Source organism: Thalassospira sp. ABD4_177, assembly GCF_056160125.1.
Window position 1 is genome coordinate 747,854 of the sequence record NZ_JBSWWO010000001.1, and the last position, 57,671, is coordinate 805,524.

50 protein-coding genes, 1 tRNA gene and 1 other RNA gene (2 of these 52 running past the window's edge) are annotated in these 57,671 nt (G+C 54.5%); 26 read left to right on the forward strand and 26 right to left on the reverse strand.

The features are described 5' to 3' along the window. A protein-coding gene (locus tag ACXAF0_RS03470; protein ID WP_475343764.1) for an HD domain-containing protein crosses the window boundary here: on the reverse strand, nucleotides 1-1,277 show its 5' portion. 169 nt of this gene lie to the left of the window's left edge; only the first 1,277 of its 1,446 coding nucleotides appear in the window; its start codon is at nucleotides 1,275-1,277; its stop codon lies off the left edge, out of view. A gap of 142 nt (nucleotides 1,278-1,419) precedes the next feature. Between ACXAF0_RS03470 and ACXAF0_RS03475 the strand changes: the two genes are divergently transcribed. Next, a complete protein-coding gene (locus ACXAF0_RS03475) occupies nucleotides 1,420-3,918 on the forward strand; it encodes a sensor histidine kinase (protein WP_475343768.1) in 2,499 nt (832 codons plus the stop codon). A 66-nt stretch (nucleotides 3,919-3,984) separates the two neighbouring features. Here the strand turns inward: ACXAF0_RS03475 and ACXAF0_RS03480 are convergent, their stop codons facing one another. Further along, a complete protein-coding gene (locus ACXAF0_RS03480) occupies nucleotides 3,985-4,941 on the reverse strand; it encodes a 2-hydroxyacid dehydrogenase (RefSeq protein WP_475343772.1) in 957 nt (318 codons plus the stop codon). A 45-nt stretch (nucleotides 4,942-4,986) separates the two neighbouring features. After that, nucleotides 4,987-5,562: a hypothetical protein gene (locus ACXAF0_RS03485; protein WP_475343775.1), complete on the reverse strand. Its 576-nt coding sequence runs from the start codon at nucleotides 5,560-5,562 to the stop codon at nucleotides 4,987-4,989. Between the two features lie 176 nt (nucleotides 5,563-5,738). Between ACXAF0_RS03485 and ACXAF0_RS03490 the strand changes: the two genes are divergently transcribed. Then, a complete protein-coding gene (locus tag ACXAF0_RS03490; RefSeq protein ID WP_475343777.1) occupies nucleotides 5,739-6,350 on the forward strand; it encodes a hypothetical protein in 612 nt (203 codons plus the stop codon). Between the two features lie 82 nt (nucleotides 6,351-6,432). On the opposite strand, the gene ACXAF0_RS03495 is transcribed toward ACXAF0_RS03490, so the two are convergent. The 4 genes from ACXAF0_RS03495 to ACXAF0_RS03510 form a co-directional block, all read right to left on the reverse strand. After that, nucleotides 6,433-7,890 (reverse strand): DUF4139 domain-containing protein, encoded by a 1,458-nt coding sequence (locus ACXAF0_RS03495; RefSeq protein WP_475343781.1) that lies wholly within the window; start codon nucleotides 7,888-7,890, stop codon nucleotides 6,433-6,435. A 198-nt stretch (nucleotides 7,891-8,088) separates the two neighbouring features. Next, entirely contained in the window at nucleotides 8,089-8,574 is a 486-nt protein-coding gene (gene fliW, locus ACXAF0_RS03500; RefSeq protein WP_475343785.1) for a flagellar assembly protein FliW, read from the reverse strand. 117 nt (nucleotides 8,575-8,691) lie between these two features. Then, on the reverse strand, nucleotides 8,692-10,056 hold the full coding sequence (locus tag ACXAF0_RS03505; RefSeq protein WP_475343789.1) for an adenylate/guanylate cyclase domain-containing protein: 1,365 nt from the start codon (nucleotides 10,054-10,056) through the stop codon (nucleotides 8,692-8,694). Continuing rightward, a complete protein-coding gene (locus ACXAF0_RS03510; protein WP_475343791.1) occupies nucleotides 10,040-10,774 on the reverse strand; it encodes a Crp/Fnr family transcriptional regulator in 735 nt (244 codons plus the stop codon). Before ACXAF0_RS03510 ends, ACXAF0_RS03505 begins: the two co-directional genes overlap by 17 nt. A 327-nt stretch (nucleotides 10,775-11,101) precedes the next feature. Here ACXAF0_RS03510 and ACXAF0_RS03515 point away from each other — a divergent pair, with 327 nt between their 5' ends. Then, nucleotides 11,102-11,548 (forward strand): type II 3-dehydroquinate dehydratase, encoded by a 447-nt coding sequence (locus ACXAF0_RS03515; protein ID WP_475343794.1) that lies wholly within the window; start codon nucleotides 11,102-11,104, stop codon nucleotides 11,546-11,548. Between the two features lie 144 nt (nucleotides 11,549-11,692). Here ACXAF0_RS03515 and recR read toward each other — a convergent pair whose 3' ends face one another. From recR to ffs, 4 genes are all read right to left on the reverse strand, one after another. After that, nucleotides 11,693-12,286: a recombination mediator RecR gene (gene recR, locus ACXAF0_RS03520; protein WP_475346218.1), complete on the reverse strand. Its 594-nt coding sequence runs from the start codon at nucleotides 12,284-12,286 to the stop codon at nucleotides 11,693-11,695. Nucleotides 12,287-12,411: 125 nt separating this feature from the next. After that, complete coding sequence (locus ACXAF0_RS03525) at nucleotides 12,412-12,735, reverse strand: YbaB/EbfC family nucleoid-associated protein (RefSeq protein ID WP_033070076.1); 324 nt, start codon at nucleotides 12,733-12,735, stop codon at nucleotides 12,412-12,414. After that, nucleotides 12,732-14,627, reverse strand: coding sequence for a DNA polymerase III subunit gamma/tau (locus ACXAF0_RS03530; RefSeq protein ID WP_475343796.1), 1,896 nt, complete (start codon nucleotides 14,625-14,627; stop codon nucleotides 12,732-12,734). The genes ACXAF0_RS03525 and ACXAF0_RS03530 overlap by 4 nt, the downstream gene beginning before the upstream one ends. A gap of 157 nt (nucleotides 14,628-14,784) precedes the next feature. Then, nucleotides 14,785-14,879, reverse strand: an RNA gene (ffs, locus tag ACXAF0_RS03535) — signal recognition particle sRNA small type. Between the two features lie 189 nt (nucleotides 14,880-15,068). Between ffs and nudC the strand changes: the two genes are divergently transcribed. Further along, a complete protein-coding gene (gene nudC / locus ACXAF0_RS03540) occupies nucleotides 15,069-15,995 on the forward strand; it encodes an NAD(+) diphosphatase (protein ID WP_475343798.1) in 927 nt (308 codons plus the stop codon). A 61-nt stretch (nucleotides 15,996-16,056) separates the two neighbouring features. Next, a complete protein-coding gene (locus ACXAF0_RS03545) occupies nucleotides 16,057-16,872 on the forward strand; it encodes a hypothetical protein (protein ID WP_475343801.1) in 816 nt (271 codons plus the stop codon). A gap of 18 nt (nucleotides 16,873-16,890) precedes the next feature. On the opposite strand, the gene ACXAF0_RS03550 is transcribed toward ACXAF0_RS03545, so the two are convergent. Together ACXAF0_RS03550 and ACXAF0_RS03555 are read right to left on the reverse strand one after the other, a co-directional pair. Then, nucleotides 16,891-17,259 (reverse strand): DUF1636 family protein, encoded by a 369-nt coding sequence (locus ACXAF0_RS03550; RefSeq protein ID WP_475343803.1) that lies wholly within the window; start codon nucleotides 17,257-17,259, stop codon nucleotides 16,891-16,893. Nucleotides 17,260-17,316: 57 nt separating this feature from the next. Beyond that, the gene (locus tag ACXAF0_RS03555; protein WP_475343807.1) at nucleotides 17,317-18,195 is read right to left on the reverse strand and encodes a LysR family transcriptional regulator; all 879 of its coding nucleotides are present in this window, start codon (nucleotides 18,193-18,195) and stop codon (nucleotides 17,317-17,319) included. A gap of 156 nt (nucleotides 18,196-18,351) precedes the next feature. Between ACXAF0_RS03555 and ACXAF0_RS03560 the strand changes: the two genes are divergently transcribed. After that, on the forward strand, nucleotides 18,352-18,960 hold the full coding sequence (locus tag ACXAF0_RS03560) for a glutathione S-transferase family protein (RefSeq protein WP_475343811.1): 609 nt from the start codon (nucleotides 18,352-18,354) through the stop codon (nucleotides 18,958-18,960). Between the two features lie 132 nt (nucleotides 18,961-19,092). Here the strand turns inward: ACXAF0_RS03560 and ACXAF0_RS03565 are convergent, their stop codons facing one another. Further along, nucleotides 19,093-19,761, reverse strand: a complete 669-nt coding sequence (locus ACXAF0_RS03565; protein ID WP_475343813.1) for a glutathione S-transferase family protein — start codon at nucleotides 19,759-19,761, stop codon at nucleotides 19,093-19,095. Nucleotides 19,762-19,859: 98 nt separating this feature from the next. Here ACXAF0_RS03565 and ACXAF0_RS03570 point away from each other — a divergent pair, with 98 nt between their 5' ends. Next, on the forward strand, nucleotides 19,860-20,573 hold the full coding sequence (locus ACXAF0_RS03570; protein WP_475343817.1) for a TetR/AcrR family transcriptional regulator: 714 nt from the start codon (nucleotides 19,860-19,862) through the stop codon (nucleotides 20,571-20,573). Here the strand turns inward: ACXAF0_RS03570 and dapE are convergent, their stop codons facing one another. From dapE to ACXAF0_RS03585, 3 genes are all read right to left on the reverse strand, one after another. Next, nucleotides 20,574-21,713: a succinyl-diaminopimelate desuccinylase gene (gene dapE / locus ACXAF0_RS03575; protein WP_475343820.1), complete on the reverse strand. Its 1,140-nt coding sequence runs from the start codon at nucleotides 21,711-21,713 to the stop codon at nucleotides 20,574-20,576. 152 nt (nucleotides 21,714-21,865) lie between these two features. Then, nucleotides 21,866-22,711, reverse strand: a complete 846-nt coding sequence (gene dapD / locus ACXAF0_RS03580) for a 2,3,4,5-tetrahydropyridine-2,6-dicarboxylate N-succinyltransferase (RefSeq protein ID WP_475343822.1) — start codon at nucleotides 22,709-22,711, stop codon at nucleotides 21,866-21,868. A gap of 228 nt (nucleotides 22,712-22,939) precedes the next feature. Next, a complete protein-coding gene (locus ACXAF0_RS03585; protein ID WP_475343824.1) occupies nucleotides 22,940-23,635 on the reverse strand; it encodes a pyrimidine 5'-nucleotidase in 696 nt (231 codons plus the stop codon). Between ACXAF0_RS03585 and ACXAF0_RS03590 the strand changes: the two genes are divergently transcribed. Together ACXAF0_RS03590 and ACXAF0_RS03595 are read left to right on the forward strand one after the other, a co-directional pair. Beyond that, nucleotides 23,634-23,765 carry a hypothetical protein gene (locus ACXAF0_RS03590; protein WP_475343825.1) on the forward strand — a complete coding sequence of 44 codons (132 nt, stop codon included), beginning with the start codon at nucleotides 23,634-23,636 and terminating at the stop codon, nucleotides 23,763-23,765. The genes ACXAF0_RS03585 and ACXAF0_RS03590 overlap by 2 nt on opposite strands. 274 nt (nucleotides 23,766-24,039) lie before the next feature. Beyond that, entirely contained in the window at nucleotides 24,040-25,650 is a 1,611-nt protein-coding gene (locus ACXAF0_RS03595) for an EAL domain-containing protein (RefSeq protein WP_475343827.1), read from the forward strand. Nucleotides 25,651-25,722: 72 nt separating this feature from the next. Here ACXAF0_RS03595 and ACXAF0_RS03600 read toward each other — a convergent pair whose 3' ends face one another. The 3 genes from ACXAF0_RS03600 to ACXAF0_RS03610 all read right to left on the reverse strand — a co-directional run bounded on the left by ACXAF0_RS03600 (nucleotide 25,723) and on the right by ACXAF0_RS03610 (nucleotide 29,396). Then, nucleotides 25,723-26,604, reverse strand: a complete 882-nt coding sequence (locus ACXAF0_RS03600; protein ID WP_475343829.1) for a substrate-binding periplasmic protein — start codon at nucleotides 26,602-26,604, stop codon at nucleotides 25,723-25,725. Between the two features lie 175 nt (nucleotides 26,605-26,779). Next, a complete protein-coding gene (locus tag ACXAF0_RS03605) occupies nucleotides 26,780-28,405 on the reverse strand; it encodes a phosphoenolpyruvate carboxykinase (protein ID WP_475343830.1) in 1,626 nt (541 codons plus the stop codon). Between the two features lie 220 nt (nucleotides 28,406-28,625). Beyond that, nucleotides 28,626-29,396 carry a HugZ family pyridoxamine 5'-phosphate oxidase gene (locus tag ACXAF0_RS03610; protein WP_475343832.1) on the reverse strand — a complete coding sequence of 257 codons (771 nt, stop codon included), beginning with the start codon at nucleotides 29,394-29,396 and terminating at the stop codon, nucleotides 28,626-28,628. 400 nt (nucleotides 29,397-29,796) lie between these two features. Here ACXAF0_RS03610 and ACXAF0_RS03615 point away from each other — a divergent pair, with 400 nt between their 5' ends. Both ACXAF0_RS03615 and ACXAF0_RS03620 read left to right on the forward strand, forming a co-directional pair. Continuing rightward, a complete protein-coding gene (locus tag ACXAF0_RS03615) occupies nucleotides 29,797-32,049 on the forward strand; it encodes an EAL domain-containing protein (RefSeq protein WP_475343833.1) in 2,253 nt (750 codons plus the stop codon). Beyond that, nucleotides 32,036-33,997 (forward strand): sensor histidine kinase, encoded by a 1,962-nt coding sequence (locus ACXAF0_RS03620; protein ID WP_475343835.1) that lies wholly within the window; start codon nucleotides 32,036-32,038, stop codon nucleotides 33,995-33,997. The genes ACXAF0_RS03615 and ACXAF0_RS03620 overlap by 14 nt, the downstream gene beginning before the upstream one ends. A gap of 11 nt (nucleotides 33,998-34,008) precedes the next feature. Here the strand turns inward: ACXAF0_RS03620 and ACXAF0_RS03625 are convergent, their stop codons facing one another. Together ACXAF0_RS03625 and ACXAF0_RS03630 are read right to left on the reverse strand one after the other, a co-directional pair. Then, nucleotides 34,009-34,197 carry a DUF1289 domain-containing protein gene (locus ACXAF0_RS03625; protein ID WP_475343837.1) on the reverse strand — a complete coding sequence of 63 codons (189 nt, stop codon included), beginning with the start codon at nucleotides 34,195-34,197 and terminating at the stop codon, nucleotides 34,009-34,011. Between the two features lie 136 nt (nucleotides 34,198-34,333). Beyond that, a complete protein-coding gene (locus ACXAF0_RS03630) occupies nucleotides 34,334-34,531 on the reverse strand; it encodes a CsbD family protein (protein WP_475343838.1) in 198 nt (65 codons plus the stop codon). A 498-nt stretch (nucleotides 34,532-35,029) separates the two neighbouring features. Here ACXAF0_RS03630 and ACXAF0_RS03635 point away from each other — a divergent pair, with 498 nt between their 5' ends. After that, on the forward strand, nucleotides 35,030-35,647 hold the full coding sequence (locus tag ACXAF0_RS03635; protein WP_475343840.1) for an RNA methyltransferase: 618 nt from the start codon (nucleotides 35,030-35,032) through the stop codon (nucleotides 35,645-35,647). Between the two features lie 140 nt (nucleotides 35,648-35,787). Here the strand turns inward: ACXAF0_RS03635 and ACXAF0_RS03640 are convergent, their stop codons facing one another. From ACXAF0_RS03640 to ACXAF0_RS03650, 3 genes are all read right to left on the reverse strand, one after another. Further along, the gene (locus ACXAF0_RS03640; protein WP_475343841.1) at nucleotides 35,788-38,046 is read right to left on the reverse strand and encodes an anthranilate synthase component I; all 2,259 of its coding nucleotides are present in this window, start codon (nucleotides 38,044-38,046) and stop codon (nucleotides 35,788-35,790) included. Between the two features lie 228 nt (nucleotides 38,047-38,274). Further along, the gene (locus ACXAF0_RS03645) at nucleotides 38,275-39,267 is read right to left on the reverse strand and encodes an ion transporter (protein WP_475343843.1); all 993 of its coding nucleotides are present in this window, start codon (nucleotides 39,265-39,267) and stop codon (nucleotides 38,275-38,277) included. Nucleotides 39,268-39,372: 105 nt separating this feature from the next. Beyond that, nucleotides 39,373-40,017: a phosphoribosylanthranilate isomerase gene (locus ACXAF0_RS03650; RefSeq protein ID WP_475343844.1), complete on the reverse strand. Its 645-nt coding sequence runs from the start codon at nucleotides 40,015-40,017 to the stop codon at nucleotides 39,373-39,375. Nucleotides 40,018-40,183: 166 nt separating this feature from the next. On the opposite strand from ACXAF0_RS03650, the gene ubiE reads away from it, so the two are divergent. The 3 genes from ubiE to ACXAF0_RS03665 are packed head-to-tail and all read left to right on the forward strand — an operon-like array spanning nucleotide 40,184 to nucleotide 43,001. Then, on the forward strand, nucleotides 40,184-40,957 hold the full coding sequence (gene ubiE, locus ACXAF0_RS03655; RefSeq protein ID WP_475343846.1) for a bifunctional demethylmenaquinone methyltransferase/2-methoxy-6-polyprenyl-1,4-benzoquinol methylase UbiE: 774 nt from the start codon (nucleotides 40,184-40,186) through the stop codon (nucleotides 40,955-40,957). 13 nt (nucleotides 40,958-40,970) lie between these two features. After that, nucleotides 40,971-42,533: a 2-polyprenylphenol 6-hydroxylase gene (gene ubiB / locus ACXAF0_RS03660; protein WP_475343848.1), complete on the forward strand. Its 1,563-nt coding sequence runs from the start codon at nucleotides 40,971-40,973 to the stop codon at nucleotides 42,531-42,533. Between the two features lie 24 nt (nucleotides 42,534-42,557). Continuing rightward, nucleotides 42,558-43,001, forward strand: coding sequence for a GNAT family N-acetyltransferase (locus tag ACXAF0_RS03665; protein ID WP_475343849.1), 444 nt, complete (start codon nucleotides 42,558-42,560; stop codon nucleotides 42,999-43,001). On the opposite strand, the gene ACXAF0_RS03670 is transcribed toward ACXAF0_RS03665, so the two are convergent. Continuing rightward, on the reverse strand, nucleotides 42,998-44,593 hold the full coding sequence (locus tag ACXAF0_RS03670) for an ankyrin repeat domain-containing protein (RefSeq protein WP_475343851.1): 1,596 nt from the start codon (nucleotides 44,591-44,593) through the stop codon (nucleotides 42,998-43,000). The two genes, ACXAF0_RS03665 and ACXAF0_RS03670, sit on opposite strands and share 4 nt — an antisense overlap. A 422-nt stretch (nucleotides 44,594-45,015) precedes the next feature. Here ACXAF0_RS03670 and ACXAF0_RS03675 point away from each other — a divergent pair, with 422 nt between their 5' ends. The 11 genes from ACXAF0_RS03675 to ACXAF0_RS03725 all read left to right on the forward strand — a co-directional run. Then, nucleotides 45,016-46,578 (forward strand): tetratricopeptide repeat protein, encoded by a 1,563-nt coding sequence (locus tag ACXAF0_RS03675; protein WP_475343853.1) that lies wholly within the window; start codon nucleotides 45,016-45,018, stop codon nucleotides 46,576-46,578. 179 nt (nucleotides 46,579-46,757) lie between these two features. Continuing rightward, nucleotides 46,758-47,165 carry a hypothetical protein gene (locus tag ACXAF0_RS03680; protein WP_475343855.1) on the forward strand — a complete coding sequence of 136 codons (408 nt, stop codon included), beginning with the start codon at nucleotides 46,758-46,760 and terminating at the stop codon, nucleotides 47,163-47,165. Between the two features lies 1 nt (nucleotide 47,166). Further along, complete coding sequence (locus ACXAF0_RS03685) at nucleotides 47,167-48,645, forward strand: M48 family metalloprotease (RefSeq protein WP_475343856.1); 1,479 nt, start codon at nucleotides 47,167-47,169, stop codon at nucleotides 48,643-48,645. Next, a complete protein-coding gene (locus tag ACXAF0_RS03690; RefSeq protein WP_475343859.1) occupies nucleotides 48,645-50,540 on the forward strand; it encodes a CHASE2 domain-containing protein in 1,896 nt (631 codons plus the stop codon). Before ACXAF0_RS03685 ends, ACXAF0_RS03690 begins: the two co-directional genes overlap by 1 nt. A gap of 194 nt (nucleotides 50,541-50,734) precedes the next feature. After that, nucleotides 50,735-51,214, forward strand: a complete 480-nt coding sequence (gpt, locus tag ACXAF0_RS03695) for a xanthine phosphoribosyltransferase (RefSeq protein WP_475343862.1) — start codon at nucleotides 50,735-50,737, stop codon at nucleotides 51,212-51,214. A gap of 62 nt (nucleotides 51,215-51,276) precedes the next feature. Further along, complete coding sequence (locus ACXAF0_RS03700) at nucleotides 51,277-52,434, forward strand: PQQ-dependent sugar dehydrogenase (protein ID WP_475343864.1); 1,158 nt, start codon at nucleotides 51,277-51,279, stop codon at nucleotides 52,432-52,434. Between the two features lie 96 nt (nucleotides 52,435-52,530). Next, nucleotides 52,531-52,604, forward strand: a tRNA-Gly gene (locus ACXAF0_RS03705). Nucleotides 52,605-52,764: 160 nt separating this feature from the next. Next, complete coding sequence (locus ACXAF0_RS03710; RefSeq protein ID WP_475343866.1) at nucleotides 52,765-53,328, forward strand: RNA polymerase sigma factor; 564 nt, start codon at nucleotides 52,765-52,767, stop codon at nucleotides 53,326-53,328. A 118-nt stretch (nucleotides 53,329-53,446) separates the two neighbouring features. Continuing rightward, nucleotides 53,447-54,496, forward strand: a complete 1,050-nt coding sequence (locus ACXAF0_RS03715; RefSeq protein ID WP_475343868.1) for a FecR family protein — start codon at nucleotides 53,447-53,449, stop codon at nucleotides 54,494-54,496. Nucleotides 54,497-54,671: 175 nt separating this feature from the next. Beyond that, nucleotides 54,672-57,074 carry a TonB-dependent siderophore receptor gene (locus ACXAF0_RS03720; protein ID WP_475343871.1) on the forward strand — a complete coding sequence of 801 codons (2,403 nt, stop codon included), beginning with the start codon at nucleotides 54,672-54,674 and terminating at the stop codon, nucleotides 57,072-57,074. Next, a protein-coding gene (locus tag ACXAF0_RS03725; RefSeq protein ID WP_475343873.1) for a PepSY-associated TM helix domain-containing protein crosses the window boundary here: on the forward strand, nucleotides 57,074-57,671 show its 5' portion. It continues 773 nt past the right edge of the window; the window shows 598 of its 1,371 coding nt (coding positions 1-598); it begins with the start codon at nucleotides 57,074-57,076; the stop codon falls past the right edge of the window. Before ACXAF0_RS03720 ends, ACXAF0_RS03725 begins: the two co-directional genes overlap by 1 nt.

The following is a 57,671-nucleotide window of genomic DNA, read 5'->3' on the forward strand; positions in this document are numbered from 1 at the left end:
TGCAAATCAAGGGTGCTGGCCGATGCGCTGATCTGATGGTCGACCGCGTCGGCAACGCCATCAAGCTCGATGCGGTTTTTCAGGCTGTGCAGGAATTTCTTGAAGGCCGGGTGGCTGTTCAAGAATGCCTTTTCGGTCAGCAGGAAATCATCGGCGGCAAAGTCCGGTGCATTTTTGACGACAAATTCGCGGCACAGATGGTCGGTGGCAAAGCACATCGGACCAAAGATGAAATTGCGATAGATGTCTTCCTTGAGCTGCCAGAACTTGTCCAAGCGTTTAAGCGATTCCGCATCCAGTTTGACCGCTGCTTCGAGCAACAGGCGCGGATGGCAATGCACATGGTTGGGATGGACGTATGTCTTTGTGCGACTGATGCCCTCAAGCGTGTCGATATTGACCGGGCCGGCAAACAGGGCGGCGTGCGGGTGATCGGACTTTTTTGAGAGAAGGGCGATGACCGCGTCCGGATCGACACCATGTTTGACCAGGAGATGATTGACCGACAGATCAAGCTCCACCTCGCCGGTGATGATCTGGTTGGTCAGTTGATGATGGTTGCGGTCAAAGCGCCGGGCAAATTCCGGTTCCAGCGTATGGGAAAACGGACCATGGCCAATATCGTGCAGCAGGGCAGCAGCGCCCAGAAGATCACAATCAGCATCCGACAGGCCCATCAGGCGGCAATAGCGTTGCGACAGCAGGGCCACGCCGATCGTGTGGTCATAGCGTGAATGACGGATATTGGCCGGGCGTCCATTAGGGTGGAACAGATAGTCGATGGCGCCCAGAAAAGAGATTTCGCGCAGACGTTCAAACGCCGGTGAGGCGATCAGTTTTTTGTGCAGCGGTCGGTCAAAGGCCGAGGCGATCTGGGCACGTTTGAAATGGTAGTTATATTGCGGCACATCGCGAAACAGCAGTTCCCATTCGGCGATGTCATCGGCATTGAAATTGGTATCAAACAGATCGCCGATTTCCGGGGCGGGTTTTGCAGCACCCTTGAGCGTGGCAGAGTCCTTTTGTGGCGCGGCGGGCTTGGGCTCCGCGCGCGGGGCAAAAAGATCTAGCTGCGGTTTTGGGCTCATCTTGGAAATGACGGATACGCTTAATCTGTTACGAATGTCGGTTCCGCAGACATAAACGGAATCATCGATCATGTCATCGCGGTTTTTCCGCAAGGTTTCACCGTGAAACACGGCCCCAGACAAGGCTGTTGCCGAGATGATGCGAAACGGTGGTAAAAGCACATCGTTTTCACCATAATAATAGCTCATAAACACAAACGGTTAACAACACGTGACACGGCAAGCATCCGAGCAAGCTTCCAGACAGATTGGAGCAGACAAAAAGGTGGGCGCGATTTGGCGCAAACTGCCTGATTTGTTGCGTCCGGCCTTCTGGCAAGGGGTCGGAGCCATGGCTGCCACGTTGATTCTCTCCGTCACAGTACAGGCGCAGGAAAAATTCCGTCTTAATAACGCTGCCAATCCGGGGGCCAATGCCAACCAGCCGGACGGCATTGGCGCGACGATTTTTGGAAGCCTTGCGGGGCTGAGTGACCGTGATTGGCTGGTGGTTGGATTGGCGGCAGTTGGTGGTGCGGCGATTGCCGGGTGGGTTGGCTGGCGACTGTCGCTACGCATGCGCCGCCATCTGGAAGAAGTCGAAGATCACGAACATGAACTGGCCGGCGAGACCGAGCTTTTCACCCAGCTTCTGTTTGCCGGACCCGACCCGGTTTATTATTGGAGCCGCCATGGCTTTGCCGAGGGGGCCAGTCCGTCACTTAAACGGGCCTTTCAACTCGGGCAGGATGGACGTTTTCCCGATCTGCTGGATCTGTTGCGCGATGAGGATGCGGATGCGCTAAAAGAACGGGTGCGTAACCTTAAATCCGGGCATGACCGGTTTGAGCTGTGGGTCACGACCCTTGATGAGCGCAAATTCCATGTGACGGGCATGGCTGCACGCAAGGACCGGTCATCGGATGTGCTGGCCCATGGTTTGTGGTTCCGCGATGAAACCCGCCATTCGCGCGAACGCGAAAGCCAGTTTGGCGATTTCCAGCTGCTGAAACATGAAGTATCGGGACTGCGGCAGTTGCTTGATAGCCTGCCCTTCCCCGTCTGGCGTCGTGACGGTGAGCTGCGTCTTATTGATTGCAATATTGCCTATGCCGATGCGGTCGAACATGAAAGCATCGAAGATGCGCTGGCGACACAATCGGAAATCGGTGCGGGCGTGATCCCCGATCACGGGCGATCGCTTGCAGCGTCGGTTCAGCGCAACAATGAAAGCCTGACGCGTGATTTCCATGTCGTTATTCGCGGTGATCGCAAATTGCTGCGCATTACCGAAATGCCGGCAGGTCACGGGGGCGGTGATGATGGCGTCGAAGCTGGAGGCCTGATCGGGTTTGCGATTGATTGCACCCCGGTTGAGGAATTGCAGTCCGATCTGTCACGCCATATTCGCGCCCATGCCGAGGTGCTGGAAAACCTTGGCACCGCGATTGCGGTGTATGGCGGGGATAAGGGGCTTATCTTCTTTAACACCGCGTTTACCAAGCTTTGGGATCTCGATGACGAGTGGCTCTGGACCGAGCCGACCCATGATGATGTGCTCAGACGTCTGCGTGATGACCGCAAGCTGCCGGAGGTGGCCGACTTCACCCAGTTCCGCAATGCCGAGAACCAGCGCTTTACCGATCTTCTCAAACCCGAAGAAGATTTGATGCATCTGCCCAATGGCATGACGTTGCGTCGCTTTATCTCGCCGCATCCGTTTGGCGGACTGATGTTTGTCTATGAAGATGTCACCGACAAGCTGGTTCTGGAAAGTTCATACAACACCCTGATTGCGGTACAGCGTGAGACGCTTGAAAGCCTGCATGAAGCAGTTGGCGTGATCAGTGGCGATGGTCGGTTGCGGCTTTATAACCATGGCTTTGCCGATCTTTGGGGACTTGAAAGCACGTTCCTGGATGCGTCCCCTCATCTGGGGGATGTGGTCGAGAAATCCAAGGAGTATTGGCGCGAACGTGATGACTGGGACAAGTTCAAAAGCCGCATGGTCGCGCGCATTACCAACCATGAACCGATGAATGGCCGGTTGGAGCGATCTGATAATTCGATCGTTGATTTTGCCATCGTGCCGCTGCCCGACGGGGCGGTGATGATGTCCTATATCGATGTGACCGATACCATCCGGGTCGAGCGCGCCCTTCGGGAACGGAACGAGGCCCTCCGTACCGCCGATCAGATGAAGTCGGACTTCATTTCCACGGTATCGCGCGAACTGACCAAACCGCTCGATCACATCAATGGCGAATCAGATCGCCTGATCCCGCATCTGACCGGCAATGTCGCGCGGTCGGTCGAAACCATCCGCACCGAAGCGCAAAGCATGCTGGCGCTTGTCGATGATATGCGTGATCTGGCGACCCTTGGATCGGGGCAGGTGGCACTGGAACTTGATACCGTTGATCCGCGTCGTTTGCTGCGCTCGCTTGAGGCGCTGACGCGTGCGCGGTTGGCGGAGCTTAACGTGTCGCTGCGTCTTTATTGTTCGCGCCAGATCGGCTGGATGGTGGCTGATGAGCGCCGCCTGAAACAGGCCTTGTTCATTCTGGTGACCAATGTGCTGCGCACAGCCCCCGAGGGCAGCGAGGTTTCGGTGATTGCGCGCCGTCGTGGCGAGGATATCGAAATTTCCATCTCGCTGTCGGACGAAGCGCCGCAGCCGATGCTGTTTGAAGGCCTGCGCGACGGCGAATCCCCATCGGCCCGACGTGCGCTTGGCATGGCGATGGTGCGTGCCGTGGTCGAAATCCATGGTGGGCGCGTCAAGATCAGCCGCGATGGCCGCGAGATCGCCTGCATCCTGCCCGCCGGTGAGGAGAGCGATTTGGGCTAAGGCCAACTTCGATGCCACCCGGATACGAAAAAGGCGCCTTTTGTTTGGCCTGTTTGGGCCTGCGGATCAGACCGTAAATGGCACATCCTTGCCAGCGATAAAGGCATCGATGTTATCGAGCGCGCGGAAGCCCATGGCGTTGCGGGTTTCAACCGTGGCCGAGCCCAGATGCGGCAGCAGGAAGGTGTTTGCAAGGTCGCGATAGGCCGGTTCGATATTCGGTTCACCGGCAAATACATCAAGGCCCGCCGCCGTCAACTTGCCCGATTTCAGGGCGGCAATCAGATCGTGGTCATTGACCACATCGCCGCGCGCGGTGTTCACGATGATCGCGCCATCGGGCAGTTTGGAAATGAAGTCCGTATTGACCATGCCGCGCGTTTCCGGGGTCGAGGGGCAGTGCAGTGACAGGAAGTCACAATGGGGCAAAAGGCCCGCGATACTGTCGTGATAGGTCGCCCCCATTTCCTGATCAGCAGGCAATTGACGGCGGTTGTAATAGTGGATGTCCATATCAAAGCCGCGTGCGCGTTTGGCAACCGCCTGGCCGATGCGGCCCATGCCAACGATGCCAAGTTTCTTGCCCGTGACTTGGGTTCCCATCAGATGGGTCGGACGCCAGCTTGACCAGGTGGCGTTGCGGACTTCTGCTTCGCCTTCGCTCGCACGGCGGGCGGCACCCAGGATCAGAAGCCAGGCGATATCCGCCGTGGCATCGGTCAGAACGCCTGGCGTGTTGCCGATAATGACCCCCTTTTTCTTGGCCGCGGCCAGATCGATATGATCGGTCCCGACCGAGAAGGTGGCGACGATTTTTACGCTATCGGAGAGATGTTCGAAAAACTCGGCATCAATCGGATCGCCGACCGAAACAAGGGCCGCATCCGCGCCATGGCAAAGGGCGAGGATTTCAGCACGGGTCAGGGGATCGTCATCTTCCTGGGTTCGGATGTCGTAACTTTCGGCCGCACGTTTTGCGACGGCGTCAGGCAAGCGGCGGGTTACGGCAAGAACGGGTTTCATTGTGTTTCTCCCTGATGCGGTTTTGTTTTTAAGAGTTCTATGACCCTAGAATAACTGCCCGACGGCCAGACGGATACCGATAGATGTGATCACCAGCGACAGCAGGAAATCGGCCAGCACGATGGTGCTGGCGGTCGGGATCGACACCGACAGTGTCAGCTTGGCGATATAGACGCCATAAACCAGTGTCGCGATCACCGCGATAAAGACAAAGCCACCGGCACCAAGCGACGGGAACAACACACCAAGCAACAAGGCCGCCAGATAAAGCCCCATCTGAAGCACGCTTGCCCAGTTATAGACCGTGATGAACGCGATATAGCGTTCGGCACGGCCCAGCATCGGAATGACGTGGAACATGATCAGCGGGAAGGCGACCCATTTGATGACATAGGCGATGCTTTCAACCAGCATATAACGCGTGGCCGGAAAGCCATCGGGTGCATCAAAAATATCGTTCCAGCGCAACAGGGCAAAGGCCGGGAATACAATGGCGGCCGCAAGGAACGAGCGCCAGAATCCCTCAATCGAAAAGTTAAAAAATCCAAGACCTTGCTCGTTGCCACGGGCAAGACGCCATGTGCCATAAAGGGCGCGCAAGGTTTCGCTGGAGGTGCTCATTTGGGGCTTGTTTCCGCACTTTGGGACAAATCTGATCCGGATTGTCTAGCAGTCTGTCAGACAGAGGGAAACAGCTTATCGCTGATTGCCGGTCCTTCACAAGGTGGGCTTGCCAAACGTCTTTTTTCTGCACGGCCAGTCGGGCCTTTGGCGTGGAAAAGAGGTGGCGGATCAGGATGACGGACAATACGGACGAATATGCGTTGCGCTTGTCCTATCTTGAAAAGACCGACCCCAACTCGCTTGCGGTCGCCCGGCTTTATCTTGAAATGGCCAGCAATCATTCCCCCGAAGAACGCGAAGCGGCATTAAGATATTTTGATGCTGCCGATGCGATTTTTTCCCTGCATCTGCCAACCGCGCGCGACGCGGCGGTGGCAGGTCTTGCACTTAGCCTTAATAACCGCGCAGCGCTTGAGATCGAAGCCTGCGAGTGGGACTGGGCGGTGGATGCCGCCTGTCAGGCGGTGGCACTGCGCGAGGATCGGTTGCGCAATTGTGTCGGGCGCAAGGATGACAGCGAACGGCTTGATCTGGGCTATTCACTGGCGGCACTTGTTCTGGCGTTGCAAGGGGCAGGCAAGCTGGAACTGGCATGTGATGCGGCGCGCGACGGGGTTGAGGTGCTTGGCGCCTTTGCCGGCAAGCGCAATCAGGATGCGTTCGTTTTATTGACCAAGCTGATCTGTATCTATGCCGATTTGTGCAGCCGGACCGATCAGTTGCCCGATGCCGGGGTGCTTTTGCCATTGGCCAAGGCGTTTTACAGCACGCGTGGCAAGGATTAGCGGCCCTGCGCCCCAGTAAAACAAAACGGCCACACGGGCGTTACCCGTGTGGCCGTTGGCATTTTGGATTTGGTGACGGTGATCAGCGGGTGCTGGCCACCGACCAGGTCAGGGTGACATCGCCATTGGCGGGGACGTCGATTTCCCAGCTGATCTGGTTGGGTTGGTCACGCTCGTGCTTGTGGCTTTCGGCGGTGACTTTCCAATCGACGGGGATGTCTTCACGGATGGAGACGGTTTCGACCCGGTCACTGGTGTTGCGGATCGTCCATTTGAGATCCGCACTGACCGCGTCTGGCAGGTTTGCGCGCGCCTTGCGATCAACCGCGACCACGTCACGCGTTCCGTTCAGATTGCTGGCCCTGCCCAGGCTAAGGGTGGCATCCTGCCCGACCGGGGTGAGCGAAATCATGTCTTCTGAGAGATAGCCGGTGTCGCCGGCAGGCGTTTTGGCATAGATGCGGACAATGCCATCGGGCCACGGGCTTTTGGCGTCTTTGCCGCCTTCGTTGGTGATGTCGATTTCAAGTTCGGGGCGAACGAACTTCTGGCCGTTGCGTTGCTCCATATTATAGACGTTGCTTGCGGCGGTGAAGATCGCGCGGCGTTTGACCGGCAGGACCTGCGGGTCGAGCAGCGGCAAGATCACCGTATCGCCATTCTGCATCGAAAGTCCGTCGAATGGACCATAGACATGCAGGTTTTCAAAGCTTGCCCGGTCCGGCGCGCTGGCAGCCGATGCCGCGCCATCGGCAACAGCCGACATCATCATTTCAGTCCGTGCTGCCTTTGCCATCGGGGGCTGTTGAACGCGGTTGGGATCGCCTGCCACCAAACGCAAGGACGCATCGTCATAGTCGCTGCCCGATGCGTTCATGACCTTGGCGATGGCAGTCAGTTTCAGGCTGTTTTCCGCACGGTCATAATAGGCGGTATAGGATGTATTCCAGCCAATCCCGCCCAGAAGATAGGCCATTGAGACGTGATCAAGCGGCGCGCTGGTCGTGATATCGGCATCAAGGGTAGGGCGGGTGGTAAAGCCATCGGGCAGTTCGGAAATGATCACCTGATCAAGGGCAACGCGTTCGATCCCGGCATCGGTTTCGACCAGGGCCACGTGGGTCACGGCAACAAGGGTACCTTCGATCAGGTCATCATCGCGGCGGATGGTGACGGTTTTGCCGATCTGATCGCGCAGCAGGTCATCAAGCGCGTTGGAGCCGTTGCTGCGATTGCGCAGCGACGTCCAGACAAGATCGGCATCCTTGGCGGTGCCGAGCAGGAAGGAATCATTCATGATGGTGCGTGGCAGGCCATCAATGCGAAGGGTGCTTTGGCCTTCGGGGATGGCGACGTCACGTTGTTCGGCGATCAGGGACAGATTGCCCGGATAAACGGTGAGTTGCAGGTTGGTGCGGTCATTTGCCGACAGATCAACGGCTTGGCTTTGTGCGCGGGCAGGGTTGATATCCTGTCCGAAAAATACCGCTGAGCCCAACAAAGCGGCCAGTGCGAAACGATTGCGCAATGCTGCAGACATTCCCGATCCCTTTAAATGGTGGCATATTAAGGTCCTGTTTTTACCCTGCTACCTTTGCTTGAAAAAGTGGCAGGATCAAGGACATGTGGGGACGATTTCAAGAATGAGGTCAGCGCAAAGGGCGCCATGCACACAGTGCTGGTGGCGTTTGTTGCGAACGAAGTTGTCCTGAATCGAGGGCCGTAAACGCGCAGGCGATCAGCCCAGTTCGTGATGGAATGAATAGCCGCCAGCTTCTGGCAGGTGATGCTGATAGGCCGCCTGACGGGCCGTGTCGATAATGATCGGGGCACGCAGATTGACCGACATGCTGACCGGGCCATCATCGGGTTTGTGCAGGGTGACAATCAGCAAGACCGCGCCATCATTCTTCTTGATGCCATGAATGGCAAAGGCCTGTTCAAGATGTTCGGGGCGGATCGTGTCGCTTTCAAGGTTATAGGGCGCGACGATAAAGGCCAGTTCAGGTTCGGTCAGGCATTGCATGAGAAGAAAGGCACTTCCGCCTTCGCCCGGGAAGCTCGCAAGGGCAAAGACGTTATGATCTGGAAAGCCCTTGAGCCCGGCGGGAAAATAGATCGCCTTGTCCCAGGCAAATTCCCGTTCACCAAAAAGGGTGGTCAGTTTTACCGCGGACGGGACGGCATCTGTGGCCGTTGGGTTCGCGCCTTTCGTGGTCGCCATCGCGTCCTCCTGAAGATCCGGTTTCAAGCTTAAGCAAGAATTATCCAAGCATTTTGGATTGGTATGCCCAAGATTCAAGGGTTTGGCAGACCGGGAGGCATTCTATCAGGCGTTTATTTAGCAGGCGTTAAAGAGAACGCCCACAGGTTCGCTAAATCCTTTGACCTGAATGGTTTGCGTCTGGCCATAGCGGGCGAGCAGGATCGGGGCCGCAATCGGGGCTTCGCTGCGCAGGCGATCGGCGAACTGTTCGCTCATGACCGTATCGCTGCCAAGTTCGCGGGTGGCCTTTTCAAGTCGGGCGGCCAGATTGACCGTGGCGCCGATCACGGCCGGTGTCACTGCCTCGCGCTGGCCGATATCGCCGACAACTGCCGGACCGAAATTAAGGCCCACGCCGATTTCCAACGGCGCACCGCCATTGGCCGGGTCTTTTGCCTGCCATTCGGCAACTTGGGTGATGATGGCTTGTGCGGCACAAAGCGCGTTGGCGGCAGGGTGTTCAAGGTTATCGAAGGCGGCGAAACTCGCCATCACGGCATCGCCGATATACTTTTCAACAATGCCGCCATAGGCGCCGATCTGGGATGTGGCGATCTGATGGAACTGGTTGAGAAAGCGCATGACTTCCTGCGGGTCACGCTTTTCGGCAAAGCGCGAAAAGCCGATGACATCGGCAAACAGAATGACGCATTCGCGCCGTTCGCCGACACGCACCGGTTCATCACGATCAGCCAACTGATCAGCAAGGGCGGTCGGGAAATAGCGTGCAAGGTTGCCATGTGCGCGTTCGGATGCGGCCGACTGATTGATCAGAACCCGCAAACGCGAAACCATCACCGCACAGGCCAGCGTAAAGACGATGACGATGATCACCTGTTCGGCCAGGGCGGAAATATCGACAAATTCCGGCAGGTTATAGGTGTCGATAATTTCCTGCTGGGTCGGGTTCCATTCATCGCCGAAATGCTGCGATACGATGACGCCGGGGCGCGTCATCAGCCACCAGATCGCCCCGCACCACGACACAAACAGCCAGAATCCGAACCACAAGATCAGGCGCGGCGAGAAGGTCATGATGATGATCGCCATCATGATCGTGGAAAAGACCACGCCACGGTCACGCACGACAAAGCCATACAGCCAGGCCGGTTGTTCGAGCAACGGATTAAGCGGGTCGGGAACGACGGAGACATAGACGATCAGCACGGCGTCAATCACGGCCAGCACATAGATCATCCAGTAGGCTTTATCCCCGCGAAAGGCGACATAGAGCTGCACAAACACACCGGGAATGAACCAGGCGAGAACTTCAAGCAGGGTATAGAGCTTGCCGGTTGGCGAATCAGGTTTGCTAAACAGCAGCAGTATGAATGCCAGCAGACAAATGCGCAGAAAGGCGACAAGCATCAGCCCGCGCTTTTCCTCGCGGGCGACCAGGCGTTCAAACAATGAGTCTGATGGTTCAGTTTTTGACGGCATCAGCAAGAAGTTGTTTCAGCCCTTCGCTGTCCTTGATGACCAGACGACCGTCACGGCGTGTGATCATCCCCTGTTTTTCAAGTTCACGCAGTTTCTTGTTCACCGCTTCACGCGTTACGCCAAGCATCAAACCCAGTTCCTGCTGGGAAAGCGGCAGGGCAATGCGGATGCCTTCGGGATCCGGGCCCCCATGGCGTTCGGCCAGCCACAGGATACGTTTGATTAGGCGTGCAGTCAGATCCAGGAAGTTGGCATCTTCAAGAAGATCACTGACCCAGCGCAGGCGACGGCACAAAAGGGCCGTGATGTGACGGCGCAGCGGTGCTTCGCGATCAAAGATCTCAAAGAAATCATCGCGTGAAATAAACAGGGTCCGGGTCGGGCCGACTGCGCGTGCGGTTGCGGTACGCGGTTCGCCATCCAGCAAGGCGATCTCGCCAAACACAGCACCGGGTGCGAGAACGTTAAGCACGATTTCCTTGCCGGTTTCCGAGACAGAGGAAATGCGAACCTTGCCCGCCTCAACCGCATAAAGTCCGTCTGCCGGTGCCCCTTTTTCAAACAGCAACTGGCCATCTTCCAGTCGGCGCACGGTGGCCTGGTTGGACAGCTGTTCGAGCAGTTCGGGATCAAGATCCTCGAACAGGAAGCTGCCTGCCAGAATGCGCGAAGCGACTTTCGCAAGTTGCGGGGATTTGTGACCGGTTACACTGTTCACGGGATTCACTTTGAAAATGGTTTCGTTTCAGGGGGCGAATCGAAAAATTTGACTGCCAAAGTAGCACAAATACCCGGAATTGCAGCAAGCTGTTTTGTCGAGGATTGCATTGCGGGTTTCCTTGCCACTGGTCCGGGTCACTGCGGCCGATTTTGCAGCGCGAACGTGCATGGATGGCCGCAATTGTGATCGTCAAATGGATGACGTTATGAAACAAGCAATGCGATAGGGGCGGTTTCTTCTTTGAATTGAGGGGATGTCGCGCGTATCGTGGTGTATGGTTGCAAATATGGCAGCATGTCGAGACTGCCCTTTAGGAACAAAGAGATGAGCGTGCAGGAAATTCTTGTCATTAACGGACCGAACCTGAACCTTCTGGGGCAGCGGCAGCCGGAAATCTATGGCTATGACACATTGGCCTCGATTGAGGAAAAGTGTGCTGTGCTGGCAAAGGATCTTGGTGTTTCGGTGCGGTTTGGCCAGTCGAATCATGAAGGTGCGATCATTGATATGATCCACGACGCACGCGAAAAATCGGCTGCGCTTATCATAAATGCCGGCGCCTATAGCCATACCTCGATCGCGATCCATGATGCGCTCAAGACGTTTGAGGGCTATATCATTGAACTGCACATTTCCAACCCGCATGCGCGCGAGGAATTCCGCCATACCAGCTGGATCAGCTCGGTCGCGGATGCGGTGATGGCCGGTGCCGGTGCCTATGGCTATGAGCTGGCAACCCGCCTTGCAGCAGAGAAAATGAAGGCGGCCTGAGTAGGCTGACGTTTATTCAATCAAAATTTGATTGAGCCGCAATTTTGTGGATGTAAACGATTTGAATAATTACGACACGCGATTGTTCGGATCAAAAGAAAGGCGGCCGTTGGCCGCCCTTTTTATTGGCTTGGATGTCTGGGATCAGACCGAGCTTCGCGACCTCAGTGCCGCGGCCAATGTACCGTCATCCAGATAATCAAGTTCACCCCCGACCGGCACGCCATGGGCAAGGCGGGTGACCTTGACGCCGGTCTCCATCAGTCGTTCGGTGATGTAATGTGCTGTGGTCTGGCCATCAACTGTGGCATTGGTGGCAAGGATCACCTCGGTGACGCCATTTTCGCGCACGCGATTGACCAACTGATCGATTTTAAGGTCATCCGGGCCAATGCCATCAAGTGGTGACAGGGTGCCGCCCAGCACATGATAGCGCCCCTTGAACGACGCGCCGCGTTCCAGGGCCCAAAGGTCCTGAACTTCCTCGACCACGCAGATGGTGTCAGAGCTGCGGTTCTGGTCAGCACAGATGTGGCAGGGATCGGTGACATCGATATTGCCGCAACTGGAGCAGGTCGTCATGACCTCGGCCGTGGCATGCAGGGCATCGGCCAGCGGGATCATCAATGTTTCGGGTTTTTTGAGCATTTGCAAAACCGCACGCCGGGCCGAACGCGGCCCAAGGCCGGGCAGGCGTGAAAGCAGCTTGATCAGATTTTCAATTTCCCGTCCGGTCATCATGACCCCGTATCTTAAAAGATTGATCGTTGCATATTGCTTGTATCAAAAACAAAGGGCGGCGCAATGCCGCCCTTTGCCGCGTATATTTGAAGTACGAAGTTTGTCTGCTGTCCGATGACAGATCAGAACGGCAGTTTGAAGCCTTCGGGCAGATTCATGCCGCCGGTGACGTCTTTCATCTTGTCCTGAACGGCGGCCTCGACCTTGACTTTTGCGTCGTTATAGGCGGCAACGATCAGGTCTTCGAGGACTTCGGTATCTTCGGGGTCGACGATGCTTTTATCAAGCGAAAGGCCGCGCATTTCGCCTTTGCCATTCAGCATCACCTTGACCATGCCGGCACCGGACTGGCCTTCGATTTCAAGTTCAACCAGACCTTCCTGCATTTCCTGCATTTTGGACTGCATCTGCTGGGCCTGTTTGAGCATCCCTGCAAGGTTCTTCATAGCTCGTCGTCTCCTTCGAGATAAAATGCGTCATCATATACGGAACCGCTTTCGTCCTCTTCACCTTCGGATACTTCCTGTCCGGGTGGCAGATGGACGGCCACGATTTTTGCTTTGGGTAAACCATCAAGAATGGCCCGGACCAGCGGATCTTGCGAAGCATCAGACTTGCGCTGTTCCAGGGCTTCGAGTTCCTGTTCCTTAAGGGTCGGTGCGCCTTCTTCGCGCTCCGAGACGCTGACCAGCCAGCGATGACCGGTCAGGCCATTAAGCGCCTTGATCAGTTTTGGCGACAGGTCCGACCCCGCCCCGCGTGCCGGGCGAAATTCAATGCGACCCGGTTCGTACTTCACCAGATGCATATAGTTTTTGACCTGCATGGCCAGACCGGTGGTTTCGCGGTCCTTGCCCAGAAGTTCGGCAACTTCTTCAAACGTTTCGGGCATCTTGGCATAGACCGGCTGTGCGATCTGTTCGGGTTCGCCCAACGGGTCCGGGCGACGTTGAGCGACAGCAGACGCACCGCCGCCATTCACGACCTGCATGCGCGGGCCCGGGCCACCACTGCCGCCGCCATTTCCGCCACCACCTTGGGGGGCGCCGCCGCCATTACCGGCATTGTTCATGTCCTGACGGAGCTTCTTGATCAGATCGCCCGGCGGCGGCATTTCCGCAGCATAAGCCAGACGGATCAGGATCATTTCAGCGGCCTGAATGGGGGACGGCGCGATGCGCGTTTCTTCAAGGCCCTTGAGCAACATGTGCCAGGCGCGGGTTAATTGCGGCATGGCAAGCTTGGCGGCGATTTCCTTGCCGCGTTCGCGTTCGATCTGCGACACGCCGGGATCATTGGCGGCATCGGGTGAAAGCTTCACACGGGTCAGCCAGTGGGTGAGGTCGAGCATATCCTGCAGCATGACCGGCGGATCACCGCCAAGAGCATATTGCGCGCCCAAAAGTTCAAGGGCCTCGTTGATTTCGCCCTTCATGGTGAAATCAAACAGATCGAAAATCCGCGAGCGGTCCGAAAGACCGAGCATGTCACGCACCTGCTGGGTGGTGACCTTGCCAGCGCCATGCGAAATCGCCTGATCAAGCAGGCTCATGCCATCACGCACCGATCCATCGGCCGCACGGGCGATCAGCGTGACGGCTTCTTCTTCGATCTCGGCATTTTCCAACCCGGCGATGCGGGTATAGTGGGCTGCCAGTTCATCGGTCTGAACACGGCGCAGGTCAAAGCGCTGACAACGCGACAGGACCGTGATCGGAATTTTGCGGATTTCGGTGGTGGCAAAGATGAATTTCACATGCTCTGGCGGTTCTTCAAGCGTTTTCAAAAGCGCGTTGAACGCACTTTTCGAGAGCATGTGCACTTCATCAATGATGTAGATCTTGTAGCGGGCCGAGGTCGGGCGATAGCGCACCCCTTCGATCAGCTCGCGAATGTCATCAACACCGGTGCGTGACGCCGCATCCATTTCCAGCACATCAACATGGCGGTCTTCGGCAATCGCACGGCAATGCTCACAGACACCGCACGGCTCGATCGTCGGGCCGCCATTGCCATCGGCACCAATACAGTTCAGCGCACGGGCAATGATACGCGCCGTCGTGGTTTTACCGATCCCGCGGACCCCGGTCAGGATAAAGGCATGGGCCAGTCGACCACTTTCAAGCGCGTTTGACAGCGTCTTGACCATCGGCCCATGGCCGATCAACTCGTCAAAGGATTTCGGGCGGTATTTGCGCGCAAGAACCTGATATTCGTTTTTGGCTTCTGGTTCGGCCACAGCAGCGGGCGCGGTTGTTTCCGCACCATCAACTGACTCGGTCGACGTCGGTTCACCTTCTGGCGCTGTTTCGCTCGCGGTCTCGATCTGATCGCTCATTCATCCGGTCCGGACTGTTTTAATTCTCAGTTGGTTTTAGCAGCTTCGAAGCCCGATGGGAAAGGCCAAGTGGGAAATTTCCCATACAAAAACCCATCTGCCCGTGAATGTCAGGGGCATGGCAATTATCAGCGATTTCAAAGGGAGAAATGAAAGGGTGAGAGACTGAACAGCGACCCGGAAAAACTCGTTACGGCTGCTACCTTCCGGTCCTGACCGGGTTGGCGAGCGGTCCGTCCACTGCCAGCCTCTCGCCCCCTATATCGCGCAAAGATGGGTAGAACGCAAGCGTTGGCTGGGATTTTTTCTGTGTTCAAGCAATCGTGGCTTTTGGCAGGCCGTTGCGCGCGTTAATGTCTTCATCCGTCACCACAGGAAATATCGGCGATCCCATGGGTTTGGTCGATATTTGCCAAAAAGAATTTTGGGAAAACCACTGCCATGAACAGGCTGTTTTATGAATCTGTCGATCTTGATCGCGATGCCATGTTGCGCAAGCGCGATGACTGGCAACAGGTTCTGTTGGCCGAGGAGTCGTTGCGCATCCTGATCTGTCATGCGGGCGATCCGCTCTTTGCCTGGCCCGAAGACATGGATGCCCATGAACTGGTGGTGCTTGGTGCCCCGGCGGTTCCGCATCTCGATGTTGATCTGCATGGTGGGCAGTGGATTTACCTTGGCCGCGATGAAGCCGGGCCGGTGATTGCGGTGGATATCGCACCGGTGGTTTCCGATCGTGACGAAGCGGTGCGGAAACTGGGCGGCGGGTTTGGTGACATGCGCACCCGTATGGCCAATCTTTCCATTGATGAGGCGGGCCTTGCCGCGCAGGCGCGCGCCATTTTCCATTGGCATCAGGGCCATCAGTTTTGCGGGGCGTGCGGCCATCCCAACCAGGTGGCGGAGGCGGGATATCGTCTGCAATGCAGTAATCCCGATTGTGGCAAATCGCATTTCCCGCGCACCGATCCGGCCGTGATCATGCTGATCCATCATCAGGATCATGTGTTGCTGGCACGGTCGCCACAATTCCTGCCCGGGATGGTGTCGGTGCTGGCGGGCTTTGTCGAGCCGGGTGAAACCCTTGAACAGGCGGTCGCCCGTGAGGTGTTCGAGGAAGTCGGGATCAAGATCAAGCGACCGCAATATGTCGCATCCCAGCCCTGGCCATTTCCGGGATCATTGATGCTGGGCTTTGTGGCCGAGGCCGAAACCACCGAGCTTGTGCCTGACAATGACGAGATCGAATTTGCCATGTGGGTACATCGCGATGATGTGCCGAACCTGCCCGAAAAAGGCATTAATTTGCCACGACCGATATCAATTGCCCGCTTCCTTCTGGAAAACTGGTGCGCACGACGCATATAGTTCTACAGATTACTTTGTCATCGTCGCTATTGCGATGGCGCCGCTGTTGTGGATGAGGTTGATGTTTGGGAAAACTTTGGTAGCGATACGTTTTCTGTGCCACGCGGCTTTAACAGGCTTCGTCGCAGGTATGGCTGTAATTTTGTTCGGCGTACTGTCGGCAAAGGCTAACGAGCCTGTTCGGATCAAGGTCGGAGCCTATGAATATAGCGATGTGTTTTTCTATGAAAATGGCCAGCCAAGAGGAATTGCCCCGCAACTTATCGATCTTCTTAACGATTTTCAGAAAGACTACGAATTCAGACTCGTAGAAACGTCATCCCGTCGGCGTTATGAAGACCTTATGAGTGGCGAGTTTGATCTTATTCTCCTCGATAGTGAGAAATGGGAATGGCATTCATTTGATGTCCAGTTTTCAGATACGCTTTTGATCGAAAGCGATCTGTATGTCGCCCTTGCCGGTGGAGAGGACCCACAGGTTCTGTTCTCCGATGTGCTTCGCTATCCAATATTGTGTGTGCTTGGTTTTCATTACAGTTTTGCTGATTTTAATGCCGATCCGGCATTTCTTGAGGCAAACTATGATGTCTTGCTGCGCTATAATGAACAGGATGTTCTAAACGGACTGCTGGCCGGTGAAGCACCGATTGGCGTCATCTCTGCCGGATTCCTGACTACAAAGTTCAATGAACACCCCGAACTGATTGACAAGTTGGTGTTCAGTGTGATGCCAGATGCGCGATATGATCTTGTGTCTGTGCTGTCCGGTAAATCGGCAATATCGCCTGAAACATTCAATCAATTGATTGCTAAGCTAAAGGACAGTGGGGTTGCAGATCATCTATGGCAACACCACCATTCCGATTTGCCCGGATAGGGGGGACGCCAAGTGCATTTAGTCTAGTGGCGGAATGCGGGCCACGACATTACGGCGCAGGGCGTCTGGGCGTTCACGCCAGGCAACAATCCCCTTTTCGCTTTCGGCATATTTTGACGCCAGTTCGCACAGGTCATCAATCATGCTGTCGGGGTCGACATTGCCATAAACATATCCCCATTTGCCCGATCCGTTCAGCGCAACCGAGCAGCCGGACTTGCAATTGGTCAGGCATTCAACCGGTTTGAGATCAAATGGCAAATCACGCGTTGCACAGATTTCCTGTATGCGATCAAACAGTGTCTGACCATGTCGCGGATTGCTTGGTGCGTCGGCGTTTGAAGCGGTGCAGGTCGTGCAGATATTCAGGCGTGGCTTGGTCATCATGCGCGTGGGTCTATCCGGGATATGTTGATTTTGAGTTGGTGTAGGGCGCGCATCCAATCAGCTTGCTGCGGGTTTGGTCAAGTCATCTTCAAATTGATGGGCGACATATTTCTGAATGGCACTGGCAAGCTGGCGATTAACCAGCGGATGGGTATCATCGGCCAGCATCACGGCAACCCCGACTGCCGGAAGCGGCGGGAAGCCATCACGGGCATCGAGGATTTTGAATTCATCCGTCACGCTGGCGGCAGCAAGGGCGGCAACCCCAAGGCCGTCGCGCACCAGATGAAGCATCGAGGCCGCCTGGCGCGAGGTGGCATAAAGGTTGAACGCGCGATTGGACTTCGAAAAGGCATCAATCGCCCAAGCATGGAATTTGCAGTCCTCAGCCGGAAGTACGAGCGGCAGGGGATCAAGATGATGTTGATTATGGATCGGCGAGGTCATCCAGACCCCAGGTTCGTGACGCAGGAAATAACCTTCTTCGCCTTTTTCCGATCGGCTGATGATCGACAGATCAAGTTCGCCCTGATCAAGCATCCGGCGCAGAAGGATCGTCGGATTGACCGACACAAAAAAGCGCGCGGTCGGATGCACGGCACTGATGGCGCGCAGAACAATCGGCAAAATCTTTTGCGCGTAATCATCGGGGCAGCCGATGCGGATCGGGCGGGTGACTTCCTGCGAGCGTAACTGTCCCATCGCCTCGTCCGTCAGGCTGAGAATCCGACGGGCATAGCCGACAAAGGTGATGCCTTCGTGGGTCAGTTGGACATTGCGTCCGTCACGTTCAAACAGCTTGTTATCGACCAGTTCTTCAAGGCGTTTCATCTGCATGGAGAAGGCCGATGGCGTGCGACCAATGCGGTCGGCTGCACGGTTGAAGCTGCCGCATTCGGCAAAGGCGACGAAGCTTCTGAGCAGATCGGAATCCATGGCGCCTCCTTTGATCAGAAAATTTGATCAAGAATGTTGAACAATAAGGTCAAAACTATTCGATTGTCGGATTGCGATCCAGCGGCAAATATCAAACCCGGCCGGCCAATGCAGTTATCGAGTGTTCTCAACGCATGTGCCACAAGGATTATCACAATGATTTTGAATGACTATTTGATGTCGGGGAACGGCTATAAAGTCCGTTTGATGCTTTCGATACTGGGTCAAAAGTTCGAATATATCGAACGCGACATCATGAAAGGCGAAACCCGCACGCCGGAATACCTGGAAAAGGTCAATCCGAACGGCAAAATTCCCGCACTTGTCCTTGATGATGGCCGGAGTCTGGCCGAAAGCAACGCCATCCTGATCTATCTGGCTGAGGGGACCAATTTAATCCCCAAGGACGCCTATGAGCGGGCCGATATGATGAGCTGGCTGTTCTTTGAACAATATGATCATGAACCAAACGTCGCTGTTCTGATTTCCTGGTATGAGATCAAAGGTCTGCCGGACCATGCCGATATTCTGGAGCCGATGAAGCAGGCCGGGGCCAAGCGTGCGCTTGATCTGATGGAAAAACGTCTTTCAGGCCATAACTGGCTGGTGGGTGAGTCGCTGACCATTGCCGATATCTCGCTTTATGCCTACACGCATCGGGCCGAGCTTGGCAAAATCAGCCTCGAACCATATCCAGGCATTCGTGCGTGGCTTGATCGCATGACGGCCGTTCCGGGCTATGTGCCGATTACCTGGACGCCGTAAATCCAAAAAAAACAGCCACCACAAACAGGGATTTCGCCCAAGGTCGGGGGAAGTCGGGGAAGGGTTTCCCCGTCTGTGGTGGCTGAGGACCCTGACGTGACTAAGGGGAACGTCAGGGTGGCGGTACGCGGACTAGGCCGTTTTCAAAAGCTTTTCGGGTAAAAGCGGATCGGTCTGGGCGGCGGAACTGCGCGCCTTGAAAAGCTCAAAGGCGGTTTCGACATGGGGCGCATCGCCCAGCATTTCCGGCCCACCGGGCATCGCCACCAGATAATGGATCATTGGCATGATCATCATGTCGGGAATGGTGAAACGGTCGCCAAAAAGCCAGCCATCGGCGTAGGCCGCGTTCAAGACCTGCAAGTCATACCGGATGTGATCGGCCATCTTGTTCATCTGGATGGCAAAGCCCGGATCATGACGTTTGGCGTCCTCGGCAAAGACCATCGGAATGACGAAGTTGCGGATGATGTCCTGATCCAGCCGGGTCATGGCAAGGCTAATCCATTGGTTCATGCGCGCAATCTTTTGGGCACTTACCGGGCGCAGGAGTGGTCCCGGAAAGTTATCGTCGATATATCGGCAAATGGCCGCGGTTTCATAGAGAACAAACGACCTGTGGGTCAGGACCGGCACCTTGCCAAACGGGTTGCTTTGCAAAAGCTCCGACGTTGGCGGATGGCCGGGCGTCTGGACGTTACGACTGCTGAACTCAAATGCGATTTCCTTTTCAAGGCAGGCGATACGCACAGTTCGGGTCAGGCTGCTGCGCGGCATTCCGATGATTGTGATATCCGACATGACAAGCTCCAAGGGTGGCGACATGAACTTGCAGACAGGATTACGTCGCTCATAATATGTTCAAGAACATATTATCTAGGTGTGTCATGGTGGCCCTGTTGCCCAAACCGACATCCGATGACGTGATGGAGTTCGAAATGCCCTATGCGCCGACACACAAAGCCAAAACCCGCATTCGCATCGTCAATGCGGCGAGTGCGCTTTTTAAAAAATACGGCTTTGAAAACATCACGATTGATCAGGTGATGGCGGGGGCGGGGCTGACACGCGGCGGGTTTTACGCGCATTTCAAGAACAAGGAAGACCTGTTTGTTGCCTGTGTTGAAAATGGCATGTCGCTTTTGTCTTCGCCGGTACTGGCAAAACTGCGCAAGGCAGAGATGTCCGGAAGGGACTGGGTCACATCTTTTGCCGAACTTTATCTGTCACGCGCCCATATCGAGAACCCGGACCTTGGATGCGCCTTGCCGACCCTGTCGACGGAAGTGTCGCGATCGGGTGATCAGGCCCGCAAAGCGTTTTCAAAATTGATTGATCAGGCATCGGGAAAGCTTGCCTGGAAACTGGCAAAGGAAGACGGGGTTGCCGGCATGGACACACCCGTCCCCGTCGATGGCGAGACAGAACTGCCGGATGTTCCTGACGACTACCGCACAGAAGCGACATCGATGCTGGCGATGATGGTCGGGGCTGTGGTTTTAAGTCGTGCGGTTGATGCCAAGATTGCCGAGGATATTCTGGGCGCCACGCGCCATACGATCCTGCAATCACGTGATCGGTTACCGACACAGGCCGGTCAGAAAACAGGCTGATCAGTCGTAAAAACCGGACAGGATTTCCGCGTAGATTTTCACAAGGTTTTCGATGTCATCGACCATGGCATGTTCATCGACCTTGTGCATGCTTTGCCCGACCAGACCAAACTCTGCGACTTCGGTGTATTTCTGAATAAATCGCGCATCGGACGTGCCGCCTGTCGTGCTCATTTCCGGGCGTTTGCCAGTGACCTTTTCCGAGGCATCGGCAATCAGATTGGCGAGTTTGCCCGGATTGGACAGGAAGGCTTCGCCGGAAATCTTGACTTTGAGGTCATACGCGCCGGCATGCTCGGCACAGACATCCTCGATCCATTTTTTAAGATCCGCACCCTTGTGCTGATCATTAAAGCGGATGTTGAACGCCGCACTGACCTTGGCCGGAACAACGTTGGTTGCGGCATTTCCGGCATCAACCGTGGTGATTTCAAGGTTGCTGGGCTGGAAATGATCGGTGCCCTGATCAAGCTCGCGGGAATTTAGAACATCAAGCGTCTTGATCATGCGTGGGACCGGGTTGTCGGCCAGATGCGGATAGGCGACGTGGCCCTGTGCGCCATAAACCGTCAGCCAGCCGGTGATGGATCCGCGACGGCCAACCTTCATCATCTCGCCGAGATGTTTCGGGTTGGTCGGCTCACCTACTAGGCAGGCATCGAATTTCTCGCCTTCCTGATCGCACCATTCGACCAGTTTGACCGTGCCATTGATCGCATCGGCTTCTTCATCGCCGGTGATCAGGAACGAGATCGATTCATCAAAATCCGGATGGGCGGCAAGGAACACATCCACACCGCCAACAAAGCAGGCGATGCCGGTTTTCATATCCACAGCACCACGGCCAAACAGACGACCATCAATGACCTCGCCGCCGAACGGATCAACCGTCCAGGCACTACTGTCGCCGGCGGGCACAACATCGGTGTGACCGGCAAAACAGAAATTGCGGCCCTCGGTGCCAAGGCGGGCATAGAGATTGTCGATGGCATCACTGCCATCACCCACAAAGACCTTGCGCGTGCAGGAAAATTCCCGTGCCTCAAGCGCCTTTTGCAAAACATCAAGCGCGCCTTCATCGGCAGGTGTTACCGACGGGCAGCGGATCAGGGATTGTGCAAGTTCAAGGGCGGTGGACATTGGCATTCTCGTGGTCTTTGGGGGGCGCGAAAATAGGAATTTGCACCTATTTTTATGTTTCACGTGAAACAAAATAGGAACAAATATACATTAAAGGGCGAAACAGCCATCCGTTTCGCCCCTTATATCATGATCGCTTCGCGGACTGGAAATCAGTCGCGCAGAAGTTCGTTGATCGAGGTTTTCGAGCGGGTCTTTTCATCAACGCGTTTGATGATAACCGCGCAATACAGGCTCGGCCCCGGGGTGCCATCGGGAAGCGGTTTGCCCGGAATGCTGCCCGGAACGACAACCGAATAGGCCGGAACGCGGCCGACAAAGGTTTCGCCGGTGGTGCGGTCGATGATTTTGGTCGATGCGCCGATGAAGACACCCATCGATATGACGGCCCCTTCTTCGACGATGACACCTTCGACGATTTCCGAACGCGCACCGATAAAGGCATTGTCTTCGATGATGACCGGGCCGGCCTGAAGCGGCTCAAGCACGCCACCGATACCGGCACCACCTGAAAGGTGAACGTTTTTACCGATCTGGGCGCATGATCCAACCGTTGCCCAGGTATCAACCATGACACCGGTATCAACATAGGCGCCAAGGTTCACAAAGGACGGCATCAAAACGGTGCCCGGTGCGACATAGGCCGAACGGCGCACGATGCTGCCCGGAACAGCGCGGAAACCGGCAGATTTAAATTCGGCGTCGCTCCACCCTTCGAATTTGGACTGGACCTTGTCCCACCAGTTGGTGTTTTCGCCCGGACCGCCTGCGATGGTGGTCATGTCATTGAGACGGAAAGACAGCAGGACCGCCTTTTTGGCCCACTGATTGACAACCCATTTGCCGTCAATCTTTTCGGCAACACGCAGTTTGCCGGAATCCATGGCGCCAAGCGCCTGTTCAACAGCCTTGCGGATTTCGCCCTGCGTGGCGGAATTGATTTCGTCGCGGTTTTCCCATGCGACGTTGATCACGCCTTCAAGCTCGGTTGTGTTCATTTTTCGAAGGTCCTTGCGGTCAGCCAAAATTGCGTCGGCGGAGAATGGTCAAACCCGGCCATGAAGTCAACTCCGCCAGTTTACGTAGAAATGCCTGTTTCAGGCAGATTTCCGTTCCTGATCCCTTTCGCCCATCTATCCCATTTGGGCGCGCGATAGAAATAGCCGATCACAGGGCCAAGCTCAATCCTGGAACGATGACAAATTGGCCTTTTGCGCCGGGTTTGCTTACGCCCCGTTGGAAAGACCACGCAAGAAGCCGACAAGGTCGTCGGTTTCATGGTCAATGCGCGGATCATCGCGCCCATCCTGCGCCCATTCGATATCGGTATGCACCCAGACGGTGGTCATGCCCATATCCTTGGCCGGCAGAAGGTTTTTGGCCATGTCTTCGAAATAGACCGCACGGGTCGGGTCGATGCCATCGCGCGCCAAAAACAGGTCATAGGGTTCTTGCTTGGGCTTGGGGATGTAATCGGCATCTACAATGTCAAAGATGGTTTCGAAATGATCGGCAATACCCAGACGATCCATCACCCGTTCCGCATGACCGCGCGACGCGTTGGTGAAAATCAGTTTGCGTCCCGGAAGGCCATCAAGTGCACTGGCAAGATCGGGGGCCGGGTCCACCACCGACAGATCAATGTCATGGACCTTGGCCAGATAATCGGCCGGATCGATTTCATGTTCGGTCATCAATCCGCGGAGCGTGGTGCCATAACGATGGAAATAGTCCTTTTGCACCCGATAGGCTTCGCTGGCCTCAAGCTTTAGCGCATCGCGCACATATTGCCCGATCAGATCGGAAACCTGTGAAAACAGGTTGCACGCCGCCGGATACAGCGTGTTGTCGAGATCAAAGATTAGCACGCTGTCATCATCAACGCGGGGCAATGCGGATGTGCGTTTCGAGGCGGTGGTCATGAGCTGGGGCCTTCCGGAATATGCATGGGTGGTGGTGCGCGCGAGCGCGCTAACCTTTGTAAGCGATCCTTACGGTCTTGCAAACCATCAGGATCACCCGGCGGTCTTTGCGCGGTCATTTGATCTTTGAGGATGCAAAAGGGCGTTGGGATTTGGTCTTCAACGTCTGGTCTAGGCGCGATTATCCGTTCGCATAGGAAATTGCGGTTTGTAAAACCCTTGTTAAGCAGAAGCGGCGAAAATGACCGAAAGCCATTAAGGCAATCAGGGTGGTTTCCATGTTCGGGGGAAGGGGAAATCGCTTTTAGATCCGGGCAGCGTGAGAGGGTGCATTGGAGAAAGTTTTAAAGGCTCGAACAACCGAACTGCGGAACGAGCGAAACCGTTTTGCCGCATTGGCGTTTGTGTGGGGGGATCTTCTTCTTGAGCTGGATGGGGATCTGCGCATTGTTTTTGCATCCGGCGCGTCAGACGGAATTCTGGGCCATCGCCCGCAAGACCTTGCAGGGACATCTTTCACCCAGTTTCTGGCAAAGCAGTATCGTCCGCTTGTAACCGAGATGTTGCAGGTTGCGCGTCGGCGCGGGCGGATGGACAATATTCAGGTCCGCTTTGACCAGAAGGGCGACATGCTAAGCCCGCCGGTTTCCATGAGTGGCTATTTTCTGCCTGATCTTGGCGATCATTTTTTTGTCGCCCTTCGTGTGGCGGTCAATAGCCTGTCACCCGATATCGTGGCCACGCTTCAGCGCGATAACGCCACAGGTCTTCTGGATGAAGAAAGCCTTTCAAAGGTCGTGACCGAACGGCTTGTCGCCCAACGTGAAACCGGGGCAGAGCATAAATTCACCCTGATGACGCTGAATGCCTTTGATCCGCTTTGCGAACGGATGCAGAAAGTCGAACGGGCCGAGCTTATGGCAAGTGTCGGGGCGTTTTTGCGTGCCCATTCGGTGGCCGGTGATACGGCCGGACGCTTGGGCAAAGAGCAATTTGGCATGTTGCACCGCCCGGATGTTCCGATTGGCGAGCTTGAAAACCGCATTTCCGAATGCGTGCGCGATGCCGATCCGGCTGGGGGCGGCATCAAGGTCAGTTCCACCGTGACCGATTTTACCGCCGAACTTATTCCGCCGGGTGATCTGGCGCGCGGGGTTTTGTATTCCATCCGGCGGTTCTGTGATCGTCAGGAACACAGTTTTACCTTTTCGCGCCTGTTGGGGCAGGCGGACAATCTGGTCAATAGTACCTTTTCGGCGATGCAGGATTTCGGCACGCGGATCGATCAATTGAAATTTGATACGGTCTATCAGCCGATCGTGCGTCTGCCGACAGCCGAAATCCACCATTTCGAGGTCCTTGTCCGGTTCTATGATGATGACGGCAAACTGATCCCGACCCAGGAACTGGTCAATTTCGCCGAGCAGGTCAATCTGGTGCACCGGCTTGATCTGGCCATGCTGCGCCGGAACCTGAAATGGATCAGATCGCAGCTTGATCTGGGGATTACGGCCCGCGTAGCGGTCAATGTTTCCGGACATTCATTGGAAAACCCGGATTTCTGCCGGTCGGTGATTGCGTTGTTTGAGCGCAATCGCGATACCCTTGGTCAATTGATGCTTGAGATCACCGAAACCGCGGAAATCAACGATATTGATACGGCAGCCAAATGGATTGCCCAGTTCCGGGAATTCGGGATCGAGATCTGCCTTGATGATTTCGGTACTGGCGCGTCGAATTTCCGATATCTGAGTGCAATGGACATTGATTATGTCAAGATTGACGGGGAATCGATCCGGCAATCCACCAAAACGGCCAAGGGATTGGCCTTCCTGCGTTCGCTGGTTGATCTGTGCCACGATATCGATGTCGAGGTTGTTGCCGAAATGATTGAAACCGATAAGATGCGCGACCTCGTCACCAAGGCGGGGTTTGATTTCGCGCAAGGCTATCTGTTCGGAAAGCCTGAAACCGATATCACGCTTTATTGGCGCGATGCGATTTTCAGGCGCTAGGCCAGCATCGTCCAAGAGCGTCATCCATGATGAGTGTCCCGGCCGTCTGGACGTGATGATGATTGCGCGCGGTCAGTCCTGTAAGGGATCAATCTCTTCGTTGAAGACACCGTATCTTGCGAGAATGCGGTCATAAATGCCGTTTTCGCGAATTGCGACAAGACCGGCATTAAGTTCGCGCATCAGGGCTTTCGGGTTTTTGGCCTTGCGCGAGATGCAGGAAAAATACGGATTGTTGGAAATCACTTTGGACCGGATCAGCTCACGATCGCCAATTTTGCGATCTGCCTTGTGGAGCTGGAAATCCATTGGCGCCTTATAGGACAGCGCGACATCCAGTCGCCGTGTCAAAAGCATATCAAGTAGGGTGGCTTCGCTGTTCACAAGCAGGACATCCAGTCCGGCTTCGCGTGCCCTGGCCTCAAGGCTATAGCCATTGATGACCCCGATGGTCATGTTCTTGGCATCTGCAATTTTTTCAAGCCCGCCAAGGGCCCTGTCGCCGATGGCATAAAACGCGACCCGGACATGGCCGAGCAGATAAGAATAAAAAAGGTCTTCCTCGCGTTCAGGTAGGTAGCTACACGAACACAGCCCATCGACCTGCCCGGTTCGGGCCAGGAAATAGGCCCGCTGCCACGGATAGAACGGGGTGATCAGGGTGATATTGCGGGTGGCAAATGCCGCACGCAGCACCTCGATGTCATAGCCGGGCAAGGGCGCGTTCGAGGCAATCTTTGACGGCGGGAAGGGATTGCAGGCCAATGTGACGGTCGGCTGGTTGCCCGCCGGCGGGATCAGGGAATTCTGGGCAGATGCCGGATCGGTCGTGCCAACCAGAAATAGGACACAAACGATCAGTGCGATAAAGGTTGCCATTGCGCACAGCATTTGGCGCCGGTCAATCGCGCGGTTGTGCAAATGGCAATCCTGAGAACGTTCGGCCCAACTCATCGCGATCGTGTTTGAACTATTCCAAAAAAATCAACGAGATCAAAATGCTATCATGTTTTAGGTGTGATGTAAGAGTTGAATCGTGTCAGGGTGGTCGTCAATCAAGGCGCGATAAATGAAAAGGCCGGTGATGAACACCGGCCTTTTGCAAAAAAACGTTCGATATGCGCGCCGATTATTCGGCGGCTTTTACTTCCGCGCTGTTGCGGATGGCCGCTTCGCGGACGTCGTCGGTGACATGTTCTTCGAACTTCGCGAAGTTCTTTTCGAACAGGCCGGTCAGGTTGGCAGCGGCCTTGTCATAGGCGGCCTTGTCGTTCCAGCTTTCACGCGGGTTAAGAACGTTTGCCGGGATGTCGCCGCACGCGGTCGGATAGGCCAGACCGAAGAACGGGTCGGTTGCGAAGTCGGCATTTTCCAGATCGCCATTGAGCGCTGCATTAAGCAGGCCACGGGTATAGGCAATCTTCATGCGCGAACCAACGCCATAGCCGCCACCGGACCAGCCGGTATTGACCAGCCAGCAATTGGCTTCGTGTTTTTCCATCATCTCGCCAAGCAGCTTGGCATAGACCGACGGATGACGCGGCATGAACGGCGCACCAAAGCAGGCAGAGAATGCCGCGGTCGGTTCCTTGACACCTTTTTCGGTGCCGGCAACCTTCGCGGTGTAACCCGACAGGAAGTGGTACATCGCCTGTGCCGAGGACAGTTTTGCGATCGGCGGCAGAACGCCAAACGCATCACAGGTCAGCATGATGATGTTTTTCGGATGGTTGCCACGGCCGTCTTCCGATGCGTTCGGGATGAATTCGATCGGATAGGAAGAACGGGTGTTTTCGGTGTGACGGGCATCGTCGAGGTCAAGCTCGCGCGACTGCTTGTTCATTACAACGTTTTCAAGAACGGTGCCGAAACGCTCGGTCGTGGCGTGAATTTCCGGTTCTGCTTCCTTGGAAAGCTTGATGACTTTCGCATAGCAGCCGCCTTCGAAGTTAAAGACGCCGTCTTCACCCCAACCATGTTCGTCATCACCGATCAGCGTGCGCGACGCATCGGCCGACAGGGTGGTTTTACCGGTGCCCGACAGGCCAAAGAAGATGGCGGTATCGCCGTCCTTGCCCATGTTGGCCGAGCAATGCATCGGCATGACGCCCTTGGCCGGCAGGATGTGGTTGAGAACCGAGAAGATCGATTTCTTCATTTCGCCGGCATACCAGGTGCCACCGACGATGACCATTTTGCGCTCAAAACTGACCATGACGAAGACTTCGGAGCGGGTACCGTCGACTTCCGGATCAGCCTGAAGGCCAGGTGCATGCAGAATGGTGAATTCCGGCGCGAAGTCGCGCAGTTCTTCTTTCTGCGGCTGGATGAACATGTTACGCGCAAACAGGTTATGCCATGCGTTTTCGTTGATCACACGCACCGGCAGGCGGAAACGCGGATCGGAACCGGCAAAGCAATCCTGAACGAACAGTTCGGTGCCCTGGAAATATGCGCGCACTTTCTGATACAGGCGCTCAAATACTTCGGGGCTGACCGGGCGGTTTACATCGCCCCAATCGATATCTGCCTTGGTGCTTTCTTCTTCGACGACAAAGCGGTCAAGCGGGGAACGGCCGGTATGTTCGCCAGTCAGGGCGACAAAGGCACCGCCTTTGGCGATTTTGCCTTCGTTGCGACGGATCGCATGTTCATAAAGGCCTGCAGCGTCAAGGTTCCAGTGAACGGCGCCAAGGTTTTTGAGGCCATGAGTTTCAAGGCCTACACGGCTGACAACGGGTCCTGATTGCAGCACGAATCTCTCCTGGTGGGAATTAAAAGAGCTGGGGGTTAATGTCCTATTGCACACAACAAATTGTGGGTAATCCGTCGTGTTGAGACATATTGTTACAAAGGTGTCTTAAAAGCAACCGCTCCTTTTGCCTAATACCTAGGAAAACGTACGGTTTTTTGCATTTGCGAAAATAACATTTTCAGGGTCGCGGCTTTAATGTTCGGAATGCAAATAGTCCGATTTATGCGCGCGAAATTTTGCACATTTCGACCAAAATATCGCGTGCGTCACCCGGAGTCCCGATCGGTTTCGGGAAGTCGATTCTGAGCGGAGTGCTTTCCGGTGAATTGGCAGCCAAAATCATGCCGTCGCAATCAATAGACTGCATCTGCCAACCGGCTTCGGGGTCGGCCGTGGTGTAATGCCCGACAATATCGCACAGGGCATCAAGATGATCGGCATTCATGTGCGCGATGATTCCGTCATGGCCATCAATCAGGGCACTGACATCGGCAGGAATGAATTTGTCACCGCCCAGTCGGCGTTGTTTGCCAAATCCACCGACCCAATAGATCGCCTCGACATCCATCCGGTAAAAGGCGAAATCAGCAAAATCGGCATATTGGGCGGCGTCCGGATGGGCGTGCAAATAGCGCTGACGGATCCGTTTCAGACCGTTCGGATCGGTAACATCGCGCGCGCTGCCAAAAACGGTCAGTCGGGCCGTGTCGGTCTGGATGCCGGTATCCGGGGTGGCAGGGGCAACCAGATCGGCCGCGGTCACCAGCAGGGAAACACGGTTATCTGCCTTGATGTGACGGGTGTGATCAGCAAGCTCGGAAATCAGCAAGATCGGGCTGCCATCAATGTCACAGGCCGGGACCACCATGGAGGCCTTTGGCCAGCCGTCATCAAGCTGTTTGTGGTCATGTGCAATGGTCGCAAGCACCCCGCGCGCTGCACGCCGCAGCATTTGGCGCAGGGCGGATGAGGATGGAGCTGTGTCAGGCATCTTTCGGGTCATCCATTTCGTTTCTCAACAGATATCGCCAAGCGTCCTTGCGCGCAACCGAACGCCATTCAACTATTTTTATACGTGTAAAATCAATTCACTTCATAACCCAAAGGTTGAAAATCGGCGTGTCGTTCGTACGTGTAAATGCAGGCAGATATCCAAAGATCGCCTTGCGTTAGGAGAAAGCCACAAAATTTGCGTGATGACGGTCTGGAACGTCGGCTCAACCGATCCTATATCGAAAATTAGCAACCTCTATATAGACGTATAGTTTTATAGTGGAAAGTTCGTTTCGTGCCTGTGCAAGGGTGTTCTCTGTCCACGCCCCAATAACAATAAGCTTTTGGCCGAACGACTTTTCGGGCGTGCCACGGTGCATGAACAAGGGGAAAAACATTTGGTAGAGTCGGCAACGATTGAAACCTGGCCGTCCAAGACAGGTTCATATATCGAAAATGAGCCCAAGACAGATGCCCATACAGATGCGAAATGGCGCATCCTGGTTGTTGATGATGACACGGATGTGCATGAGGCAACCGATTATGCGCTTTCGCGGGTCAAAATCCTTGGACGCCCCCTTGAACTGACTCACGCCTTTTCGGCCGCCGAAGCGTTGAAAATCCTGCATCAGGAAGCCGATATTGCGGTGATCCTTCTCGACGTTGTCATGGAACACCCCGATAGCGGATTGCGTCTGGTTGAGGAAATCCGTGCCGAGGGGTACCGGGAACAACGCATCATCCTGCGCACAGGGTATCCCGGTGCTGCCCCGGAAAAAGTGGTTATTCGCGATTACGAAATCGAAGATTACTGGTCCAAGGACGAGTTGACGCGCATGCGCCTTGTCACGTCGCTTACGACGGCGATCCGAACCGTTGATTATATCCGCGCGCTGAAGGGAACGCGCGCCGGTCTGGAAATGGTGATCGAAGGCACGCAGCATCTTTATCAGAACAAGAACCTTGATCTGTTTGCCGAAGGTGTCCTGACACAGCTTGCCGCGATCTTGCGTGTCAGTCCGGCTGGCGGGATTTGTGCGTTGGCCGAACTGCCCGACAGTGAAGACGAGTTGGTTGTTCTTTCGGGAACCGGCCGGTTTACCCCGCATGTTGGAAGGAGGCTGTTCGAGGTCGATGACATCGATAAGGATCTGGTTCTTGAAAGTTTGAAAAATGGTCGAGGACCAGTGGTTTCCGGCGACAAGATGGTATTTAGCCATCAGAGCGAGACCGGTCGGCGGTTGCTGATCTATTTTGTGCATGAGCAAAGCCTGAGCCAGCAAGACATTGTTCTGACAGAGCTTTTCGTTACAAATCTTGCGATCTGTTTTGATAACCTTGCCTTGATCACCGAACTGGGCGAACTGGCATTTGTTGATCAGCGGGTCGGGATTCCCAATCAGAATGCCTTTGATCGGGAACTGATGAATGTCACGCGTGGTGACAGCAATCATGCGTTGGTCGCAATGGTTTCGATAGAGGATGCCGCCGAGCTCGTTGTTGCGTTTGGCGTCAATTACTTCGAAGAAATCATGAATGCCGTCTATCAGCGTTTGCACAGTATTGCCGGTAACACTGTGCTGGTGGCCCGGGTTGCGGAATACACATTGGGACTTGTTGACAGTACCGGCGAATTCGAAGTTTCTGCGGCTGAGAAAATCTTTGACGAGCCGTTCGAGGTTGCCGGAAGCCCGGTGGTGGTTCGGGCCACCATTGGCGTGGTGCGTGGTAACTCGCAGGGGCGATGCTCAAGCGATATTCAGCGTGCCGCACGGCTGACCCTGTTAAAACAAAAACAGAAAGGCCCGGGCGGGACGGCAGAATTTGAACCGTCCATGGCTGATGACGTGCAGGACACGCTACGTCTGATTGGCAAGCTGCGTCAGGCCGTTCAGGATCGTCTCCTGACCTTTGTCTTTCAGCCCAAGATCCGATTGGGTAGCGAACGTGTTGTCGGCTACGAAGTTCTTTGCCGATGGACAGATGATGGTGTTCCGGTTTCGCCCGGCCGGTTTATCCCGGTTGCCGAGCGGGCCGGCCTGAGTGACGATATCACCTTCCAGTGTCTTGAGGCCGTCAGCGATCTGAACCGGTCCTTGCAACAGGAAAACCTTCCTGCGCTTAAGGCGGCGGTGAACCTTGCCGCGCAAGATATCGGTAATATGGACTTCGTCGAAAAGTTGCTTGAAGCCTGTCATGAGCTTGGGCTTGGTCCGGAATTGATATGCTTTGAAATCACCGAGACCCAGCATTTCACCAATGATGGTGAGGCCATAGCGTGTGTGCAGAAACTGGCCGAAGAAGGGTTTGAACTTTGGCTTGATGATTTTGGTACCGGATATTCGTCCCTGACGCATCTTGATATTCTGCCGGTGTGCGGCATCAAGATCGACAAGTCCTTTATCAGCGTGCTGTCGGCGGAAAGTCATGCAACCCATGTGGCTGAAACAGCAGCAGGGATTGCGCAGACGCTTGGCATTGATTGCGTTGCAGAGGGCATAGAAACCCGCGAACAGCACAAGTTCTGCCAAAGCCTTGGTGTCGAGTTTGCCCAAGGGTTCCTTTATAGCGCCGGACTTGCGCCCGACGAGTTTGTTGCGTGGCTGAAAGACCGGAACCTGAATGGGCGGGCAAACGATGACAGAAACTGATCCGTGGGCCGTGACCGATCAAAATGCAGCCATCCCCCTTGTTGACGGGTGGGATTCCCGATGGTTTCAGAATGGCTATTTCTGGCGTATCACGGCGGGTGTGGCGTTGGCCGGGGCGCTGCTTTTCCTTGGCCTTATGGCGTTCTGGATTGAGGTGGAAAGCAGTCGCGAAGACGAACAGACCGTTCGCGGTCTTGTGGTCGATGTGACCCATCGTTCCGCAGACATTCGTCAGTGGTACGAAACGTCGATTCAGACCTTGCATACCTCGATGTTAAACCCGGCAATCCAGAACTTTGAGGCCCGCCCGGGTGACGCGATCAACTATTTTCGCCAGCTTGCCATGGAAGTCCAGCGGTTCAGTCAGCTTCGGATCCTGTCGCCAAGTGGCATGGAAGCGGTAAGGGTTGATGCGCGTGAGCGGGATGTCATTGTCACATCCGAAGAAGAACTTCAGGACAAGTCGGGCAGATACTATTTCGAGGTGGCAGAAACCCTGCGTCCGGGGCAGGTATATGTCAGCAAGCTCGACCTGAATGTTGAAAATGGCGAGATAGAACAGCCCCTGCGTCCGACCGCACGACTTGTCGCGCCAATTACAACCGACGAACAAACCATTGTCGGGTATTTCGTCGTCAATCTGGATATGGCCACACCCCTTGCAACATTTGGTGTGGCAAGGGGGGGTGACACCAGAACGGAGCTTTTGAACCCCGAAGGCTATTGGCTTGCCGGGGCGCAGAACGATCTTAATTGGGGGTTCATGCTTGAAGCAGGGACGACGCTTGCCCGGTCAAACCCGGATCTTTGGCGTCGTATCGCGTCGGTCGAGGCACAGGCCGGTTTCGAATTTGAAGACCGTCTTTATGAGGTTGAAACCCTACCGGTTGAAAAGCTGCTTTCGAGTGTTTCCGAGGGAATTGTCCTGGCCGAAGAGCCGCGTTTGCACTTGATTTCAAGTGCGCCATCTTACCAGGCCTGGTCGGGAAACATAAAGATCATGCTTGTTTTTGTGACCTTCATGCTGGCGTTGATTTTCGCGGTGTCGGCCGGGATCGGTTTCCTGATGTTGCGTCGTCGCCAGGCCGCAAAGCTTCAGACCCTGCTGACACGGGATCTGATGGTTCAGGGTCGCCATGCGGCCCTTGGCCGGATTGTTGCCGGTGTTTCTCATGAGATGCGCACACCGCTTGGCAATGCGCTGACGGTCAGCACAACCATGTCCGCGGACCTTGAAGAGCTGCAACAACGTCTGATGAACGTAGGTGACGTTGATCAGGAACGCATCGAGATGATTGAAGCTTTGTTGGATGGCAACAGGATCCTTCAAAAGAACATCCAGCGGACCAGAGATCTTTTGAAACACTTCAACGAGACAGCAACTGATCAAATTGTGCATACCCAGCGTGTTTTTGATCTGACCAAGGTCGTCACCGATCTGGTCAGAACGCTGCGCAATCAGCTTGAAAAAACCGGTGTGCAGCTGAGCACGACTTTGCCCCTAACCGCGCAAATGAAAAGTTATAGCGACGCGGTCGATCAGGTGATCCTCAATCTGATCATGAATGCCCATCAGCATGCGTTTGTCGGGCGTGAAAAAGGTGTGATCAGTATCCGGGTCAGCGCGCGTGACGCGGATTATTACCTTTTGGAAGTTGCCGATGACGGGATTGGCATTTCTTTGGAAGATCAGGACAGGATTTTCGAGCCGTTCTATTCGATTAACGCGTCAAGCAGTGGCACGGGCATGGGGCTGGCGATCGTGATGAATGTTGTGCAAAACACGTTGGGGGGGCAGATCAAGGTTTCTTCCATGCCAGGGGCTGGGACGGTTTTCCAGATTACCTTGCCAAAAACAGCCCCGACACGGGCGGCAAAACAGGAAAGTCCGTTTGCAGTTGCAGAAGAGCCAGCACTGACGTTGCCAAATCCAACCGGGACAGTTTGATCCGTAATTGATCAGGTGGCGGGAACTTCTTTTTTGACTGAGACGCGGCGTTGCTTTGCCTTGGCGATAATACGCTTTTTGTTGCCGTCGCTCATGCCCATCCAGGCGCCAATTTCATCGCCGGTGCGATAACATCCCATGCAATAGCCCGATTTCGGGTCGAGCACGCAGGTGCCGATGCAGGGGGATTTGACGAGCATGATGATGGGCCTGTAAGCGGGAAAACAAAGAACTCAGATGCATAAAAAGCAGTTTCGCGCGCCCGGATCAAGGGGGGGATGATCCAGGCACGCGAAACGAACCGGGGGATGTCCGGTTATGCATTCGTCGGGGAAGTTATAGTCTGTTGAACCATTCACGGACCTGACGGTCGGCTTCCTCGCGTTCAATGCCATAAGCTTCCTGAATGCGTCCGACCAGCTTGTCCTGCTGGCCATCAATGGCATTGACGTCATCGTCGGTCAGGCGACCCCATCGTTTTTTGACGTCACCGGTAAGCTGTTTCCAACGTCCTTCGATTTGATCCCAATTCATGGTTTTCTCCTGCTTTGGTTGACGGTTTGCTCGTTTGTTTGGCGTTTTGCCATCTGTGAGAGTCAACGACAGAGCTGCGATCATGTTCCAAATCGATTTGGGTTTGAGGTGATCACCATGGCCGGTGGTGTGCTTGCCTTATCGCGCCCGGGGGGGTATAGCCCCCTAGGGTCAAAACTCATTCAAATCACCACTCCGGCAACGGATATGAGAGAAAAAGCTAGGAAAAGCCCGCCGAGGGGGGTGGTCCCCGGTCAAGGGATTTGACGCAGAGGCTTTCTCTCATAGCCGCTGTCCCCTTCGGATCTCCCGGATTTGCACGGGCTATTTTGTCGCAAAATCTTGAAAGATGTAGATCTTCCTGCGATTTTGCTCCGCATATCCGCACAAATCCGGGAGACCGGTGTGGTGATTTGAATGAGTTTTGACCCTACGTTTTCATGGAGTTGTTTTCGCATCAGGTTGGCATCGGCCGGTTGGTGCGGCACGGAGGAAGATATGCGCGGCTATTTCGGGATTGGAATTGAAGGGGCAAGCAAGCCTTTGAATGTGGGCACCCTGTTTCGTTCTGCCCATGCCTTTGGCGCAAGCTTTGCGTTTACGGTGGATGCGGCCTTTCGTCAGGAACGCTCCAACATTACCGATACGTCAAAGTCGGGCGAACAGATGCCCTACTACCACTTCCCGGATCACGAACACCTGTTTCTGCCGCAAGGCTGCCGGATGGTCGGTGTTGAACTGACCCCCGATGCGATTGAATTGCCAAGCTTCAAGCATCCGTCGCAGGCGGCCTATATCCTGGGGCCGGAACGCGGCAACCTGTCTGATGAAATGCAGGAAAAATGCGATTTCATCATCAAGATCCCGATGAGTTTCTGTGTCAATGTGGCGATTGCGGCCAATATCGTGATGTATGATCGCGTGATCAATCTGGGCCGGTTTGCCCCGCGCCCGGTGCGCGCCGGTGGCCCGACCGAACCCCTGCCCGAAACGCATTATGGTGGTTGGATTTCGCGCACGCGCGAAAAACGCAAAGGCGATCCGGAAAAATTCCGTCAGGCTCCGCCGCCGGATTACTCCGTCATTGATGGCTCCCTGGATGATGATGACGCCTGAGTAAGGCGATCGATACCTGAAAAAAAGAAGCAACGGCCGCGAGGGAGGAGCACGGCCGTTGCTGTGTGTGATCTGCTGGTTTCTGTGCCTTTGACAGGGGGGCTTGGCACGCATCGCAGATCAGGGTGCAGGTATCGCTATCAGGCGGCCTTGGTGTCGTTTGCGGCCGCTTGCTTGTTTGTCGTGTCGTCCTGTTCGTCGGTTTCTTCGTCTGGGCGGTTGCCATGCGGGTTGCGCAAAAGGTTTGCGATCATGCGCATGCCGACATCGCCCTGCAGGGTCAAAAGGCTTTCAGGGTGGAACTGCACGGCACTGATCGGAAGTGACTTGTGGCGAATGCCCATGATCACCCCGTCGTCACTACGCGCTGTTACCTTGATATCGGCGGGCATTTCAGCCGCCTTGGCAAACAGGGAATGATAACGCCCGACAACGATGTCACCCGGCAGGCCATCAAACAGCGGATCGGTTGTATCGAGTTTCACCTTTGACGGTTTGCCATGCATCGGTGTGACAAGTTGGCCAAGCGACCCGCCAAAGAATTCGACAATCCCCTGCAGACCCAAACAGACCCCGAATACCGGCAATCCTGCGGCCAAGGCGCGTTCGATGCTGTCACGCAGGTGATAGTCATCCGGGCGCCCCGGACCGGGGGAGAGGAACACCAGATCGGGTTTGAAATCCTCAAACGCCTGATCGGGGAAGCCCGGACGCAGGGTCAGGGTTTCGGCCCCGGTGGCGCGGATATAGCTGGCGAGATTTTGCACAAAGCTGTCTTCGTGATCGATCAGAAGCACACGTTTGCCAATGCCCGAGCTTGCCGGATCAAGGGCAACCTCGTCCTTGGCATCACGCGTGACCGCATCAATCATCGCCGATGCCTTAAGGACGGTTTCGGCTTCTTCGGCGTCGGGTTCACTATCAAACAATAGCGTCGCGCCAGCGCGGACTTCGGCAACACCCTGTTTGAGGCGCACGGTGCGCAGGGTCAAACCGGTATTGAGATCGCCATTGCACAGAACCGCGCCAATCGCCCCGCCATACCATGCACGTGAACTGCGTTCGACAGACTCGATATGTTTCATGGCAGCCCGTTTCGGCGCACCGGTAACGGTGACCGCCCAGCAGTGGGTCAGGAAGGCATCAAGCGCATCAAAGCCATCCCGCAGGCGGCCTTCGACGTGATCAACCGTGTGGATAAGGCGCGAATACATTTCGATCTGACGACGGCCGAGAATACGGATGCTGCCCGGTTTGCAGACGCGCGCCTTGTCGTTGCGATCGACATCGGTGCACATGGTAAGTTCTGATTCTTCCTTGGTCGAATTCAGCAATGTGCGGATGTTTTCGGCATCCTCGATCGCATCGCGGCCACGTGCGATGGTGCCCGAGATCGGGCAGGTTTCGATGCGCTGGCCTTTAACGCGGACATACATTTCCGGCGATGCGCCAATCAGATGTTCGCCGTCCCCCAGATTGATCAAAAAGCCATAAGGGGCCGGGTTGCGGCGTTTCAGGCGGCGGAAAATTTCCGACGGTTTGGTGGCGCAAGGGGTGCGGAAGACGCGGCTCGGCACGACTTCAAACAACTCACCACGGGCAAAGCGATGCTTGGCATCCTCGACAATGGAAGCGTATTCGCCCTGCTTCATGTCGTTTTCGATGGCGGCGTTGTTGCCGCGTGATGGCGGATGGGGTTGGGATGTGCGTTCCAGCCCGGCGGTGCTGCGACCATCAGGGGTGATAAATTCATACTCGATCCGGGTTGCCACACGCGATGCATGGTCAACCGTGACCAGTTGATCGGGCAGATACAGATGGATGTCCTTGTGATCATTGGGACGATCCTGGCGCAGACTGATCTGTTCGAAATGCAGCGCGACGTCATAGCCAAAAGCACCATAAAGCCCGAGGCGCTCGTCGCCCTTGTGGCCGAACAGATCGCGCAGCGCCCGGACGACTGAAAACAGGCTGGGCTGCTGGCTGCGTTCTTCTTCGGGGAACCAGGCGGCGGGCTTTTTGATCACGCCATAAAGCCCGTCTTCGCCATTGGTCAGGCTTTCGACATGCGGGTGGGTTTCAAGCGCCCCGGCAATGACATCAAGCAGCACCTGACCGCGACCGTTCAGGGCATGGACGGCAAAACCGCGTTCACGCCCGACAATTTCCAGCGGCGGGGCATCAAAGCCTATATCCCAACGTGAATAGCGCCCCGGGAATTCATAGCTTGAAGACAGCAACACGCCCTTGGTGCCATCCAGAGCATCAATCAGGCCTTCGGTCGCATTTTCGTAAGGCATTTCTGTCATGCGGCGAATGATGGAAACACCGCCATCGGTGGTGTAGCGGTATTCGCTGCTGTCGGTCGAAATGCCGGTTTCGGTGGTCGGGGTCGTCACGTTTGTTACTCCTGTTTGGTGCCAAGGCACTGCAGGAGCCGTGTGATCGTCAGAGAAAGAGAAAGGTCTGAAAACACAAAGCCGCCTGCAAGAATGAGGCGGCCGGTATGTTTAGGGCATGATTTTTGGCCGCCCGCTTAAGCGAGCCACCACCAACGATTTGCAATAAGGGTCGGGTTCATGCCGTGTGTTTTCATGCCCCAAACATGTGCCCAAAAAACACGGGCGTCAAGACTTTTGCGGCGGGGGTGTGGTTTCGGCATCGCGCAGCTCAAGATGAAGCGGCTGATGACAATGCGGACAGGTCAGGATTTCATCGCTTTCATTGCGGTGGACATCACGGATGTCCTCGATGATCCATTGCGCCTGTTCTTCACTGATGCCGAGCTCTTCCTGATGGGAGCGCAACTTGCTTCGCACCCGTTCGGTCAGGCGTTTGCCGAGCAACTGCCGGGTGGCCTGATGGCGATATTCGCTTTCGCGGCGGCGCAGTTCGGCGTTAAAGGCCGAGGCCAGAATACCGGCCGGCACCGCCACAATCCCGATCCCGGTCAACGAGATCACACTGGCGAGGAACTTGCCAAATGGCGTAACCGGCACAACGTCGCCATACCCCACCGTGGCAAGGGTGATGACGCTCCAATACAGCGCATCAAGCAGGTTGCCGAAATCTTCGGGCTGGGCCTGATGCTCGGCGATATAGATCGCGCCGGCGCTAAAGACCAGCATGCAGGCCAGCGCCGCACTGGCCGCACCAAAAATGCCAAGCTGCTGGCGAAAAACCAGCAACATCAATTCAAGCCCGGTCGAATAGCGGGTGAATTTCAACAGGCGTAGCAAGCGGACGATACGGATAAAGCGCAGATCGATGCTGGTGAAGAACCACAGGAAGATTGGCAAGATCGCCAAAAGATCAATCAACGCCATCGGGGTCAGGATATAGCGCAGACGCGCAAACGGCCCGTTGAAACGCGGATTGTCGGGTGCTGACCAGACGCGCAGGCCATATTCAACGGCGAAAATCAGCGTGCAGATGATTTCGATGGCGGCAAACAGAAAGAAATAGCGCTCGGCAAAGGTTTCGACCGAATCAAAGATGACCGAGACAACATTGATGATGATCGCGCTGCCCAGGATCAGATGCACCAGAAGCGAAAAGCGCGACTCCCGGTCGACACCATGCAGCAGTTTCTGGGTTCTTGATCGAAGGGTCGGTTTCATGGCGCGCGTACTCGGTCCGGGCAATGGATGCACTAATGCCCGCCAAGTTTTGCGCCAATCATTTCAGAAATGGTTAAACCAATCGACCGGGGTTAATCGAGTAGATCAGTAACCCTTTGCCGCGTGGATGAAATCGGCAATTTTGCGGGCATCCTTGACGCCCTTGCTGCGCTCCACGCCTGATGACACATCGACCCAGGGGGCGCCGGAGATCTTGACGGCCTCGGCGACATTGCTGGGATCCAGGCCACCGGCCAGCATCCAGTTGCTTTGGAAGTTCTGGCCGGTCAAAAGCGTCCAGTCAAAGGACACGGCATTGCCGCCGGGAAGGACGCTGTCCTTGGGTGGTTTGGCGTCAAACAGCAGGAAGTCGGCAACGCCGTCATAGTTTTTCTTGGCGTTTTCGATGTTGTCGGCGGTGCTCACAGAAATGGCCTTCATGACCTTAAGGCCAAAGCGTTCCTTGACCGCAGCCACGCGTTCCGGGCTTTCCTTCCCGTGAAGCTGAATGACATCAAGTTTGCCTGCGGTGATGGCGTTTTCCAGGGCCTCATCACCTGCTTCAACAAACAGGCCGACCTTATAGATGCTGTTGGGGACGCGTTCGGTCAGTGTCTTGGCACCCTTGAGCGATATATGACGCGGGCTGGGTGGGAAGAACACATAACCAAGGGCGTCGGCCCCGGCACTCATGGCGGCAATCGCGGCATCTTCGCTGTTAATTCCACAGATTTTGACCATGCAGCTCATCGGGGCATCCTGTTCTTGTCGTCTCTTATCGTCACTCTAATCTTGGCAACAAATGGTTGTCGCGTCTGATTGACTTATCAGAAATGACCACGATCCAACAGGATATTTGCGTTTTGGCGTGGCTTTCCACTGGCAGGATAATCATTGCTGCGCTATTTTCCCGCCCATGAGCAAGAACACAGACCCTGCCGCGGGCGAAACCGGCGAAAACACAACCCATTTTGGTTTTCGTGATGTTCCCGAAAGCCAGAAGGCATCCATGGTGCGCGAGGTGTTTGACACTGTCGCCTCCAAGTATGACTTGATGAACGATCTGATGAGCGGTGGTGTGCATCGCTTGTGGAAAGACAGCTTCATCAACGAGCTCAAGCCGCGTCCGGGAATGAAACTTCTCGACGTTGCCGGGGGCACCGGGGATATTGCGTTTCGCTTCCTGAAAAATGGCGGTGGGTCGGTCACGGTATGTGACATCAATTACGAGATGCTTCATGTCGGGCGCGACCGCGCGGTCGATTACGGGCTTCTTAAAAATATCAACTGGACCGTCGGTGATGCGCAGAAATTGCCGCTGCCCGATCAGTCGGTTGATGCCTATACGATTGCCTTTGGCATTCGCAATGTGACCCGCATCGACGAAGCGCTTTCGGAAGCTTATCGTGTGCTGCGTCCGGGCGGAAAGTTCCAGTGTCTTGAATTTTCCAAGGTGGTCGTGCCGGGCTTTGACAAGCTTTATGACACCTATTCATTCAAGCTTTTGCCGGAAATTGGCCGCTTCATTGCGGGCAATCGCGATGCCTATCAGTATCTGGCCGAAAGCATTCGCCAGTTCCCCGATCAGGAAACCTTCGCATCGATGATCCGGACCGCCGGGTTTGAACGTGTAAAATACCGCAACCTGTCTGGCGGGATTGCGGCCATTCATTCCGGTTGGCGGATATAAGGGCGTTTGACGCATGATCCGTTTTGTTCGTAACAGTTTCCGCCTGCTTGCCATGGCGCGCACCTTGGCGCGCTACGATGCGCTGTTTCCGCTCGCCCTTGTGCCGGGCGGGAAACTTGTCGCGTTTTTGGCCCGCCTGACGGCACCCTTTTCACGCAGGTCCGATCAGCCGCCGGGAAAACGCCTTGCCCGCGCGCTTGAGGAACTTGGTCCGGCCTTCATCAAATTGGGGCAGACGCTTGCCACCCGGTCCGATCTGATCGGCGATGATGTCGCAGCCGACCTTTCATCGCTTCAGGATCGCCTGCCGCCCTTTTCGGCCAAGGTCGCCAAACGCATCATCACCGAACAGTTGGCAGAGCCGTTTGATGTGCTGTTTGCCGAGTTTGACGAAAAACCGGTGGCCGCGGCATCAATTGCGCAGGTGCATTTCGCGACCACGACCGATGGACGTGAAGTCGCGGTCAAGGTGCTGCGCCCCGATATTCGGTATCGCTTTGCGCGCGACATGGACCTGTTTTACTGGATTGCGGAAATTGTCGAACTGACGCAACCGCGTTTGCGCCGGCTGAAACCGATTGAAACGGTCAAGGCGCTTGAAGACAGTGTTCATCTTGAAATGGATTTGCGGTTCGAAGCCGCCGCCGCGTCGGAATTCCGCGACAATTTCGAAGATGATCCGACCTATTACATCCCGCAGATTGATTGGGAACGCACCGCCGAACATGTGATGACCATGGAACGGGTCAAAGGTGTGCGGATTGATAATGTCGAGGCGCTTGATCGCATGGGCATTGACCGGTCTGACCTGCTTGTCAAGGCGGCCGGCGCGTTTTTCCAGCAAGTCTTCCGCGACGGGTTTTTCCATGCCGACATGCATCCGGGTAACCTGTTTGTCGATGAAAATGGCCGGGTCAGTCTGGTTGATTTCGGCATTATGGGCCGGGTGGACAAGCAAACGCGGCTTTACTTGGCCGAGATGCTTCTGGGCTTTTTGACGCGTGATTATCACCGCGTGGCCGAGGTTCATTTTGAAGCGGGCTACGTGCCACGCAATCAGTCGCTTGAAAACTTCCAGCAGGCCTGTCGTTCGATTGGCGAGCCGATCCTGGGCAAGGAACTGGCCGACATTTCCGTCGGGCGGTTGTTGGGGCAGCTTTTCCAGATCACCGAACAGTTCGGCATGGAAACCCAGCCACAGCTTCTGATGCTGCAGAAAACCATGATCGTTGCCGAGGGGCTTTCACGCATCCTCAGCCCGAACGAGAATATGTGGGAGCTGTCGCGTCCGTTGATCGAAGACTGGATGCGTGAAAACCTCGGCCCGGAAGCCAAGGTCAAGGAAGCAGCCCTTCAGGCCGGAACCATGTTGCGCCGTCTGCCCCGTGTGCTTGAAGCCGCCGAGCAGGCATCATCGGTCCTGACCGAGCAGGGCTTGCGCCTGCATCCTGAAACGGTTGCCGCGATGCGTGGTAAGGCGAGCAGCGGGCAAGGAAAATCAGGTGGCGTGTCACGCCAGACACTGGTTCTGTGGGTGGCGATCGCGGCACTGGCCGTTGCGGTGTACCTGAAATAACCCAATCACCTTACCGGGAAGGTCATGATGGCGGCTGTCGATAAAACCATTGAAATCAGCCTGGATCGGTCGCGACTTGATCTTGAATATTGTTATGACTTCATCGCCAATTCCTATTGGTCGGGTGGGCGTACACGCGGTGAATTTGACCGGTCTGTGGAAATGTCATTTCCGGTTGGGGCCTATTGCGAGGGGCGTCAGGTCGGTTTTGCGCGCGTGATCAGTGATCAGATCGCCATTGCCTATGTTGCCGATGTCTTTGTGGATCGCGAGTATCGACGCATGGGGATTGCAGCAAAGATGCTGGATGCCTTGCATGCCCATCCTGATCTGGCCCGGGTAAAGCGATGGATGCTGGCAACACGCGACATGCAGCCACTGTATCGCCAGCACGGGTATCAAGACCTGGATGACAAGATCATGATGCGCCTCGATGAATACGCGCAAAAACGCGATCCGTTACGCTAAGATTTCGCCATTTCCAGCCTGCTTTCAAGCAACAGTGTGACCGCGTCACTGCCCATTTCCAAATGTCCGTGATCGGGTTTGATGGTGGCCCCGGCATCAAGCAATGCGGTCACAACCGCGATATAATCGCCGTTTTCCCGAGCCGGGCAATGTGATGACCCGTGAATCGCGGTGCCCAGCGTATCACCGCCAAACATATTGATTAGATCAAGCTTCGCACCCGCACGGATATACAGATCGACAATTTCGGGATGTCCCCACCATGCGCCTGAATGGATTGGCGGGCTGTCACTTTCGCCCTTGAAATTGATATCAAAGCCAAGCTCGACCATCAGGGCCAAAATCGGCAGGGATTCGGCGCGCATGGCAAGTTCGGTTTGCCGTGACAGGTCATCTTGCGACAGGGACGTTACAAGATTTGGCTGATCTTCCAGCAACGTATATGCGCCAGCCCTGTCGTTGGCACAGATAGCAGCCATTAGTTCTGCTGCCGGGTCAAGCGCGGTGATAAGCCCAAGACGTTCAAGAAGCCTGGCGGCATCCTGATTGCCGCAACTTTTGGCCAGTGCATAGGGGCTGCGCCCGTTGAAGGGCTGGGTTGCATCAGCCCCGGCGGTGATCAGTAATTCGCAAACCTTGGCGGATCGGCCGCGGATGATTGCGTGATGCAGGGCATTGCGTACATCCATCGGTTCAGTCGTTGGATGCTGGTATAACGGTGCATTGGGATCTGCGCCGTGATCGAGAAAAAGCTTCACACCATCGATGGTTTCGCGATCAAGCAGGCGATAAAACGCATTGGTATGCCCGACTTTTGCGCCATAACGGAACAATAACCGAACCCCGTCGAGGTCGGGCAATTCCGTTGCGTGATACAGGCTTTCATTGTCATTGGGGGATACGCCGCGATCCAGCAATGCTGCAGCCAATTTCAAGTTTCCAGCATGACCAATTGCACCATACAGCAAAGACAATCCGTGATCTGATTCAGGTTCTGCAGGCACCATTGTTTCAAGTGAGGCGCCGTGATCAACAAGCAGATCAAGTATTCTGATCTGGGTATCTGAAATATTGTGAGGGGCGGTGTCACTCAGATGCCACTTTGAGAAACACAAAAGCGAGATGACGGGATAATTTTCAATCGTCGCCTGGGCCGCCTCGGGCTGCTGTCTTAGATAGGCGTGAAGGTGTTCTTCACGGCCAAATGCCGCCATCAGACCGGGATGCGTGTCCATCAAGTCATGATCGAGTTCCAATTGCCGCTGAATCATCAGGAAATTGCCGTTGATCACCGCACGGACGAGGGATGATACGCGCTTTTGATGATTCATTGCTGCGGTTTCGATTGCCATTTTCAGGCGTGGCCAGCTCGGTGCACCAGACTCGATCGCGATGACGTGCAGGCAGTCCGCGTGATTTGCTTGATGTGGTGATTTGCGTTCGCCAAAAATTGAAGTATAGCGCTCCAGGGCCGTGATATCAGCATCTGCCAAGGCACGCTTTAGCTGTTTGGCATCGCGTTTGGCATGTTCGATATCGGTGCGGGGGCGCATCGGATGGTTTGTATTCGCTGGCTGGGTAGACTGTGCCATATCGTCATTCTCCCGTAACACCCATAAGTCCACCAGTTGGGCGGGATCAGACGTTGATCACTTTCATGTATCGGTTGGTCGAGCCTTTCCGTGGACGGGAGGCATACCGCAATGCCTGATTACAGGCTACGTGAGCCTTTCACGAAAGACAAGAAACGATAAGCAAGACAAGGTCCTGAGCGTAGTGGCACTGAATGCGCGAAAACCAACAAGAATAGTCTGCTTGATATAGTGAATATTCCATCCCCGTAAACCACATGAAGAAATCCACTTATTGGTAAGGGTTTTTTGCTAAATTAGGATCTTTGCTAATAGGGCTGCGTCTTGCCGAAACGTGCGGCAAGGGGATGGACCGTCTTTTGAAATGCCTTTAGGGGGCGATGGCTTTTGTCTGATGCGGGCAGAAGCACAGGGGAACGCGCATGGCGAAAGCGGCAACAACACGCAAGAAACGATCGGCAAAGAAGACCTCGAAATCTTCGGTAAAAACCAAACTGATCGATCAGCATGATACGGCGAGTACAGCCAGTGAAGCCGCCCCGAAACCAGATGATGTTGCAGCGTCAACCACCAGTGCAGCAGCGCAGCAAAGTGCCGATGTCGCCGTGCAGCGCCGCCAGGTGATCAGTGATCTGTTTCAGCGCGGTCTTGCCGCCCATCAGGCGGGCCAGATTGACGACGCTGTGCGTCTTTACAGCACTGCACTCCGCCAAAACCCCAATCAACCTGATGTCTGGAACAATCTTGGCGTTGCGCTTCGTCGCAGCAAAAAGTTCGATGCGGCGCTGATTGCCTATCGCCGGGCGGCGGACCTTCGGCCGGAAAATGCCGGAATGTGGTCGAATATGGGGAACTGCCTGCGCGAAATGATGCGCTTTGACGAGGCGCTTGTTGCGCACAAAAAGGCCCTTGAGCTTGATGACACGATCAAGTCGCACACGTTTAATGCGGGGCTTGTCTATCGCGATATGAACCGTTTTGACGAGGCCCTTGACTATTTCGAACGCGCGCTTGCGATTGATCCGGATTATGTCGATGCCAACTGGGACAAGTCATTGGCGCATCTCGCCCTTGGCAACTATGCCGAAGGCTGGGCGGGCTATGAAGCGCGTCGCAAGCTTGCCGATAATCCGATCCGTCCGCTTGAAACAGCACACGAATGGGATGGCAAGATGGATCTGCGCGGCAAACGGGTTTTGCTGCGCGCCGAGCAGGGGTTTGGCGACATGATCCAATTTGCCCGGTTTGTGCCGCTGGTGGCCAAAAAAGCCGGGCATGTCGTCCTTGAATGCCGCAAGGAACTGATCCCGATCATGAAAACGGTCTCGGGTGTCGGCACGGTGGTCGAGAAGGGCCGCGCACTTCCGGAATTCGATGTGCATGTGCCGCTTTTGAGCCTGCCGCATGTGTTGGGCATTGGCGCCAAGGAGCTTCAGAAGCTTTCGACCGATAGTTACCTTACGCCGCCGCAGGGTAAACGCGCACGCCTGGCACCGCCACCAGGCACGGCCCTTAAGGTCGGACTGATCTGGGCGGGCAAGCTCAACCCGCGTGATCGTTCCTGTCCGCTTGAAACCCTTCTGCCGATTTTGTCGGCCAAGGGGGCCGCGTTTTACAGTTTCCAGATTGACGAGCGCCGGGCTGATATCGACAAGCTTGGCCTGCATGCCTTTGTCACCGATCTTGGCGATCACATTCATGATTTTGGCGACAGTGCCGCGCTGATGCGCGAGATGGATCTGGTGATTACCATCGACAGCTCCCCCGCCCACCTTGCCGGTGCCCTTGGCGTCCCCGTCTGGATGCTGCAGCTTTACACTACCGATTGGCGGTGGATGGTCGATCGATCTGATAGCCCCTGGTATCCCGGCATGCGCATCTATCGACAGGAAAAACCTGCGGATTGGTCGGCCCCGGTTGAAAAACTGGGGCGGGACTTTTCGACATTGTTGCAGGCGCGGGAACGTAATGATTTTGCGGTTTAGGGAGGTCTAAGCCAGCAAAAAGCAAAAGATCCTGCCTTATCAAACCCTAGATGTTCGTCTCTTGCATCTACTCCTATGAGTAGGAAAGGCTACCTTTCAGACAGTTATCTTCTTCGCCAAAGCTGCTTTATATTCCTTTTATAGAAATTGCATGTGGGGCGCATGAGGGAGATTTTGGGATGGTAAAGCAATATCAGTTTGGCCTTGCGGCAGCGTTTGTTGCGATGCTCGGGGCAGGCAACTCATTTGCGCAATCTGAGGATATCCGCAGCGTGCGGCTTGCGTATCCCTCGGCCCCAATCTTGGTTTGCAATTCAAACGAGCCGTCTCGCAATTGTGAGATGATGGAAGGGGACAAGTTCCCCGAGCAGATCGTTTTTTATTTTCACGATAGTAAGAATTTTGGAGCGTACCAAATCCGCTTTCTGGACGCAGAGGAGATCCTCTGGATTCCGGATGACATGATTGTGATCGAGGGACAAGAAATCACTCGAAACCCGATTGTTTGCGGGGGGACTATCGGTACTGTTGGCGGTAAGGGTACTCGTGGAGCTGGTGCGGACTGCGTTTCGCCGAAGGGGAAGTAAAATGAAGAAACTGGGTTTGGTCATTCTGCTTGGTACTTTGGTACTGAGCGGCTGTGTCAAAGATATGCCGTTGCTATCGGAAATATCGGATTCCGTTCCGGCAGAAGGAAGGTTGATCGACACAATCTCGATCCCAGCTCCAAAGATGTATACGCCAGATGACGTTCACGCTGCAAAAGTTTCGGTTATGGCAAGGTCGGTCGGGGAAGCTCCGATTGACGATCTTCGGCAATATGCCCAAGGGATTCTAGACAAAATCATTGCCGTTGCCCCTCCTGGTGCTCCGACAGCGGAGATCGTGCTGATTGCTAATTCCGGGCCGGGTGCCCGTGCCGCACGCGAAGGGGTCGTATTCCTTTACCATTCGGCATTTGACTATCTACGTAGCGAAGACGAGTTGGCTTTCCTGATCGCACATGAATACAGTCATGTCTTGATGCAGCATACACCGGACAATTTGTTTTCAATGCTGCGTCCCTATCTGTTGACGGCGGCTGATTTTGCGGTCGGGACCCAGACCAATCAGACTGATCTGTTTCGAAAAATGGGACAGATGTATGGTAGTGACCTGATATTGCGTGATCTGATTTTGCCTAACTGGGATCGCAGTCAGGAACGGGTTGCTGATCATCTTGGGTTGGACTTGATGGTCAAGGCCGGATACCAACCAAAAGGTGCATCGGGATACTTTGAGGTCGCGAAAGAAGCCGAAGAGAGATTTGGGACAAATTACGAGATTACCCGAAATAACCTTGAACTTTTCCTTCAGGCGCAATTTCAGCCGCAGGGGCAGGATAATGCCCTGTTAAACCAGTTCCTTTCAGAGCTTGGGAATGCTGTCGATACAATCCAGCAAAAACTGGCCGCCAAACATGATGATGCAGCCGAGCGGGCAGAAGAAATTTTTGCCTATGGGTTGCGTGAATATATGCCGGAACGTTCAAGCCGGATGATGCACAAAGATGCATTTGATTCTGTTATTAAGCGTAACAAAGCGACGTTGGAGAACTACCGGATTGCAAGTGAAATTTTGCAATCTCTACAGAGCGATGACAGTGAAATAGACTTCAGGGATCTTGAGAATGATGCGCGTAAGGTCGTGAGCGGCTCAACGGCAAACCATCCCTATCCACGTTGGGCGTTTGCCAAAGTTCGAGAGCGTCAAGGGAACCTTAGCAAGGCTGCGCAGAATATTGATCTGATCGGAAATGGTGAAGTTCTGGCGCTGCCTGTTGAAATCAAGCGTGCCGAGATATTGAAGGCGCTTGGCAAAGTTCAACCGGCTTTCGAGCGCGTTGAAGACGTTGCCACCTATTATGATTGGCCGCTTGAAGCCTATCGGTTCATGTATCCAATTGTGAAAGCAAGCGGGAACAAAGCGCGGGAGAACGAACTTCTGATCGGTTGCGTTACGCGATATCCGCAGCAACGTGCGTTGTGTGCAGGCCAGTCGTCGGCAGGGCAAATGGTCGGAATGTAATGGTTGAAAATGTTAACCGGGCTGAGCGATTGGGAAAAAACTTTAAAGTCGGGCGAATTAAACCATTCTGGTGGGTCATTATAAACGTTGTTTTCGCTGCATTGGTTTTGTGGGTTGAGCCTGATTCCATCGCGGATGCTGTTGATGAATACAGCTACGCCGTTTTTAACCGAACGGTAGGCGGGGCTTTATATCCAGGTGAACATGTCGATGATATCGGAGTCATTGTACTTGATGACGAATCTCTGGCGGGTTTGAAATCAAGCTGGCCAGCCGTTTATGGTTTCCATGCCGAAGTTTTGCTTAATTTGCTAACAGCTCAGCCAAAGGCTGTATTTATTGATTTTACATTTCGTGATCGGCGTGGCCCGCTGTCAGAAACCGCGGCGTCGGATGAATGGGTGCCCGAACTTTATGTCCGTGACGATAGTCTACAGAGACTGACGAACATACTTAAAGTGTACCAGGCCGCAAACATACCAGTATATCTACAAGCCGGGGCTGTGAACATCTTCCAGTATCATACCGTTTTGTCGGAACTTGCCCCTTATGTGACGCTGGTCGCAGGTTGGGGAGATGCGCGTCGACAGGCAGATGTCAGGGCTTTGACCTATGATCTTGCCCCGGAAATGCGTGGCCCGGGATACCTACACGAAGGACAGAATGCTGCGGATTTACCTCTTTGCAGTGACGCTGTTATCCGATCTGGTACCGGGGATGCGCGCGGATGTGATATTTCCGGTATTACGGCAGCTGCAATAACAATCTATCAGGATTTCTGCAGCGGTGAGAGACGTAGTGAATCAGTCAAGCTTGGCTGGAAATGTGATGCGCCACTGATTATGCCGCCCCAGGACGATAAGTCTGAATGGTTGGCATGGCGTGATCGATTGCAGGATCGCCCAATGTGGTTGTCCTGGCCAGACAGGCAAGTTGATTATTCAACGTGGCCCGATGCCTATGACGCAAACGGGGAAGCCTTCAAGCCTTATGGTTGTGGTGTTGCCGATGTAGATGCAGATGTGTTTACACGCGTGTGGACAAATTTGACGTCGCTGTTCGGTATTGGTGAACGGACCCGTTTAGTATGTCCGCCTTTTCATTTCATATCCGCAGCCCAGGTGATTAACAACACGCCTTCCTCTGGTCGTTGGGTTGGTAACTTCAAAGATAGTATCGTGATGTACGGTCAAAATCTTCAGGGTTTCCAGGACGTTATTCGTCCTCCAACATTGGACACGGATATTCCCGGTGTGTTCATTCATGCGATGGCCTTGGAAAACCTTCTAAGCAGCGGTTCTGCATATCTGTCTGACAAGTCTCCATACAGCTCTTGGCTTGCAGTGGACCTGATCGAAATTGCGACCCTGTTCATTATTGTCTTCTTGCGTTTCGGGTTGGCTTCTATGGCGCGCTACATGTTCCCGCCGCTGCCTCAGTCCAGCCATGTAAGTTACAAGGAATATAATCCTGCTGTATATTTGGTGGTGGCGGTCTGGAACAAGTTCTTGGTGTTCTTGTCGATGATCAAGATCATTCCGCAGATGCCCGATGTTATTGGTATCTGGCTTCGGAATCGGGCATCGGGATCTCGCTGGTGCGAGAGTCTTGATTTGGAAATAAGAGAACTGGCACGAAACTGGTTCATGTGTCTGATTTGTCTATTTGATCTGGTTCTGAGCGTTGCTGTCGTTACATTCGGCGCCATCATTCTCGAATTGTCGGTTCTTTCGATTGCGCCGGTCAACTGGTTGGCAGTGATTGGGTTGGGGATGCTTAGTTACATACCGTTTGTGCGGTCGCTGTTTGCCTTTGAAGAAGATGAGGTGCAGGATATTCATTCCCAAGATCAAGATAACAAGCGTGAGGATGCTGAGAAACCGGCATCTGCCTGATTTGTGAATGTTGGGAAATCCGACAGGGATAGCATCACTTAACGGCTGCTCTTGCCTTCTCGACGAACAAGGCGTAGTTAAGCGGCTTGATTTTGTTGAATGCGGGTCTGGATGATGGCGCCTTGGGGTGATGCCTTTGGGTAATATCCGGGGCACATTCATTTGGCGAACCGATCTGGCGCAGGAGAATTCTTGTGAGCGAAGCTGCTTATAACAAAGGTTTCCCGGTTTCCTGGGAACAGATGCATCGCGACGCCCGTGCACTGGCATGGCGACTGTTGGAAAAAGGCCCATATAAGGGAATTGTGGCAATTACCCGTGGTGGTCTTGTGCCCGCCGCCATCATTGCCCGCGAACTTGATATTCGCCTGATTGATACGGTCTGTGTTCGCAGCTACTCTGACAAGACGCGTGGCGATCTGGAATGGCTTAAAGACATCGAAGGTGACGGCACCGACATGCTGATCATTGATGATCTGGTCGATACCGGCAAAACCGCCAAGGCTGTGCGTGAAAAACTGCCAAAGGCACATTTCGCAACGGTTTATGCCAAGCCGCTTGGTCGCGAAATCGTTGACAGCTTTGTGACCGAAGTGTCCCAGGATACGTGGATTTACTTCCCGTGGGATATGGAACTGTCGGTTAACGCCCCGATCTCTGAGCGCGTTCGATAATCGGCTTTGGGAAATTTTCCGTATCCCTTGTAAGGCCGATTGCCAGACAAGGAGATTTCAGGATGCCCCGACCTTCACGCCCGGACTTCCATCGTATGTTGCAGCAAGCGCGCCGATGGGCCGGGCGTTTGTGTTTTGGCACGGTTGCCACTGTTGGTTTAAGCGCGGTCAGCCCGCCTTCCCACGCCCAGCAGGTGTCCGAGCGCATTATGCGGGCACAGTCGTTATTGAGTACTGAAAGCGGCTATCACCTGTCGGTCTTTGCCGAGGTCCGCAATGCGCGGACCATCGCGGTGGCGCCCGAACTCGGCGGTGTTTTTGTCGGTACGCGCGGGCCCAATCTTTATTTCGTGCGTGACGCAGACGGCGATGGCGTCGCCGAGGACGTCAATCGGATCGCGGATGACTTCAAGCTGGCCAACGGGATTGCCTATAAGCCCGGAACGCTGTTTGTCGCCGATCAGCAACGTATTGTCGCATATGATCTTGCCGATTTTGATGGCGAAACCCTTGGCCGCCCGCGCATCCTGTTTACCAATCTGCCGGATGAAAGCCATCATGGTTGGCGTTACGCAGCTTTGTCACCGGATGGCAATCGGCTGTTCGTTGCCGTCGGGGCGCCATGCAATATCTGCAAGGTCAGCGGCCTTGAAGGCACAATTATCTCTATTCCCACCAATGGTGGTGCGCTAGAGATCTATGCCAGCGGTATCCGCAATTCGGTGGGGCTGACATTCCACCCGGAAACCGAAGAGCTGTGGTTTACCGATAATGGTGGCGATATGCTTGGCGATAATATCCCGCGTGAGGAACTTAATCGCGCCAGCCAGTCCGGCCAGTTCTTTGGCTATCCGTGGTATGCGGGCAACGACACCAGAAGCCCGCAATTCTCCGATGAAACCGTCCCGGAAACGGTTACTTTCCCGGAACTTACCTTTAACGCCCACAATGCGCCGCTTGGTTTTACCTTTGATGGCGATGATGCGCTGGTGGCTTTGCATGGTTCCTGGAACCGGACGATCCCGGATGGCTACAAGGTGGTGCGGGTCGAATTTATCAATGGCACGCCAGTCACAGAAAACCCGTTCCTTGACGGATTTTTGCGCAGCAACGGCGAAGTGATCGGCCGACCCGTGGATGTGAAACACTATATCGACGGGTCGATCCTGATTTCGGATGATTATGCCAGTGCGATCTGGCGCTTGGTGCCGGAAGGCTGATTTATCCGGGGATTTGATCGGGTGATTAATTGGGGGTGGATCAATATGTGATCCGCTTGCGCTGATTGGAAAAGCGGGCTATAAAACGCGCGCTTCGCGGGTGTAGTTCAATGGTAGAACGGCAGCTTCCCAAGCTGCATACGAGGGTTCGATTCCCTTCACCCGCTCCAAGCCTTTCCCAAAAATCACGATAGACGATGACCGATATAATTGTCGGTTGTGCATGTACTTATAAAATATTTGCGAATGATTATTAAAATCGTGTATGAGAGCGATTGAAGCTGTTGGGCATACGAAACTTCCACCGGCAGCTTCAAACGGGGGATCATCGTGTCAGAATCAGCCGGGCAGGCTTCAGCAAGCTTGGAAGCGGTCGTTGAGAAATATTATGACGACTTGCTAAAGTTCATTGGTAAACGGTGCGGCTCCGAAACCGTGGCCGAAGAAATTGTGCAAGAGACTTGGGTCCGAGCCAAAAGCGCGCCTGTGCTTATTCCCGAAAACCCGCGCGCTTATGTGTTTCGAATTGCACGCAACCTTTTAGCGGATCATTATCGGCGAAACTCGATAAGCCCGGAGCCAATGGGGCAGTTGTTCACTCATTCTGCGTGGTCATCTCATAAGGACGATGGGCCGGGACGTATTGAAATTGATCAAGCTCCCTCGCAAGAAGACGTTGCAGCCGCCCATCAGGAACTGCGCATCATTTCGCAAACGGTTGAGACCCTTCCGACAAAATGTCGTCAGGTTTTTTTGATGTATCGCGGAGAAGAACTTTCAATGCGCGAGATTTCTGAAAAACTTGATGTATCTGTGAAGACGGTTGAAAACCATATTCGCAGGGCGATGTTGGAATGTCGTCGCAGTCTTCACAAAGCACACTCGGGTAACTAACAGTGTATTTTCGATTTTCGAGACCAGTCAGTTTGTCAGGTTTCAACGGGCGCGTGTCTGACCCGTTATACCCCCGTGTGGTGCGGTTCCGGTCTTCTGATGTTCTGGAGGCGATTGAATGACAGATCGCCAGAACATGTCGTCTGAACCGGTATCTGAGGAACTGTTCGACGAGGCGGTGATTTGGCACACCCGGTTGCGCGAAGCCAAGGAAAACGCTGATTGTGATCAGCGGAATGACTTGCTTGCGCAGTTTGAACTTTGGCAGGCGCAATCCCCTGAGAACGTGCGGGCCTTTGCCGAGGTCGAACTGCTTTGGGGCAAACTGGCTGATCCGGTTAAGCAACAAGCACAGCAGGCGCAATCAAGCGATGATCACAAGAGAGCCAAGAACCAATATTCTCAAAAGCGGCGCGGATATATACGCCCCGTCATGGTGGCGGCAATGGCGGCTTGTTTGGTGCTTTTTGTCGGGTTTGGAACGGAAACCTATCCAACCGTGAAGGGGATGTTTGATGACAACTTCATTCACGCGCAGCATTCGGTTGTTACCAAATCACTTCCGGATGGCAGTGTCATCAAGTTGAACGCAGAAAGCGCCGTGTCGGTTGATTTTGAACCAGATACACGCGGGGTGGATCTGCTTTCTGGTGAAGCGTGGTTCGAAGTTGCCCATGACACACAGCGCCCGTTTGTCGTCCGTACGCAATTTGGTGATGTGACAGCACTGGGCACTGCATTCAACATTTCATCACACAATGATCAGGTGACGGTCAGTCTCGAAGAAGGCAAGGTCGCTGTGGACTGGTCTGCTACTGAGGCAGATGAGGTCGGCATCAATGACAAGAAGCATGTGACGTTGATTGCAGGTGAAGCCATGACGCTCTCATCCCATGGTATCGGACAACGTACGCATTTTGATCGTCTGGCAACCGCCGCATGGCGAAAAGGCAAGATGGTTTTCTATCAGACCCCGTTGTCAGATGTGATCGACGTCCTCAATGCCTATCACGAGGGACACATTATGGCTGTGAATCCTGAGCTGAGAGACATGTCTGTCAGTGGTGTCTTCCGGACAGACGATATCGATCAGGTGATTGATGCGATTGAAGGGACATTGCCTGTCCGGGTCGTGAAAATTAGTAACTACATGATATTGCTAATTTAATTTCCAAATCGTTCCCGCCTCTCCAGTCGGATTGTTTTCGCGATTGAAAAAAATGTTTCCCATCCGCTAGGGGACTTGTCGATCTCTTGCGTCTTTATATGCATGACGAAAATGCGACCTATTCGCATGTGTGTATTTGAAGACTTGGGGGACTGACGTGGTCAGCATAAAAAACATGAAATTCGGGCGGCAACTGATGATCGGGGTATCGTTGCTGGCCTTTCAAAACGGGCTTGCACAAGGTGCTTTCGCGCAAGATGTCAGCCAACAGGCACAAAGCCCGATACTGTTCCAATTCGATATTTCAGCACAGCCATTGCCACAGGCTTTGACGGCATTTTCCGACGTTACCGGGATACAGATTCTTTATACCGAACAATCGATCTACGGGCATGATGCGCCTGCATTGGCTGGTGAATATTCCGCAGATGAGGCGCTTGAGGCGTTGCTGAGCGGCAGCAATGTCGATTTCAGCTACACATCAGAAAACTCGATTACGTTGCGCCGGAACTCGGCCAGTGGTGATATGGGTGAGGTAACACTCGACACGGTCGAGATCATTGGTACGCGGCAATCGCGATACGACAGTCGTTACGCAGAAACCGGCACCATGATCCCCAAGGATGTGACAGACATCCCGCGTACCGTAGAAGTCATCCCCGAGCAATTGCTGCTTGATCAACATGCGCAAGAGCTTGACGAAGTGTATCGTTTGTCGCCAAACGTGGTGAATATGGATGGCTATGGCGGGAGCCGAGAAGACTTTCTTATTCGTGGTTTTCGACGCCGTGACGATATTTATCGCAACGGAGTACGGCTTAAAACTAACGGTCGTATGAACCCGTCCACCGTGGAAAACGTTCAGATCGTTAAGGGTCCAGTGGCCGAAATTGGTCAGATGACCCCAGGCGGACTTGTCAACGTCATTACCAAAAAGCCGGAATACGATCAGCGGGCACATGCGGTTACGAACTTTAACGAGCATGGTCAGAAACAGGTGCTGGCCGATGTGACCGGTCCGATTGGACAAAATGATGCGTTTGCCTACCGGATTACGGCCTCCGCTGAGGATAGTGAAAATTTCCGTGATGCGAGTATTGAGCGGCAGTTCTTGAACAGTGCTGTATCGTGGATGTCCGATAGCGGTTCATTGGTTGATTTCAGTTATGAATACACCCATGACGAACGACCGGTTGACCGTGGTGTGGTGACGGTTCCCGGAAGTGGCAGCAGTCGCGAAATTGCCGATGTGTCGCTTGACACGCGATTTGATCAGGCGAACCTGAACAACCGTGATGTGACCACACACATCTGGGAACTTGATAACTCTGTCCCGGTCTTTGATGATGCGTGGTATCTCGAAAGCAAGCTGTTCTATGCCTATGAACAAGTAGACGAGCTTAGAAACGAGGTGACCAATGTGTCGAGCACGGGTGTTTTGACACGTCGCGTTCAGGGAAATGATGACCGTGAACTCAGCACGGCATTTGGGCGGATGCAGCTTCGCGGCGAGGCAGACCTTTGGCGGCCTGTGGAACTGGTCTCCGGGGTCGAGTTGCGCCACCAGTACGAAACCTGGACCAACTTTTCCGGTCAGGATCAGGTTGGTGGCACCATTTCGAACCCGTCTTCCTTTACGTTGGTTGACAATACGTCTTCAAATCTGCGTTCCAAGCTATATACCGAAGTTGAGCAAATCTCTTATGGGCCCTACGTACAAGGTGATCTTCACCTTACGGATGAGGTTGCGCTGACACTTGGTGCACGCTACGAGATTTATGATAACGAGAAGAGCCAGGAGAACAAACTTGACGGGGCATTGTCTGGTGCAGATCCCAAACGGGATGGTAAACTGACGAAATCGGCAGGGCTTCTATGGAAACCGCTTGATTCCCTGTCTCTATATGCTTCATATGCGGAGACTTTCCAGTCACAGAACATTTATTCAGGTAATGCAGGGACCATCTCTGTCTTTGCACCTGAAGAAGGGCGTCAATATGAAATTGGGGCTAAGTGGTCAGGATGGAATGACCGATTACTGTTAACCGGTGCGCTGTTTGATATTAAGCAGGACAACGTCGTGGACACAGTGAATGGTACGCCGCAACTGACGGGTGTTGTCCGTTCGCGCGGTTTCGAAAGTTCTGTTACGGCGACACCAATCAAAGGTCTTAACCTGCGCGGGACTATTGGCCTTCTTGATGCAGAAATTGTCAGTGCAAACGATGATAATGGTAATCGACCGGCCAATACGCCCGAGATGACTGCAAGCCTGTGGGCCAGCTATGAGTTCCAGGACGCCGCCAGTGACTACAAGGGGCTTGGGTTTGGCGGTGGACTGACCCATGTGGGAAATCGCTATGGCGACAATGACCATAGCTTTGAACTGGATGACTATACCGTTTTTGATCTTGGGGTTTGGTATTATCTGCCGATAAAAAATCAATCGCGGGTGCGTTTTGACCTAGGGATGAAAAACGTCACCGACGAGGATTACTATGTTGCATCGGGCGGAACCTATCGGATCAGTGTTGGTAATCCGCGGACCGTATTCGGAAGTGTTAGAGTCGAATTCTGATGCGGCAAATTCTAAAGGTGCCAGTCAAACCGATCGGGTTTGACTGGCACAGTTGGATCGGTGTTTATCTGGGCCTGATGATGTTTTCGATTTGCTGGAGCGGCGCCTTTGCCGCTTTGTCATCGGAAATCGATTGGCTTTTGATGCCCGGTGCCCGTGTCAGCGCCCATGACGGCAGTTTTGATTTTCCTGCTGCTTTTGCGGCCGTGAGAAGCACGTATCAGGATACCAAAATCGAACTGGCAGAGGCCCCCGCAAACCAGATTTCAGTCGCAAGGTTTACCGTCAAAGAATCTGGTGGTGCGCGGTACTACGTCTACGTGGATCCGGTGACATTTGAGATAACTGGACGCCAGTCCATCTTCACGGTTCAAAGGTTTTTTCGCGAGTTCCACGAAGCTTTTTTCGGGCTTTATGGTGTCGGCAAGTTTCTCGTTTGTCTGTTTGCCGTTCCACTGTTTCTATCGATGCTGTCGGCGTTCTATTTCTATAAGCGTTGGTGGCGGCGGTTCTTCCAGCTGCGTGTGGGCAAAACGAATATCAGCCTGTGGAGCAGCCTGCATAAACTTGCCGGCCTATGGAGCCTTTGGTTCGTTG

Coding starts and splice junctions, on each gene's coding strand:
- ACXAF0_RS03475 (WP_475343768.1), top strand. CDS start 1,420: ATGGCTGCCACGTTGATTCTCTCCGTCACAGTACAGGCGCAGGAAAAA.
- ACXAF0_RS03480 (WP_475343772.1), bottom strand. CDS start 4,941: ATGAAACCCGTTCTTGCCGTAACCCGCCGCTTGCCTGACGCCGTCGCA.
- ACXAF0_RS03485 (WP_475343775.1), bottom strand. CDS start 5,562: ATGAGCACCTCCAGCGAAACCTTGCGCGCCCTTTATGGCACATGGCGT.
- ACXAF0_RS03490 (WP_475343777.1), top strand. CDS start 5,739: ATGACGGACAATACGGACGAATATGCGTTGCGCTTGTCCTATCTTGAA.
- ACXAF0_RS03495 (WP_475343781.1), bottom strand. CDS start 7,890: ATGTCTGCAGCATTGCGCAATCGTTTCGCACTGGCCGCTTTGTTGGGC.
- fliW (WP_475343785.1), bottom strand. CDS start 8,574: ATGGCGACCACGAAAGGCGCGAACCCAACGGCCACAGATGCCGTCCCG.
- ACXAF0_RS03505 (WP_475343789.1), bottom strand. CDS start 10,056: ATGCCGTCAAAAACTGAACCATCAGACTCATTGTTTGAACGCCTGGTC.
- ACXAF0_RS03515 (WP_475343794.1), top strand. CDS start 11,102: ATGAGCGTGCAGGAAATTCTTGTCATTAACGGACCGAACCTGAACCTT.
- recR (WP_475346218.1), bottom strand. CDS start 12,286: ATGACCGGACGGGAAATTGAAAATCTGATCAAGCTGCTTTCACGCCTG.
- ACXAF0_RS03525 (WP_033070076.1), bottom strand. CDS start 12,735: ATGAAGAACCTTGCAGGGATGCTCAAACAGGCCCAGCAGATGCAGTCC.
- ACXAF0_RS03530 (WP_475343796.1), bottom strand. CDS start 14,627: ATGAGCGATCAGATCGAGACCGCGAGCGAAACAGCGCCAGAAGGTGAA.
- nudC (WP_475343798.1), top strand. CDS start 15,069: ATGAACAGGCTGTTTTATGAATCTGTCGATCTTGATCGCGATGCCATG.
- ACXAF0_RS03545 (WP_475343801.1), top strand. CDS start 16,057: ATGTTTGGGAAAACTTTGGTAGCGATACGTTTTCTGTGCCACGCGGCT.
- ACXAF0_RS03550 (WP_475343803.1), bottom strand. CDS start 17,259: ATGATGACCAAGCCACGCCTGAATATCTGCACGACCTGCACCGCTTCA.
- ACXAF0_RS03555 (WP_475343807.1), bottom strand. CDS start 18,195: ATGGATTCCGATCTGCTCAGAAGCTTCGTCGCCTTTGCCGAATGCGGC.
- ACXAF0_RS03560 (WP_475343811.1), top strand. CDS start 18,352: ATGATTTTGAATGACTATTTGATGTCGGGGAACGGCTATAAAGTCCGT.
- ACXAF0_RS03565 (WP_475343813.1), bottom strand. CDS start 19,761: ATGTCGGATATCACAATCATCGGAATGCCGCGCAGCAGCCTGACCCGA.
- dapE (WP_475343820.1), bottom strand. CDS start 21,713: ATGTCCACCGCCCTTGAACTTGCACAATCCCTGATCCGCTGCCCGTCG.
- dapD (WP_475343822.1), bottom strand. CDS start 22,711: ATGAACACAACCGAGCTTGAAGGCGTGATCAACGTCGCATGGGAAAAC.
- ACXAF0_RS03590 (WP_475343825.1), top strand. CDS start 23,634: ATGAGCTGGGGCCTTCCGGAATATGCATGGGTGGTGGTGCGCGCGAGC.
- ACXAF0_RS03585 (WP_475343824.1), bottom strand. CDS start 23,635: ATGACCACCGCCTCGAAACGCACATCCGCATTGCCCCGCGTTGATGAT.
- ACXAF0_RS03600 (WP_475343829.1), bottom strand. CDS start 26,604: ATGAGTTGGGCCGAACGTTCTCAGGATTGCCATTTGCACAACCGCGCG.
- ACXAF0_RS03610 (WP_475343832.1), bottom strand. CDS start 29,396: ATGCCTGACACAGCTCCATCCTCATCCGCCCTGCGCCAAATGCTGCGG.
- ACXAF0_RS03620 (WP_475343835.1), top strand. CDS start 32,036: ATGACAGAAACTGATCCGTGGGCCGTGACCGATCAAAATGCAGCCATC.
- ACXAF0_RS03625 (WP_475343837.1), bottom strand. CDS start 34,197: ATGCTCGTCAAATCCCCCTGCATCGGCACCTGCGTGCTCGACCCGAAA.
- ACXAF0_RS03630 (WP_475343838.1), bottom strand. CDS start 34,531: ATGAATTGGGATCAAATCGAAGGACGTTGGAAACAGCTTACCGGTGAC.
- ACXAF0_RS03635 (WP_475343840.1), top strand. CDS start 35,030: ATGCGCGGCTATTTCGGGATTGGAATTGAAGGGGCAAGCAAGCCTTTG.
- ACXAF0_RS03645 (WP_475343843.1), bottom strand. CDS start 39,267: ATGAAACCGACCCTTCGATCAAGAACCCAGAAACTGCTGCATGGTGTC.
- ACXAF0_RS03650 (WP_475343844.1), bottom strand. CDS start 40,017: ATGAGCTGCATGGTCAAAATCTGTGGAATTAACAGCGAAGATGCCGCG.
- ubiE (WP_475343846.1), top strand. CDS start 40,184: ATGAGCAAGAACACAGACCCTGCCGCGGGCGAAACCGGCGAAAACACA.
- ubiB (WP_475343848.1), top strand. CDS start 40,971: ATGATCCGTTTTGTTCGTAACAGTTTCCGCCTGCTTGCCATGGCGCGC.
- ACXAF0_RS03665 (WP_475343849.1), top strand. CDS start 42,558: ATGATGGCGGCTGTCGATAAAACCATTGAAATCAGCCTGGATCGGTCG.
- ACXAF0_RS03670 (WP_475343851.1), bottom strand. CDS start 44,593: ATGGCACAGTCTACCCAGCCAGCGAATACAAACCATCCGATGCGCCCC.
- ACXAF0_RS03675 (WP_475343853.1), top strand. CDS start 45,016: ATGGCGAAAGCGGCAACAACACGCAAGAAACGATCGGCAAAGAAGACC.
- ACXAF0_RS03680 (WP_475343855.1), top strand. CDS start 46,758: ATGGTAAAGCAATATCAGTTTGGCCTTGCGGCAGCGTTTGTTGCGATG.
- ACXAF0_RS03685 (WP_475343856.1), top strand. CDS start 47,167: ATGAAGAAACTGGGTTTGGTCATTCTGCTTGGTACTTTGGTACTGAGC.
- ACXAF0_RS03690 (WP_475343859.1), top strand. CDS start 48,645: ATGGTTGAAAATGTTAACCGGGCTGAGCGATTGGGAAAAAACTTTAAA.
- ACXAF0_RS03700 (WP_475343864.1), top strand. CDS start 51,277: ATGCCCCGACCTTCACGCCCGGACTTCCATCGTATGTTGCAGCAAGCG.
- ACXAF0_RS03715 (WP_475343868.1), top strand. CDS start 53,447: ATGACAGATCGCCAGAACATGTCGTCTGAACCGGTATCTGAGGAACTG.
- ACXAF0_RS03720 (WP_475343871.1), top strand. CDS start 54,672: ATGAAATTCGGGCGGCAACTGATGATCGGGGTATCGTTGCTGGCCTTT.